Origin of the sequence: Pseudomonas sp. SORGH_AS_0211 (genome assembly GCF_031453455.1) — a bacterium.
GTDB classification, from domain to species: domain Bacteria; phylum Pseudomonadota; class Gammaproteobacteria; order Pseudomonadales; family Pseudomonadaceae; genus Chryseomonas; species Chryseomonas aestiva.
The window spans coordinates 1,354,883-1,410,420 of sequence record NZ_JAVIZV010000001.1 but is presented as its reverse complement, the minus strand read 5'-3'; the positions used below and the strand labels follow the sequence as shown (position 1 = coordinate 1,410,420).

Sequence of the window (55,538 nt, the reverse complement as noted above, 5' to 3'; positions counted from 1 at the left end):
GTTCGCCACCTCCTGCACCCGGGGATCGCCGAGCTGGGAATCGCGCAGGCGGCTCACCGCGTCGTATTCATAGAGGCCCTGCTGCGCCTTGGTGGTGGACTTCACATGCCAGGTGATCAGCCGCGCGCCCTGGCTCTCCGCCACCTGCTCGGCCAGCAGCGTCTTGCCGGTGCCCGGCTCGCCCTTCACCAGCAGCGGACGCCCCAGTCGGATGGCCGCATTCACCGCCAGACTGAGTTCGGCCGTGGCCACATAACGCTCGGTACCCTGAAAGGCCATCACTGATCCTCGGCAGCTGTTTCGCCTGACGATAGCATGCCGCGCCCGGGCTGGACGCCATCGGACGCAAGGCCTAGGCTGCGAGTTTTCCGCGCCGTACAGGATCCGCCATGAGCCGCATCTTCGCTGACAATGCCCAGTCCATCGGCAATACGCCGCTGGTCTACATCAATCGCCTCGGTCCCAAGGGCGTCACCCTGCTCGCCAAGATCGAGGGACGCAATCCGGGCTATTCGGTCAAATGCCGCATCGGTGCCAACCTGATCTGGGACGCCGAAGCCAAGGGGCTGCTCAAGCCGGGCATGAGCCTGGTGGAGCCGACGTCGGGCAATACGGGGATCGGCCTGGCCTATGTCGCCGCCGCCCGCGGTTACCGCCTGGTACTGACCATGCCCGCCTCCATGAGCCTGGAGCGGCGCAAGGTGCTCAAGGCGTTGGGTGCAGAGCTGGTGCTGACGGAGCCAGCCAAGGGCATGAAGGGTGCCATCGAAAAGGCCCGGGAAATCGCCGAGAGCGAACCCGAGCGCTATTTCATGCCGCAGCAATTCGACAACCCGGCCAATCCGGCCATCCACGAGAAGACCACCGGTCCTGAAATCTGGAACGACACCGATGGCGCCATCGATGTACTGGTGGCCGGCGTGGGTACCGGCGGCACCCTGACCGGCATCTCGCGCTTCATCAAGAACACCAAGGGCAAGCCGATCCTGTCCGTCGCCGTCGAGCCGGAGACCTCGCCAGTCATCAGCCAGACCCTCGCCGGTGCGGAGGTGAAACCCAGTCCGCACAAGATCCAGGGCATCGGCGCCGGCTTCGTGCCCGGCAATCTGGATCTCGCCATGGTCGATCGCGTCGAGCAGGTGAGCGATGAGCAGGCCAAGCTGATGGCCCAGCGGCTGATGCGCGAGGAAGGCATTCTCTGCGGCATTTCCTGCGGCGCCGCCATGGCCGCGGCGATCCGGCTGGCCGAGACGCCGGAGATGCAGGGCAAGACCATCGTGGTCATCCTGCCGGATTCCGGTGAGCGCTATCTGTCGACCATGCTGTTCGACGGCCTGTTCGACGAGCAGGAGCTGGTCCAGTAGGACCCTGGCGGCAAACTGCCCTCCCCCATTGCGGGGTTGCTCGCCAGCCGGCGAACCCTTTGCCACCCCTCAAGAAAAAGCCCGGTTTCCCGGGCTTTTTTCGTATCAGAGATGCTTGATCTCGGCCTTGGCGTCCAGGGCCCGGCGGTAGGCCGCGAAATCGACCTGTCCGGCGCGCGAGGCGAGGTAGCGGCGATACAACGCCTTGTCCTCGGCGCTCAGGGCTTCCTTGGGCACCCCTACGCCCTGCAGACGAATCAGTACGAAGTCACCGTTCTGCAGGCTGATGCCGGCATAGGACGGCTTGTCGGCTTCCGGCTTGGCCATGCGGAAGGCCGCCTGCAGCACCTGGGGATCGACGCCCTCCTGGTTGCGGGTAGCGGCTTCGACGGTACGCCAGTCACCCGCGGCGGCCTTGCCACCGGCGCGCAGGGTCTTGAGCTGTTCTTCGCCAGCCTGCTTGGCCACCGCGGCGGCCTTTTCCTGGGTCAGGCGGGTCACGATCTCCTTCCTAACCACATCCAGGGGTTGCAGCTGCGGCGTGCGATGCTCCTTGTCGCGGATCACCACCAGGGTCTCCGGATCGAGCTGCAGCGCAGTGCTGTTGGCGCCGTTGCGCAGGACGTCCTCGCTGAAGGCCGCCTCGATCACCTGACGGTTGGCGGTCAGTCCCTCGCCTCCTTCACGACCGAAGGGAGCGCTGGTCTTGACCTGCAGACCCAGTTCCTGGGCCGGCTGGCTCAGGTCGGAGGATTCATAGGCGGAGCTTTCCAGCTTGCGGCCCGCTTCCACGAACAGGCGATCGGCGTCTTCCGCCTTGAGCTGCTGTTCCAGACGCGGCCGGACGCTGGCCAGGGTGGGTACTTCCGGCGCCTGGACGCCCTGCAGCTTGATCAGGTGCCAGCCGAAGCTGGTGCGCACCGGGGTCGACACCTGCTGAGGCGCCAGGGCATACAAGGCCTCTTCGAAGGCCGGATCATAGACGCCACGACCGGCGAAGCCGAGGTCACCGCCATTGGCCGCCGAACCTGGATCCTGGGAGAACTCCTTGGCCAGCTTGGCGAAGTCTTCACCCTTCTTCAGGCGTTCCTGGATCTGCTGGATCTTGGCCTTGGCCTGGTCGTCGTTCTGCTTGTCGTTGACCTCGATGAGGATATGGGCGGCGTCACGCTGCTCCGACAGGTTGGCGATCTCGGACTTGTAGGCGGCCTGCAGACGGCTTTCGTCGACCTTGGCCTTGGCCAGGAAGGCGGACTTGTTCAGCTCGACGTAATCGATGACCACCTGTTCGGGCGTCATGAAGGCGCTCTTGTGGCTGTCGTAGTAGGCCTGGACTTCGTCCTGGGTCGGCGTGATGCCGGCCGACGCGGCCTTGACGGTGCGCATGGCGAAATCACGAGTCTGACGTTCGAGCGCGGCGAAAGCCTCGATATCGGCGTCGGTGACGAAGTTGCTGCCGACGATGCCGGCGCGCAGCTGACCGATCAGCATCTCGTCACGCAGCAGATCGCGGAACTGCAGGCGGTTGTAGTTCATCTGGCGAACGGCCTGATCGAAGCGCTGGGGATCGAAACGCCCTTCGGTCTGGAATTCGGGGGTATTGAGGATCAGCTGATCGAGCGCCTGTTCGGAAAAGGCGAAGCGATCGGCCTTGGCGCTCTGCAGCAGCAGTTGCTTGTCGATCAGTGCCTTGAGCGCGGACTCGCGCAGCAGGCGATCATCCAGGGTGGACGGATCGAAACCCTGACCCAATTGCTGCTGCAGCTGGCGACGCTGCATTTCCACGGCCTGGGCCAGCTCCGTCTGCTTGATCTCGTCGCCATTGACCAGGGCGACGGCGCCCTGGTGACCCGTGGCGCGGATGATCGCTTCGAAGCCGGTCAGTGCCATCAGCAGGATGATGAATCCGATGATGACTTTGGCAATCCATCCCTGCGAACGGTCCCTGATGTTTTGTAGCATGTTCCCCCCACGAGCTGTGGCCGGACCGGCCATGGCGAAATCGTCGAATAGCAAATAGCGAAAAGGCGCATCTCGAGATGCGCCTTTTCATCGATCAAGGACCTTGCATCCAGCAGGACGGCGGAGCACCAGCAACCTCGTCTGGCAGCCCGCCCATCAAGCCCGGGTGCGCCGTCAGTGGGTACTGACGCGCTCCTTGCCTTCCTGATCCCGCTTCTCGTCCTTACTGACGAGCTCCGGACCATCGTCCGGAAGCGGCTCCGGCGTGTATTGCAGCGCAACCTCCAAGACCTCGTCAATCCATTTGACTGGCTTGATCTGCAAGTCGGCCTTGATGTTGTCCGGAATGTCCCGCAGATCCCGGACGTTTTCTTCCGGAATGATCACGGTACGGATGCCGCCGCGGTGGGCTGCGAGCAGCTTTTCCTTGAGGCCGCCAATCGCCAGGACCTGACCACGCAGGGTGATCTCGCCGGTCATCGCTACATCGGCGCGTACCGGAATGCGGGTAGCCGCCGACACCAGCGCCGTGCACATGCCGATACCGGCACTCGGACCGTCCTTGGGCGTCGCGCCTTCGGGGACGTGGATATGGATGTCGTGCTTCTCGTGGAAGTCCCTGGGAATACCCAGGCTGCGACCACGGCTGCGCACCACGGTCAGGGCAGCCGTAATGGATTCGGCCATCACATCGCCCAGCGAGCCGGTCTTGATCATCTGGCCCTTGCCCGGAACGACCGCGGACTCGATGGTCAGCAATTCGCCACCCACCTGGGTCCAGGCCAGGCCGGTCACCTGACCGATCTGATCCTGCTGCTCGGCGAGACCGTAGCGGAACTTGCGCACGCCCAGCCAGTGCTCCAGGGTGTCCACGGTGACGCTGGCCGTCCGCTCCTTGCTCAGCGCATGCTGCTTGACCACCTTGCGGCAGACCTTGGCGACCTGCCGCTCCAGGCTCCGAACGCCCGCTTCGCGGGTGTAGTAGCGAATGATGTCGCGCAGGGCGTCTTCATCGAACTCCACCTCGCCCTTCTTCAGGCCATTGGCCTTGACCTGCTTGGGAATCAGGTAACGGGTGGCGATATTGACCTTTTCCGCCTCGGTATAGCCCGGCAGGCGAATGACTTCCATGCGGTCCAGCAGCGGCGCCGGAATGTTCATGGAGTTGGCGGTGCAGACGAACATCACGTCGGAGAGGTCATAGTCCACTTCGAGGTAATGGTCGTTGAAGGTGTGGTTCTGCTCCGGATCCAGGACCTCGAGCAATGCGGAGGCAGGATCGCCCCGCATGTCGTTGCCCATCTTGTCGATTTCGTCGAGCAGGAACAGTGGATTGCGCACCCCGACCTTGGTCATCTTCTGGATGAGGCGACCCGGCATGGAGCCGATGTAGGTGCGACGGTGACCGCGGATCTCGGCTTCGTCACGCACGCCACCCAGGGCCATGCGCACGAACTTGCGACCGGTGGAGCGAGCGATGGACTCGGCCAGGGACGTCTTGCCCACGCCGGGCGGGCCGACCAGGCACAGCACCGGTCCGCGTACCTTCTTCACGCGCTTCTGCACGGCGAGGTATTCGAGGATGCGTTCCTTCACTTCCTCGAGACCGTAGTGGTCCTTGTCGAGGACTTCCTCGGCGCGTCCCAGATCCAGGCGGACCTTGCTCTCGGCCTGCCACGGCACGTTCACCAGCCAGTCGATGTAGGAGCGTACCACGGTGGCTTCAGCCGACATCGGCGACATCTGCTTGAGCTTGTTCAGCTCGGCATTGGCCTTGGTCAGGGCATCCTTGGGCAGACCGGCCGCCTCGATACGACGCTTGAGGTCATCGACCTCGTTGTGTCCTTCATCGATGTCACCCAGTTCTTTCTGGATGGCCTTCATCTGTTCGTTGAGATAGTACTCGCGCTGGCTGCGCTCCATCTGCTTCTTGACGCGGCCGCGGATACGCTTCTCCACCTGCAGGAGGTCGATTTCCGCATCCAGCAGGGCCAGCACGTGCTCGACGCGCGCACCCAGCTCGGTGATCTCGAGGATTTCCTGCTTCTGCTCGATCTTCAGCGCCATGTGCGCGGCCATGGTATCGACCAGGCGGCTGGGATCCTCGATGCTGTTGAGCGAGGACAGCACTTCAGCGGGGACCTTCTTGCCGAGCTGCACGTATTGCTCGAACTGACTCATCAGGCTGCGCGAGAACACCTCGGATTCGCGATCCGGGGCTTCGCTGTCCTCGATCAGCGTGACCAGCGCACGGGCATAGGCCTGGCTTTCGACGAAGGACTCGATACGGCCACGCTGCTCGCCTTCGACCAGGACCTTGACGGTGCCGTCGGGCAGCTTGAGCAGCTGGAGAACGGTTGCGACCGTACCCATGTGATACATGTCATCCGCGGCGGGATCGTCATCGCCGGGATTCTTCTGCGCGACCAGCAGGATCTGCTTGTCGCCAGCCATGGCGGCCTCGAGGGCCTCGACGGACTTTTCCCTTCCGACGAACAATGGGATGACCATGTGGGGATAGACCACTACGTCACGTAGGGGCAGCAGGGGAAGTTCTATCGTCGTAGTCATGGGATACGGGTCTCGGCAAATAATCGGCCGCAGATGCGGTTAAGGCCTCGGTTTTTCCTAACATGAGGTTGGCCGCCGCAAAATACAACCGTCGCTGAAATGAAAAAGGGGCCTAAGCCCCTTTTGTCACGCGTCCGGCGCCGCCTTGGCGGGCTCGCTGTTCTCGTAGATGAGCAGCGGCTGGGAACTCCCGTCGATGACGCTCTCGTCGATGACCACCTTGCTGACTTCCTTCTGCGAAGGAATCTCGTACATGGTCTCGAGCAGGATGCCTTCGAGGATGGATCTCAGACCCCGGGCACCGGTCTTGCGCTCCAGCGCCTTGCGGGCAACCGCCTTGAGCGCGTCGGGACGGAACTCCAGATCCACGTCTTCCATTTCGAACAGCTTGGCGTACTGCTTGGTCAGGGCGTTCTTCGGCTCGGTCAGGATCTGCATGAGCGCCGGCTCGTCCAGCTCGTCCAGGGTCGCGATGACCGGCAGACGACCGACGAACTCGGGAATCAGACCGAACTTGACCAGATCCTCGGGCTCGGCGTCACGCAGGGATTCGCCGATCTTCTTGCCCAGTTCCACGCTGCGTACCTCGGCGTTGAAGCCGATGCCGCCACCCTTGGTGGAACGGTTCTGGATGACCTTTTCCAGGCCGGCGAAAGCGCCACCGCAGATGAACAGGATGTTGCGGGTATCCACCTGCAGGAATTCCTGCTGGGGATGCTTGCGGCCACCCTGGGGCGGAACCGATGCCACGGTACCTTCGATCAGCTTCAGCAGGGCCTGCTGCACACCCTCACCCGAGACGTCACGGGTGATCGAGGGGTTGTCGGACTTGCGCGAGATCTTGTCGATCTCGTCGATGTAGACGATGCCCATCTGGGCCTTTTCCACATCGTAGTCGCACTTCTGCAGCAACTTCTGAATGATGTTCTCGACGTCCTCACCCACATAACCGGCTTCGGTCAGAGTGGTGGCATCGGCGATGGTGAAAGGCACGTTGAGCAGGCGCGCCAGCGTTTCCGCCAGCAGGGTCTTGCCCGAACCGGTCGGACCGATGAGCAGGATGTTGCTCTTGCCCAGTTCGACGTCGTCTTTCTTCTCGCGCTGATTCAGACGCTTGTAGTGGTTGTAGACGGCAACGGCGAGGACCCGCTTGGCACGCTGCTGACCAATGACATACTGGTCGAGGATAGCGCTGATTTCCTTCGGCGCTGGCAGCTTGTGCGCATTGCTTTCGGCCTGAGCTTCCTGGACTTCCTCGCGGATGATGTCATTGCACAGGTCGACGCATTCGTCGCAGATGAAGACGGAGGGTCCAGCGATCAATTTACGTACTTCGTGCTGACTCTTGCCGCAGAAGGAGCAGTAAAGCAGCTTGCCGTTATCGTCGCTATTGCGCGTATCTGTCATTCGATCGATCCAATGGAATGTGCTTACATCAACAAGATGGAGCCTATTGCACGGTTTTTCAAGCCTACCTGCCCAAACGACGGCGCCTGGGCAGGTGGTCGAGGCGGGGTCAGGCGGGGATGTTGCGCTTCTCGAGGACCTTGTCGATCAGGCCGTAGGCAACGGCTTCGGGGCCACTCATGAAGTTGTCACGGTCGGTATCGCGGGCGATCACGTCCATGGGCTGACCGGTGTGATGCGCCAGTACCTTGTTCAGACGCTCACGGATGGTCAGAATTTCACGGGCGTGAATTTCGATGTCCGACGCCTGACCCTGGAAGCCACCCAGGGGCTGGTGAATCATCATCCGCGAATGCGGCAGGCAGAAGCGCTTCTCGGCGGCGCCGCCGGCCAGCAGCAAGGCGCCCATGCTGCAGGCCTGGCCGATGCAGATGGTGGAGACGTCGGGCTTGATGAACTGCATGGTGTCGTAGATCGACATGCCAGCGGTCACCGAGCCACCCGGACTGTTGATGTAGAGGTGGATGTCCTTGTCAGGATTCTCCGCTTCCAGGAACAGCAGCTGGGCGACGACCAGATTGGCCATGTAGTCCTCGACCTGACCCACCAGGAAGATGACCCGCTCCTTGAGCAGTCGGGAGTAGATGTCGTAGGCGCGCTCGCCCCGGGCGGATTGCTCCACCACCATGGGTACCAGACCGCCAGCGGCTTGAATATCGGGCATGGATTGCATGTATGAATTGCGGGACATGTCCTGCACTAGCTCCCTATCTGGATGACCTGTCAAAAACACATAAGCCAGCACGAGGCTGGCTTAGGTGAACTAGCAACTGGAGGCAGATCAGGCTGCTTGCGGAGCCTCGGCCGGTTTGACCGCGTCCTCGTAGGAGACCTGCTTGTCGGTGACTTTTGCCTGCTTGAGGACAGTATCCACGACTTGTTCTTCCAGTACAACCGAACGCACTTCGTTCAGCTGCTGCTCGTTCTGGTAGTACCACTTCACTACCTGCTCAGGCTCCTGGTAGGCCGCAGCCATTTCCTCGATCAGCTCGCGGACGCGGGCGTCATCGGGCTTGAGCTCGAACTGCTTGACCATCTCGGCGATGATCAGACCCAGCAGCACGCGGCGCTTGGCCTGCTCGCTGAACAGCTCGGCCGGCAGTTGCTCGGGCTGGATATTGCCACCGAACTGCTGGACGGCCTGAACGCGCAGACGATCCACCTCGTTGCTGATCAGGGCAGCCGGGACGTCGATCTGGTTGGCGGCCAGCAGACCGTCCATGACCTGGTTCTTGACCTTGGTCTTGAGGGCCTGGCGCAGCTCGCGCTCCATGTTCTTGCGCACTTCGGCGCGGAAACCTTCGACGGTGGTCTCTTCCACGCCGAACTGCTTGAAGAAGGCCTCGTTCAGTTCGGGCAGCTCGGGAGCGGCCACTTCCTTGACGGTGACCTTGAACTGTGCGGCCTTGCCGGCCAGGTCCAGGTTCTGGTAGTCCTCGGGGAAGGTCAGGTCGAGCACGCGCTCGTCACCGGCCTTGGCGCCGACCAGGCCGTCTTCGAAACCGGGGATCATGCGACCCGAGCCCAGCACCAGCTTGGTGCCTTCGGCGGAACCACCGGCGAAGGCTTCGCCGTCCTGGGTACCCACGAAGTCCAGGGTGAGCTGGTCATCGTTGGCGGCAGCGCGGTCAACGGCTTCATAACGAGTGCCCTGCTTGCGCAGCACGTCGAGCATCTTGTCGATGTCGGCGTCTTCGACGCTTGCGTCCTGACGCTCGATCTCGATGCCGTCCAGGCCCTTCACTTCGAACTCGGGGAAGACTTCGAAGGTGGCAACGTATTCCAGGTCCTTGCCCTTTTCGAACACCTTGGGTTCGACGGCGGGTGCGCCGGCCGGGTTGAGCTTCTGCTCGACAACGGCTTCGTAGAAGGTTTCCTGAATGAGATCACCCAAGGCTTCCTGACGAGCCGAGGCTTCGTAGCGCTGGCGGATGACGCTCATGGGTACCTTGCCCGGGCGGAAACCGGGAACCTTGGCACGCCGTGCAGTCTGCTGCAGACGCTTGTTCACTTCGGTTTCAATACGCTCGGCCGGCACGCCAATGGTCATGCGACGCTCGAGAGCAGAGGTGTTTTCAACGGAAACTTGCATGGATATTCCTCGTGGCACAGAAACAGGCCGGCACTCCGACCCCCCAGAATCAAGGGCGACCATTCTAGAGACAGTCTCAAGCGAAGTCACCTGGCTTGATCCAGCGGTGCGTACGGGCACTGCCGAAGCGGGCCTGACCGAGCGGTCAAGAGCAACATTTTGTTGCCCACCCTAAGTTGTACGACGTCGTATGTAGTGCTAAACCCTGAAGGGCAAGCTAACGAAAAGGCCACCTCCGGCCCTATTCACAACAACAACAATCGTTAGGAGAATCGCCCCAATGGACCAATCCGGTTCCGTCGAGAAATCCGTCCCCAAGATCAAGGAGCCGCGTTCCGGCCTGCGCCGCCTGGCGAAACTGCTGGGCCCCGGCATCATCGCGGTGCTGTCCTGGCTGGGCGCCGGGGACCTCATCACTTCCTCGGTGGCAGGTGCCAACTACGGCTACGCCATGATGTGGGTGCTGGCGGTGTCCCTGCTGCTGCGCTTTCTCATCGTCAACATCATCGCCCGTTTCCAGTTGTGCAATAACCGCGGCATGTCGATCCTCGAAGGCTATGCCCAGCTGCACCCGGTGTTCGCCTGGTTCATGCTCGGCTATGCGCTGATCATGGGGCACCTGACCAACGCCTACATGCTCAAGGGTGCAGGCGAAGCCCTGGCTACCCTGCTCCACCTCGACCAGCCCCTGCTCTGCTCCGTGGCGGTGGTGATCGCGGTCTGGCTGCTGGTGGGCCGCAACTTCTATGCGCTGATCGAGGGGGTGATGAAGGTCTTGCTGGCCGTCATGACCCTGGCCTTCATCACCCTGGCGGTGATGTCGGGGCCGGACCTGGGCGGCATCCTGCGCGGCACCATCGGCTTCAGCATTCCGCCGGACGAAGGCGTGCACGGCGCCCTGCTGGTGGCGGTTTCGGTGATTGGCGCCGTGGCCGGCTCCATCGCCAACTTCGTGCATCCCTATGTGATGAAGGAAAAGGGCTGGACCGGTCCGGAACACAAGCGCATCCAGCGCAACGACCTGCTCTTCGCGGTGGTGGTCGGCATCGTCATCAACCTGGCCATCTGGGTGGTCGGGGTGGAGATCCTCAGACCCAATGGTCTGCAGGTGAATACCCTGAGCGACCTGGGCGCGGCCCTGGAGCTGTTCTTTGGCACCGGTGGCTGGCTGATCTTCTTCACCGGGGTCTTCGCCACCCTGTTCGCCAGCGTGGTGGGCAAGACCACCGCCTTCCCCATGCTGATCACCGATGCCCTGCAGCACATCCGTCCGGAGCGCCGTGAGCGCTATGGCAAGACCTTTCACAAGGACCCGGCGCACAGGTGGTTCCTGCTCTTCATCCTGGTGACGCCGCTGGTATGGTCGCTGCCGGGCATGCCCGACTTCGTGACCCTGACCATTGGCGTGAATGCCCTCAATATCGTCGGCCTGCCGGTGATTTCCCTGGGGCTGCTGATCATGTCCAACCAGAAGTCGCTGCTAGGCGACAAATACCGCAACAACTGGTTCGAGAATCTGGCGCTTGGCTTCGCCACCCTGCTGGCGATCTGGGTCGCGATCCAGTTGGGCCTGCAGTTGCTGGGCTGAGCCCCCGTTTCGGGGCGGGTTCGCCGCCCCCGCTTTCCTCAAGGAGTCTAGAGATGCCTGAACAGAACGAACGTCCACTGCTGCTGCAGGTGGGTCCGCTGTTGCCTGCCCTGCAGGACGCCCTCAATTCACGCCATGAGGTGCTGCGGCTCTGGGAAGCACCCGACCCGTCCGCACTGCTCGCCACGCGTGGCGGGGACGTGGTGGCCCTGGTCACCTCTGGGGTGCATGGCGCGACGCGCGAGCTGATGAGCGCCCTGCCTGGCTTGAAGGCGGTGTTCAGTTTCGGGGTGGGCTACGACAGCATCGACATCGCCGCCGCACGGGACCTGGGCGTGGTCGTGAGCAACACCCCGGGCGTGCTGGACGACTGCGTCGCCGACACCGCCTTCGCCCTGCTGATCGATGTGGCACGGGGCATCAGCGCTGCGGATCGCTTCGTGCGGCGCGGCGACTGGCAGCAGGGCAAGTTTCCGCTGACCTCGCGTCTGGCCGGCAAGACCTGTGGCATCGTCGGGCTGGGCAATATCGGCAAGAGCATCGCTCGCCGGGTGGAAGCCTTCGGCATGGAGGTGGCCTACCACGGTCGCCAGCGGCAACCGGACGTCGCCTATCGTTATCACGCCGACCTGGAAGACCTGGCCAAGGCAGCGGATTTCCTGGTCCTGTCGCTGCCCGGCGGACCGGCCACCGATGGGCTGATCGATGCGCGGATCCTCGCCGCCCTGGGACCGCGCGGCTATCTGATCAATATCGCGCGGGGCAGCGTGGTCGACGAGCCGGCCCTGGTGGCGGCCTTGCAGACGGGCGCCCTGGGTGGCGCGGGGCTGGATGTCTTCGCCGCGGAACCAGCGGTACCGACGGCGTTGCTGGCGCTGGACAACGTGGTCCTCACCCCGCACCTCGGCAGCGGTACCCACGAGACCCGCCAGGCCATGGCAGACCTGGTGCTGGCCAACGTGGAACGCTATTTCGCCGAGGGTCGCCTGGTCACGCCGGTCTGACCGCAGACGCCCGCCGGCCGGCCTGCTACTCGATGGCCGGCAGGGTCTTGCCGCGGATGCGGCGGGCCAGGGAGTCGTAGATCTCGCGGCAGCCTTCTGCCCAGAAGCGGTCGGGATCGTCCTGGGATTCGAGGGTGACGGAGAACTCGCCGTCACGCTCCTTCAGCACGAAATGATCGTTGGTATAGAAGAAGGACAGGCCGATGGCGAAGGTCTGGGGGGTGCCGGCGAGGTCATCGACGATCACGGTGAGGTCATAACGGGCATAGACCTCCAGCTCGCGCACGATATTGCCATCGACGCGCTTTTCCAGGCCCAGCCCGGCATCCACCTGATCCGCGGGGGTGAGTCCCAGGTAGCGGGTGAAGCAGTCCGGCAATTCATGCAGGCGGCGCTCCAGTCCCTGCCAATAGGCTTCTTCCCGCTCGGCCGCCTTGCTCAGCGCCTGACTCAATGCCTGATATCGTTCCATTGCCGTTCCCATGTGTTCACTGGAGGCCGTCGACGGACGACCGACAGCTCTGAGACCCCAGCCGGGTCCCGGGGTGCCGCACCGATCGGCGACGGGCTTCAGGACATCGGCCAGCCCAGCACCGGCGCGCGGGTTTCTCCGAGCAGGAAGTCCCGATTGGCGTCGGTGCAGGCGCGCAGGTAGTCGGCCACCAGGGTGATGCGCCGCAGGCGGCGCAGGTCTTCGCGGTAATAGAGCCAGAATTGCCGGGTGATCTGGATCTGCTCCGGCAGGAGCGCTACCAGACGCGAATCGGGTTCGGCGACAAAGCATGGCAGGATGGCCAGGGCGTGTCCGCACAGGGCCGCCTGGTACTGGGCGATCACGCTGGTGCTGCGCAGGCCGCTGCTGGCCTCGGGCAGGATACGCTCCAGGTAAAGCAGCTCGGGGCTGAAGGCGAGATCGTCGACGTAGGTGATGAACCTGTGGCGCTGCAGATCGGCCAGCTGCGTGACGGGCGGGTGGCTGGCCAGATAGTCGGCGGTGGCATAGAGCCGCAGACGGTAGTCGCAGAGCTTGCGGCAGACATAGGGCCCGCGCTCGGGCCGCTCCAGGGTGATGGCGATATCGGCTTCGCGACGCGACAGGTTGACGAAGTGCGGCACCGGCAGCACCTCCAGGGTGATGCCGGGATAGCGATCCTGGAAGAAACTCAGCTGGGGCGCGACGAAGTAGCTGCCGAAGCCCTCGGTGGCGCCGATGCGCACCTGGCCGGACGGCGCCAGCCGGGTATCGGAGATCTGCTCGCAGGCGGTCTGCAGGGTGCTTTCCAGGGTTTCCGCATGCACCAGCAGGCGCTGGCCTTCCATGGTGAGGCTGAAGCCGGTGCTGCGCGATTTCTCGAACAGCAGGGCACCGAGCGCCTTTTCCAGGGCAGCGATCCGTCGCGAGACGGTGGTGTAGTCCACCCCCAGCCGCCGGGCGGCGGCGCTGGCCTTCTGGGTGCGCGCCACTTCAAGGAAGAATCTGAGATCGTCCCAGTCGAGACGTCCCGCCGGGTTATTGGATTTTTGCATATCTGTCGGGCGTTTTTGTCGGAAGCCAGGGGACTTTTGCCGGAACTATACTGCTTACCAAGTCGCGTCACGAGCGGTGACGGCGCGAACCTCTGCCAGCCAACAACAATAAAGAGCAGACCCCCATGACCCACCCGCACGCCTTATCCCGGCGCCAGGCCGGACGCTGCCCTTCCTTCCCGCTCCTGCAGGCCGCGGGGTATCGCCCATGACCGCCGGCGATGCCTTCCGTGAAGCGCGCGACTTCCTGCTGCGCCATCGCACCGACTACGCCACGGCCGTCCGCGATTTTCGCTGGCCGGAGCTGGAACACTTCAACTGGGCGCTGGACCATTTCGATCGCCTGGCCGAGGAGCAAGCCGGTCCGGCGCTGTGGCGACTCGATGCCGAAGGCCGGGAGGAGCGCTACAGCTTCGCCGAGCTGCGCCAGGCGTCGAATCGCACCGCCAATTTCCTGCGCGCCCAGGGTGTCCGTCGCGGCGAACGCATCCTGGTGATGCTGGGCAACGAGGTGGCGCTGTGGGAGGCGCTGCTCGGCGCCTTCAAGCTGGGCGCCGTGGTGGTGCCCGCCACCACCCTGCTCAGCGATGCCGATCTGCAGGATCGGGTGCAACGCGGACGTATCGCCCACCTGGTGGTGGGCAGCGCCCATACGGAGCGTTGCGCCAGTCTGGATCCTGGCCTCACCCGTATCTGCGTCGGGGCATCGGTGGCCGGTTGGCAGCCCTATGCGCCGGGCGCCTGTGCCAGCGATTTCCTGCCGGACGGCCCTACCCTCGCCACGGATCCGCTGCTGCTCTATTTCACCTCGGGGACCACCTCGCGACCCAAGCTGGTCCTGCACAGCCACAGCAGCTATCCGGTCGGGCACCTGTCCACGCTCTACTGGATCGGTCTGCAACCCGGCGATGTGCACCTCAACATCTCCTCCCCCGGCTGGGCCAAGCATGCCTGGAGTTGCGTCTTCGCGCCCTGGAACGCCGGTGCCTGCGTGTTCATCCACGACGTGCCGCGCTTCAAGCCCCAGGCGCTGCTGGAGGTGCTGGCGCACTATCCGGTCACCAGCCTCTGCGCGCCGCCCACGGTATGGCGGATGCTGATCCAGGAGGACCTCGCCGCCTATCGTGATCGACTCGACCTGCGCGAGCTGGTCGGCGCGGGCGAGCCGCTCAATCCCGAGATCATCGACAGCCTGCAGGCGGCCTGGGGGCTGACCCTGAGAGATGGCTTCGGCCAGTCGGAAACCACCGCGCTGGTGGGCAACACCCCAGGGCAGCCGCTCAAGCCGGGCTCCATGGGTCGTCCGCTGCCCGGGTGCCACGTCGAATTGCTGGATGCCGATGGCCGACCGGGTGACGACGGCGAGGTGGCCCTGTCCCTGCAACCGCGGCCGGCCGGGCTGATGCTGGGCTACGAAGACAGCCCGGAAAAGACCGCCGAGGTGATGCGCGACGGGCACTACCGCACCGGCGATACCGCGGTGCGCGACGCCGAGGGCTACATCACCTTCGTCGGGCGCGCCGATGACGTCTTCAAGTCGGCGGACTACCGCATCAGCCCCTTCGAACTGGAGAGCGCCCTGATCGAGCATCCGGCGGTGATGGAGGTGGCGGTGGTACCGAGCCCCGATCCCCTGCGCCTCAATGTACCCAAGGCCTTCGTCATCCTGGCCTCCGGCCACGCGCCTTCGCCTGAGCTCGCGCAGGAGCTGCTCGGCTTCGCCCGTGGCTGCCTGTCGCCCTACAAGCGGGTGCGCCGGCTGCAATTCGTCGGCGAGCTGCCCAAGACGCTGTCCGGCAAGATCCGCCGCATCGAGCTGCGCCTGGGCGAGGCCCAGCGCCGCGCCAGCGGCACCCCCGATCTCCACGATTACGCCGAAGAAGACTTCGCCCTCCAACCTGCCCCGGCCACCCCGGCCACCGCTCAGGAATCCCTGTCATGACCCAGACCGCCATCCAAGACGTGCCGCTGCTGATCGACGGCCAGTTCGTCACCTCCACCAGCCGCGAAGGCCGCGAGGTGATCAATCCGGCGACCCAGGAGGTGCTGGCGCGGGTGCCCTTCGCCACCGCCGAGGAGGTGCAGCGCGCCGTGGCCAGTGCCAAGGCGGCCTTCGCCACCTGGCGCAAGACGCCCATCGGCGCCCGGGCGCGCATCTTCCTGCGCTACCAGCAGCTGATCCGCGAGCACATGAACGAACTGGCCGCCCTGCTCACCGCCGAGCAGGGCAAGACCCTGGCCGACGCCGAGGGTGATGTCTTCCGCGGCCTGGAGGTGGTGGAGCACGCCGCCGCCATCGGCAATCTCCAACTGGGCGAACTGGCCAACAATGTCGCCAGCGGGGTGGACACCTATACCCTGCTGCAACCCCTGGGGGTCTGCACCGGCATCACCCCCTTCAACTTCCCGGCGATGATTCCGCTATGGATGTTTCCCATGGCGATCGCCTGCGGCAACACCTTCGTCCTCAAGCCGTCGGAGCAGGATCCGCTGGTGACCATGCGCCTGGCCGAGCTGGCGCTGGAAGCCGGGGTGCCGCCCGGGGTGCTCAACGTGGTCCATGGCGGGCCGGCGGTGGTGGACGCCCTCTGCGATCACCCGGACATCAAGGCGTTGTCCTTTGTCGGCTCCACCCGCGTCGGCACCCACGTCTACCGCCGCGCCAGCGAAGCCGGCAAGCGGGTCCAGTGCATGATGGGCGCCAAGAACCACGCGGTGGTGATGCCCGATGCGCCCCGCGAACAGACCCTGGCCAACCTGGTGGGCGCCGCCTTCGGTGCGGCGGGTCAGCGCTGCATGGCGGTCTCGGTGGTGGTGCTGGTGGGCGAGGCCAACAGCTGGGTGCCGGACCTGGTGGCCAAGGCGCGCAGCCTCAAGGTGGGCGCGGGTCACGAGCACGGCACCGACGTCGGCCCGCTGATCTCCTGCCAGGCGCTGGACCGGGTCAGCGGCCTGATCGAGCGCGGGGTAAGCGAAGGCGCCACCCTGGAGTTGGACGGCCGCAACATCCAGGTCGAGCGCTACGAGAAGGGCAACTTCGTCGGCCCGACGCTGTTTTCCGGGGTGACCACCGACATGACCCTGTACCGCGAAGAACTGTTCGGGCCGGTGCTCTGCGTGATGCACGCGGCCACCCTCGACGAAGCCATCGCCCTGATCAACGCCAACCCCAACGGCAACGGCGTCGCCCTCTTCACCCGCTCCGGCGCCGCGGCCCGCCGCTTCCAGGAAGACATCGACGTCGGCCAGGTTGGCATCAACGTGCCCATCCCGGTACCGGTGCCGCTGTTCTCCTTCAGCGGTTCGCGCGCCTCCAAGCTGGGTGACCTGGGGCCCTACGGCAAGCAGGCGGTGCTCTTCTATACCCAGACCAAGACCATCACCACGCGCTGGCCCGACGAGCAGGACGTCGGCAGCGCCGGGGTCGTCAACACCACCATCACCCTCAAGTAAGGGAGACGCCAGCATGCATCTGGGATTTCTGGGACTGGGCAACATGGGCGCGCCCATGGCCCGCAACCTGCTCAAGGCCGGCCATCAGCTGACCGTCTTCGACCTTTCCACCGCCGCGCTCGAGGCGCTGCGCGCCGAAGGCGCCGAGGTCGCCGCCTCGCCCACCGCCGTAGCGGAGAGTGGCGCGGAAGTGATCATCACCATGCTACCCGCGGCCGCCCATGTGAAGACGGTCTATCTGGGCGACGACGGGCTGATCGCCCGGGCTCGGCCGGGCACCCTGCTGATCGATTCTTCCACCATCGATCCGCTGAGTGCCCGGGCGGTGGCCAGCGCCGCCGCCGAACGCGGCCTGGAACTGCTGGACGCCCCGGTCTCCGGCGGCACCGGTGGTGCCGCGGCCGGCACCCTGACCTTCATGGTCGGCGGCAGCGAGGCGGGCTTCCAGCGCGCCCAGCCGCTGCTGGCCGCCATGGGCCGCAACCTGGTGCACTGCGGCGCCAGCGGCAACGGCCAGGTGGCCAAGGTGGCCAACAACCTGCTGCTGGGCATCTCCATGATCGGGGTGGCCGAGGCCATGGCCCTGGGTACCCGCCTGGGCATGGACGCCAAGACGCTGGCCGGGGTGATCAATACCAGCAGCGGGCGCTGCTGGAGTTCGGAGGTCAACAACCCCTATCCGGACGTGCTGCCCCAGGCGCCAGCCTCGCGTGGCTACCAGGGCGGCTTCGCCGCCGAGCTCATGCTCAAGGACCTGAGCCTGGCCACCGAGGCCGCGCGAGCCGTGCGCCAGCCGGTGGTCCTTGGGGCGGTCGCGCAGCAGCTCTATCAGAGATTCAGCCGCGCGGGTGGCGGCGGCCTGGATTTCTCGGCCATCATCCAGGACTACCTGGACGAGGACGGTGCATGAGCGACGCCAAGGTACTGCTGGAGAGACGCGGCGGGGTCGGCTACCTGACCCTCGATCGCCCGACCGGGCTCAATGCCCTGGATCTGCAGATGGTGCGCACCCTGCACGGGGCGCTGCGCGACTGGGAGCAGGACCCGACCGTGCGGGTGATCGTGCTCCGCGGCAACGGGTCCAAGGCCTTCTGCGCCGGTGGCGACGTCCGGGCGCTGTACGACAGCTACCAGCGCGGCGATGACCTGCACCTGAGCTTCTTCACCGAGGAATACGCCCTCGACCTGGCACTGCACCGCTATCCCAAGCCGATCCTGGCGCTGGCCCATGGGCTGGTGCTGGGCGGCGGCATGGGCCTGGTCCAGGCGGCGCGGCTGCGGATCGTCAGCGAGCGCACCCGGATGGCCATGCCGGAAACCGCCATCGGCTATTTCCCCGATGTCGGCGCCAGCCATTTCCTGCCACGCCTGCCCGACCAGCTGGGCCTCTATCTGGGTCTGACCGGGGTGCAGATCGGCCCGGCCGACGCCCTGGCCGCGGGCCTGGCCGATGTCTTCATCCCCGAAGCGGCCAACGACGACCTGCTCCGGCGCCTGGAGGCGGCCACCGCCCAGGGACCGACCGATCTGGCCGCCCTGCTGCAGGCATTCGCCGTCGCTCCGCCCGAGGCGGCGCGCCTGACCGACCTGCGTCCCGCCATCGCCGAGCACTTCGCCGCGGCGACTGTGGAAGAGTTGCGCGGCAGTCTGCAGGCGGAACAGCGCTCCGCCTATCGCGACTGGGCGCAGGAAACCCTCGCCACCCTGGACGCCCGTTCGCCGCTGGCGGTCGCCACCGCCCTGGAGCTGTTGCGCCAGGGCGGTGGGCTGTCCCTGGAGCAGTGCTTCGCCCTGGAATTGCACCTGGATCGCCGCTGGTTCGAGAAAGGCGAGATCATCGAGGGGGTGCGCGCCATGCTGGTGGACAAGGACCGCACGCCGCACTGGAATCCGGCCCGCTGGCAGGATCTGGACCCCCGTCGCGTCGCGGCCTTTTTCTCCGATTTTCGCCATTCCTGAGGGAGGCTCCCATGCACGACATCGAACTCACCGAAGAACAACGCATGATCCGCGACCTGGCGCGCGACTTCGCCCGCCGCGAGGTCGCGCCCCACGCCCGCGCCTGGGAAAAGGCCGAGTGGATCGACGACGCCGTGGTCGCCCAGCTCGGAGAACTGGGCCTGCTGGGCATGGTGGTGCCCGAGCAATGGGGCGGCACCTATATGGATTACGTCGCCTATGCCCTGGCCGTGGAAGAGATCTCCGCCGGCGACGGCAGCCTCGGCGCCCTGATGAGCATCCACAGCTCGGTGGGCTGCGGGCCGCTGTTGCGCTACGGCAGCGCCGCGCAACAGGATCGCTGGCTGCCCGACCTGGCCGCCGGCAAGGTGATCGGCTGCTTCTGCCTGACCGAACCCCAGGCCGGCTCCGAGGCGCACAATCTACGTACCCGTGCGGTACTCGAGGGCGACAGCTGGGTGCTCAATGGCAGCAAGCAGTTCGTCAGCAATGGGCGCCGTGCAGGCCTGGCCATCGTCTTCGCAGTGACCGATCCGGAGTTGGGCAAGAAGGGCCTGTCAGCCTTCCTGGTACCCACCGACACCCCCGGTTTTCGCGTCGAGCGCACCGAACACAAGATGGGCCTGCGCGCGTCCGACACCTGCGCCGTCACCCTGGACAACTGCCGGATTCCGGCGGCCAACCTGCTGGGCGAGCGCGGCAAGGGGCTGGCCATCGCCCTCTCCAACCTGGAAGGCGGTCGCATCGGCATCGCCGCCCAGGCCCTGGGCATCGCCCGCGCGGCCTTCGAGGCGGCGCTGGGCTATGCCCGCGAGCGCATCCAGTTCGACAAGGCGATCATCCAGCACCAGAGCATCGCCAACATGCTGGCCGACATGCATACGCGCCTGAACGCCGCGCGACTGCTGATCCTGCATGCGGCGCGGCTGCGTACGGCCGGCCAGCCGTGCCTGAGCGAAGCCTCCCAGGCCAAGCTGTTCGCCACCGAAACCGGTGAATGGGTGTGCTCCAAGGCCATCCAGATCCATGGCGGCTATGGCTACCTGGAGGACTATCCGGTGGAGCAGTATTACCGCGACATCCGCATCACCCAGATCTACGAAGGCTCCAGTGAAATCCAGCGTTTGCTGATCACCCGGGAACTCGATCGCTACGAAATGTGAGGGCGTCCGGGATGACGGCCGTGACCTGCCCAGCAAAAGCCGAAGATGACATCCAGGCGTCACCTGGACAGCGCTGGGCGGGTGCTACGCTCCGGACAGGGATCGAGTCTGGTCCCGGTCTCGCCAAGGAATACCGTTATGGCCTCCCTGCTCGCCTGCATCGATGGTTCTCCCCACGCCGAAAGCGTCTGCGACCACACCGCCTGGTTGTCGCGACGGCTGGATGCGCCCGTCACCCTGCTGCATGTGCAGGAGTCGGCCAGTAGCGGCAAGAAGGTCGCCAACGGTACCCCGGTCTATCTGGACGATGACGTCGGTGCCGGGATGGCCAAGGCGCTGCTGCTCAATGCCCGCCAGCGCCTCCTCCAGCAGGGCCTGACCTCGGCACCGCAGATCCTGCGCCGCCCCGAGGGACTGGTGGATACGCTCAAGACCCTCGAAGGGGACACCCGCCTGCTGGTGATCGGCAAGCGCGGCGAGCGCTCCGGAGACAGTGGCATCGGCAGCCAGCTGGAAGCCGTGGTGCGCGCCGTGCACCGGCCGATCCTGATCTGCTCGGGCCCCTTCAAGCCCCCGCGCCAGTTCACCATCGCCTATGACGGCCGGGAAGCCACCCACCAGGGCATCCTGGCCCTGGCGCGCAGTCCGCTGCTGACCGGCATGAGCGGCACGCTGCTACGAGTCGGCGAAGACGATCCGATCCTGCGTAAGCGCCTGGAAGACCTGGCGCTGCTGCTGCGCAGCGCCGGGTGCCGGGTCGACACCACCGTCGCCCATGGCGACGTGGAGCGCATCGTCCCCCGCCATCTCGACGAACGCCGGGCGGACCTGCTGATCATGGGCGCCTACAGCCACTCCTCGGTCTGGCGCTTCCTGCGCGGCAGTCGCACCACCCAGCTGCTGCACAAGACCGAAGTGCCGATGCTGCTGCTGCGCTGATCCTGGTTGCGCCAAGGCGCAGTCCATCCGTCTGGGACGCGCTTCGTCGGCCAGCCGACCTCCACGCTCAAGCCCGTCCGAAAGTCGCCGAAGCAGCTCTTATAGAGCCCCGCCCTCCGCCGGGCTCCCCGGCGCGTCGGTAGGCCCCATGAGCACCCATGTCATCCATTTCACCGGTCCCATCAATTCCACCAGTTGCGGCCATCTGATCGCCCAGTGCTCCCAGGCGGTCCAGCAGGATGCCTCGCGGATCCTGCTGAAGATCGCCACCATGGGCGGCGACTGCAGCTATGGCTTCACGATGTACAACTTCCTGCTGTCCCTGCCGCTGCCAGTGCACACCCACAACCTGGGTACCGTCGAATCCATGGGCAACATCCTGTTCCTGGCCGGCGAACACCGCACCGCCAGTCGCCACAGCAAGTTCCTCTATCATTCCTTCTACTGGAATCTGAACAACTCGGTGGACCATGCACGCATGGCCGAATACGCCATGTGCCTGGACTACGACCTGGACCTCTACGCCGGCATCGTCGCCGAGCGTACGGCCGGTGCCGCCGAAGCCCTGGACATATACAGCTGCCTCAAGGCCAACGCCCGGCTGCTGAGTCCGGAAGCGGCCCTGACCACCGGGGTGATCCATGCCGTGGACGAATGCCGGGTGCAGCCGGATGAGGTCACCACCTTCATCCATCTTTGAAGCGGGCAATAAAAAAACCCGGTGACCTTTGGCCACCGGGTTTTTTATTGCCCGCTGCTGGAGATCAGCGGCTGAAGGACACCAGGGTGTTGGGGTAGCCGACGCTGGCATCCAGGCGGCTGGCGTCGAAGAACACCCCCAGGTTGCTCGCGCCCTCCTGCACATAGCTGATCTTGAGGATCTGCCCATTGACGAGGCGTACCGAGCCACCCAGCTTGAAGGCCGAGCGATTGGCCGCGGTGGCCGGGATGGAGATGGCGGCGCCGCGACGGTAGACACCGCGATTCCAGTCGGAATTGGTGAAGTCGTTGATGGCACTGCTGACGCTGGCGGCGCTGGTCACGCCGGTGGGCGACACGGTCACCGTCCTGGGATAGCCCACGGTGTTGCCGTTGAACGGCGTGCCCTCGGTGAAGACGCCCAGGCTGTTGCCGACCTGCACCCCGGAAATCCGCCGCACCTGGCCATCCGCGGTGGTGAGATAGGCACCGGCCTTGAAGGCGGCGCGATTCACCGCGGTACCGGGTACCGAGATCGCGGCCTTCTTGAGGAGCACCCCCTTGTGCCAGTCCGGGTTGGTGAAGTCGTTGATCACCGAGGTCACGGTACCGGCGGTCGCACCGGTGCTCGGCGGAATCTGGACCCCGGCATTGCTACCGGTGTTGCCTGCGTTGCCGGTGTTGCTGCCGCTACCGGAATTGCCCACGGCGCCGGCGCTGCCGCCTGCCGAACCGCTGTTGCCGGCGGCGCTACCGCCGGTGGCCGGCGTGGTGCTGCCATTGGCGACCGGACCGATGGCGCTGCAGCTGCTGTCGTCCAGGTACTTGCGCAGGGTCGGCCACTGCGGCCGCTCCTGGCCGTTGATCGGCTCCACGGACATGAAGTAGCTGCCCCAGCCGGGACCGGCGGCCCAGTAGGAGGCCGGGATGCAGTTCTGCTTGAGGTAGGCCAGCATGTTGTCCATCAGCAGGTTCCAGCGCGGATTGTTGTCCGGGACGCCGAATTCACCGATGTAGCCGCGCTTGTTGTTCTTCTTCAGCCAGTCGACGAAGGGCTTCACCCGAGTCACGCCATAGTTGGCATCGAGCTTGTTGACGTCGGTCTTGTCGTAGCTGCCGCCGGCGTTCTCGTCGAAGTAGGAATGCGCCGAAAAGATGATGTTGTTGGCCGGATCCTTCAACCCCAGCAGGGCGTCGTTGAATTCGGCCCAGCGGGTGGCGCTCGACCAGCCGTTGCCTTCGACGATGACCGGACGGGTGCTATCCACCGCGCGCACGCCATTGATGCCGTACTGGGCCGCGGTCGGCCAGTAGGCCATGGCATCGTGGGGCTCGTTCATGATGTCGTAGGCGTACAGCGAGGACTGACCGCTCCACTGCCGCGCGATGTGGGTCATGATCTCCTGGTAGCGGGCGTAGGGTACGCCGCTGGTGCCGATCACCTGGCCGCGATAGCGGGCGTAGTTGTGCAGGTCGAGGATGATCTTGATGCCGTGCTTCTGCGCATAGCCGAAGGTCTGGTTCACCAGGGCCACGTAGGCGCTGTCCAACGGGCCGCCCAGACGGGGCTGCAGGCGCTCCCAGATGACGGGGAAACGGATCAGCTTGACGCCCCGGGCGCTCCACTGCTGGAAGTAGGCTTCCACCGGGAAGATGTAGTTGGTGCCGTTGATGCCGGGCAGCACCTGGGGCGCAAAGCCCGCACCCGACAGATTCAGACCGACCAGGCTGACTGGCTCGGCCTGGGCGACGCCAGCGGACAGCGCGAGAACGGTGGCGGCGGTAGCGAGCGGACGACGAAGAGCGGTAGCGAAGGAGCGGATAGACGTCATGGTCGGATACTGCTTTGGGAGGCGTGGCGTCGATGTCCTTTGTGTACGAGCAAAGCCTGGGTTTAGGTAAGGCCACTGGGACGTGACAAGAAAAGCACTCTGCGTCCTGCAGTTGCCTTACCCAATACAAGTCATATGCCAGGTGGCTGGAACCTTTCCCTCGCATGGCAGTCGACCCACCTCAATGGCACGCTGAAAACCCTGCCCCAGAGCCGTTACGGGAAACGTAACCAAATGTACGCGGCATGGGGTCGCAGCTTGGAAAAGCTGCGCCTGACAAAATAATCACGCGCTAGAGACAGAAATCTGACGCCAGATTCATTGACGTCCTGGCCGGGGAATTTTCCCGGGTCGCGGCTATCCAAGGCTCAGCAACGTCTTGTATATAAGGTCCAGTCATGCGCGCAGAACAGCCGGGAACCCCTGTCTTCCGACCCACTCTCCTGGTGGTGGACGACGAGCCACTGGTCGCGGATTTCGTCCGCGAGATCCTCGAACCCGAAGGCTTCAACATCATCGCCGCTGACTCCGCCGACACCGCGTTGACGCTGTTGGAAAAGGAAGACGCCAATATCGACCTGCTGCTCACGGATATCCGTATGCCGGGTTCGATGGACGGGGCGCAGCTGGCCAACATGGTCTGCAAGCGCTGGCCAGACATGCCGATTATTGTCATGTCCGGCTACGAAACGCCCTCCACCGCGAGCATCAAGTGCCAGGTGCGCTTCCTGCCCAAGCCCTGGTCGATCGGTCAGCTGATCGATGCAGTGAACGGCGTCGCCTATTCGGTTACGCCCAGCGCCTGAAGGTTGAGGAACCCGGGCGATGTGAATAGTGTCACATCGCCACCTCGATACCTCGGACAACAACAATGCTTGCCCTCACCCAACAGTTCGTTGCGCAGCTGCCCCACTTCGATTGCCTGTTCGGTCCCCTGACCCCAGACGGTGGTCTGCCGGTGCAGCTCCGCCGCGCTGCCGACGAGCGCCGTCTGACGCTGATGCTGGATACCGCGCGACTGCGGGACAACGCCTATTGCACCGCGCAGGCGCAACACGTTCGCAGCGCCCTCGGCATTCGCTAGCCCCTGCTGGCTCTTCAGAGCGGAGGCGCCGGTCGCAGCAGGACCGCCTTGAGGGAAAAGGCCGAGGTCACGCTGGCCACTCCGGGAATACAGGTCAGGGTATCGGCGAGAAAATGCTGATAGCTCGCCAGATCCTGCACCACCACCCGCAGCACATAGTCCGCATCGCCGGTCATCTGGAAACAGCTCATCACCTGGGGCGCCTTGACGATTTCCCGCTCGAAGGCCCGCAGGTAATCGGTGGACTGCTTTTCCAGGCGCACCGAGACGAAGACGCTGACGCTGCCAGCCAGCCGGGTTTCGTCGAGCTGGGCGTGATACCCCTGGATGTAGCGCTCCTCCTCCAGTCGCTTGACCCGCCGTAGCGTCGGAGTCAGCGACAGCCCGATCTTCTGCGCCAGATCGCGCCAGCTGAGGCGGCCATCGGCGGACAGGGCATTGAGGATGCGCAGGTCGATACGATCCAGATCAGCCATGGTGCAAAACCTCTACTGTTGTTCTTGTACTGAGTTCAATAGCACCAAAAGCCCGGGCTGCCCACCCCGAAATTGCGGCAAAACGGCTAGCGGAGCCGGCCTATACTCAGGCGACCAATAACAAGAATGCCGAGGCCTCCATCATGTGGCACCCTGCATCGCATCCGGACGGCCAACCCGTCCTGCGACCCGCCCGCACCCTCATCCAGCCGGAGGGGCGGCCATGAGCGACTACCCACCCCTGCGCCTGCACGTCCCCGAGCCCAGCGGCCGACCGGGACGCCCCACCGACTTCAGTTACTTGCAACTCTGTCCCGCCGGCCGTGCGGAAAGGCCGCCAGTGGACGTGGCGCCAGTGGACACCCGGGAACTGGCCACCCAGCTGATCCGCATCCTTGACGAAGAGGGCCGCGCCGTTGGCCCCTGGGCCACCGAAGAAGCGCCCGAACTGCTGCTGCAGGGTCTTGGGGCCATGCTCAAGACGCGGCTGTTCGATGCGCGGATGCTCAAGGCCCAGCGGCAGAAAAAGCTCTCCTTCTATATGCAGTGTCTCGGCGAAGAAGCCATCGCCGTCGGCCAGACCCTGGCGCTGCGCCCGGACGACATGCATTTCCCCACCTATCGCCAGCAGGGCATCCTCATCGCCCGCGAGGCGCCGCTGGACGAGATGATCTGCCAGCTGCTGTCCAATGCCCGGGATCCGCTCAAGGGCCGCCAGCTGCCGGTGATGTACTCCTACCGCGACCTCGGCTTCTTCTCCATCTCCGGCAACCTGGGCACCCAGTACATCCAGGCGGTGGGCTGGGCCATGGCCTCGGCGATCAAGGGCGATACCCGCATCGCCGCCGGCTGGATCGGCGACGGTGCCACCGCCGAAGGCGACTTCCATGCCGCCCTCACCTTCGCCCACGTCTACCGGGCGCCGGTGATCCTCAACATCGTCAACAACCAGTGGGCCATCTCCACCTTCCAGGCCATCGCCGGCGGCGAGGGCATCACCCTGGCCACCCGTGGCCTCGGCTATGGCATCGCCGCGCTGCGGGTGGATGGCAACGACTTCCTCGCCGTGCTGGCCGCCTCGCGCTGGGCCGCCGAACGCGCCCGGCGCAACCTGGGGCCGACCCTGATCGAATGGGTGACCTACCGCGCCGGCCCCCACTCCACCTCGGACGATCCGTCCAAGTACCGTCCCGCCGATGACTGGACGCATTTCCCCCTGGGCGACCCCATCGACCGGCTCAAGGCGCACCTGATCGGTCGCGGCCTCTGGTCGGACGAGCAGCACCAGGCGCTGACTGCCGAGTTGGAAGCCGAGGTGGCTACCGCGCAGAAGGCCGCCGAAGCTCACGGCACCTTTGCAAGCGAGCTCGCCCCCAGCGCCGCCGACATGTTCGAGGAGGTCTACCAGCACCTGCCGCCGCACCTGCGCCGCCAACGCCAACAGCTCGGGAAGTGACGCCATGACCGTACAACAGGAAACCGACCTGCCGACCCAGGCCGGCAGCCGCAGCACCCTGACCATGATCCAGGCCATCCGCTCGGCGATGGACGTGATGCTCGAACGCGACGACAACGTGGTGGTATTCGGCGAGGACGTCGGCTACTTCGGCGGGGTCTTTCGCTGCACCGAGGGCCTGCAGGCCAAGTACGGCGCCTCGCGGGTCTTCGATGCGCCCATCTCGGAGAACGGCATCGCCGGCGCCGCGGTGGGCATGGGCGCCTATGGCCTGCGGCCGGTGGCGGAGATCCAGTTCGCCGACTACGTCTATCCGGCCATCGACCAGATCGTCTCCGAGGCGGCGCGCCTGCGCTATCGCTCGGTGGGTCAGTTCACCTCGCCGCTGGTGTTCCGCATGCCCTGCGGTGGTGGCATCTACGGCGGCCAGACCCACAGCCAGAGTCCCGAGGCCATGTTCACCCAGGTGTGCGGCCTGCGCACCGTGATGCCTTCGAATCCCTACGACGCCAAGGGCCTGCTGATCGCCTCCATCGAGAGCGACGACCCGGTGATCTTTCTCGAACCCAAGCGCCTCTACAATGGCCCCTTCGATGGTCACCACGACCGCCCGGTAACGCCCTGGTCGGGCCACCCGGCCAGCGCCGTGCCGGACGGCTATTACCGCGTGGAGCTGGAACGGGCCGCCGTGGTCCGTCCCGGCAAGCAGGTCACGGTGCTGACTTATGGCACCACCGTCTGGGTCGCCCTGGCGGCCGCCGCCGAGACCGGCATCGACGCCGAGGTGATCGACATCCGCAGCCTCTGGCCGCTGGATCTGCAGACCCTCACCGATTCGGTGAACAAGACCGGCCGCTGCGTGGTGGTCCACGAGGCCACCCGCACCTGCGGCTATGGCGCCGAGCTGGTGTCCCTGATGCAGGAGCACTGCTTCCATCGCCTGGAGGCGCCCATCGAGCGCGTCACCGGCTGGGATACCCCCTATCCCCACGCCCAGGAATGGGACTACTTCCCGGGTCCGTCCCGGGTCGGCGCCGCGCTCAAGCGCGTCATGGAGGTCTGAGATGGGTACCCATGTCATCAAGATGCCCGACATCGGCGAAGGCATCGCCGAGGTGGAACTGGTCAAGTGGTACGTGGCGGTAGGGGATGAAGTCGAGGAAGACCAGACCCTGGCCGACGTCATGACCGACAAGGCCATGGTGGAGATCCCTTCCCCGGTGGTGGGCCGGGTGGTCGCCCTGGGCGGCGCGCCCGGCCAGGTGCTGGCCGTGGGCGCCGAGCTGGTCCGTCTGGAGGTGGCCGGCGACGGCAACCTGCGCGAGGCCAGTCGCCCCGCGCCGTTGGAAGCCGCGCCGGCGCCGGCACCAGCACCAGCACCAGCACCAGCGCCCGAGGTGGAAGCGCCCGAGCCCGAGACGACCCCAGCCCCGCGACGTACGCAACCGGAGCGCCCGCACGACGACGAGCGACCGGCCTCTCGTCCGGCGCCCGGCAGTGCGCCGCTGGCGTCGCCGGCGGTGCGCCAGCACGCCTGGGACCTGGGCATCGAGTTGAGGTTCGTCACTGGCAGCGGTCAGGGCGGGCGCATCCTGCATGGCGATCTGGAAGCCTATGTGCAGCAACGCGACGCCGGACTGCCGCCGGCCACCGCAGGCGGTGGCCTGGCGAAACGCGGTGGCGAGGAGCGCATCCCGCTGATCGGCCTGAGACGCAAGATCGCCGAGAAGATGCAGGCCGCCAAGCGGCATATCCCCCACTTCACCTATGTGGAAGAGGTGGATGTCACCGAGCTGGAAGCCTTGCGCGCCACCCTCAACCAGCGCTGGCAGGGTCGTCGTGCCCATCTCACCCTGCTGCCCTTCCTGGCTCGCGCCCTGGTAGTAGCGGTGCGGGACTTTCCGCAGATGAATGCGCGCTTCGACGAAGACAGCAGCACCGTGACCCGCTACGGCGCCGTGCACCTGGGCATCGCCACCCAGGGCGAACAGGGTCTCGCGGTGCCGGTGGTGCGCCACGCCGAAACCCTGGATCTCTGGGGCTGCGCCCAGGAGGTAGCCCGGCTGGCCACCGCGGTACGCGGCGGCAAGGCCGGTCGCGACGAGCTGTCCGGTTCGACCCTGACCATCAGCAGCCTCGGTCCGCTGGGAGGCATCGCCTCCACGCCCATCATCAACCATCCCGAGGTGGCCATCATCGGCGTCAATCGCATCGTCGAGCGTCCGGCCTTCCGCAATGGCCTGGTGGTGCCGCGCAAGCTGATGAATCTCTCCGCCTCCTTCGACCACCGGCTGATCGATGGCCAGGACGCCGCCAGCTTCATCCAGGCCGTGCGCCAGCTGCTCGAACAACCCGCCACCCTTTTCCTGGAGTAGCCATGGACACCCGACTCCTCATCATCGGCGGCGGCCCCGGCGGTTATGTCGCCGCCCTGCGTGCCGCCCAGCTGGGCATCGCCACCACCCTGGTGGAGGGCGCCGCCCTCGGCGGTACCTGCCTCAACGTCGGCTGCATTCCCTCCAAGGCGATGATCCATGTCGCCGAGGAATACCATCGCGCCTGCGGTCGCGCCGAGCATGGCAGCCTGGGCATCCGCCATGGCCGCCCGGAGCTGGACCTCGGCCAGGCCGTGGCCTGGAAGAACGGCATCGTCGATCGCCTCACTACCGGTGTCGCCGCCCTGCTCAAGAAGCAGGGTGTGACGGTGATCGAGGGCTGGGCCGAGATCCTCGACGGCAAGACCGTCGAGGTGCAGCGCGCGGGCGGCGAGCGGCTGCGCATCCGCACCGAGCACCTGGTGCTGGCCATGGGCTCAGCCTCGGTCGAGCTGCCCAACCTACCCTTCGGGGGACCAGTAATATCGGCGACCGAGGCGCTGTCGCCCAGCGACATTCCCGAGCACCTGGTGGTGGTGGGTGCCGGCTACATCGGCCTGGAACTGGGCATCGCCTATCGCAAGCTGGGCGCCCGGGTTGCGGTGGTGGAAGCCCAGTCGCGCCTGCTGCCCGGCTACGATGCCGAGCTGACCGCTCCCCTGCGCCAGCGCCTGGAACGGCTGGGCATCGAGCTGCACCTTGATAGCCGCGTCGCCGGGCTGGCCGCCGATGGTGCCGGCCTGCGGATGACCGACGCCGAGGGCCAGGAGCAGACGCTGCCGGCCCAGCGCATCCTGGTCGCCGCCGGCCGCCGCCCCCGCACCGAAGGCCTGGAACGCCTGCCGCTGGACTACGACGGTCGCTACATCCGCGTCGACGACGGCTGTCGTACCAGCATGACCGACGTCTGGGCCATCGGTGATCTCACCGGCGAACCCCTGCTGGCCCACCGTGCCATGGCCCAGGGCGAGGTGGTGGCCGAGCTGATCGCCGGCAAGCGCCGGCGTTTCGCTCCGGTGGCCATTCCAGCAGTGTGCTACACCGATCCGGAGATCGTGGTGGTCGGCCTCACCCCCGAGCAGGCCAGGGCCCAGGGGCTGGAGACCAAGGTCGCCAGTTTCCCCTTCGCCGCCAATGGCCGTGCCCTTACCCTGGAGGCGCCGGAAGGCTTCGTCCGGGTGGTGGCCCGCGCGGACGACCATCGCATCCTCGGCTGGCAGGCCACCGGGCAGCAGGTGGCGGAACTGGCCACGGCCTTTTCCCACAGTCTGGAAATGGGCATGCAGCTGGAAGACGTCGCCGCCACCCTGCATCCCCATCCCACCCTGGGCGAAGTGGTGCAGGAAGCAGCGCTGCGGGCCCTGGGTCGGGCCCTGCATCTGTGACCGGCCTGCCGCGCGACAGCCTGGCGCGGGGCATCCTCGACGAGGCCCTGGCCGGGCTGTGCCGGCGCAGTGGTCTGGCGCCGGACACCCTGCTCGCCGCCGACGGCGTCCAGCTATCCAACCTGCTACTTGGCCGCGAGCGCCTCTCGGCGCCGTCGTTCGGCCAGCTGTGGTACCGCCTGGCGCAGCGTTTCGATGATGAATTCTTCGCCCTCGGTCCGCGCCCGCTGCCGGCGGGCAGCTTCGCCTTTCTCTGTCAGAGCACCCGCCTGCAACCGACCCTCGGTGATGCCCTGCGGCAGAGCGTCGACTTCCTGCGGCTGACCCTGGGCGTCGACCTGCGCCTGCAGCGCAATGGCGAGCAGGTGACCCTGCGGCTGGCCCCGGGCAGTCTGCCGGGCAGCTTCGCCGTCTTCACCCTCTGGCTGATCCTGCACGGCCTGGCGTGCTGGCTGGTGGGCCGTCGCTTGCCGCTGGAGGAAATCCGCCAGATTGCCGAGGAGCCGCCAGCGGAACTGCTGGCCGACTATCGGCAGCGCTTCGGCTCGAGACTGAGCTTCGCCCGCGGCGAAGACTGCCTGGTGCTAAACGCTGCCGTGCTGGGCCTGCCTATCCGCCGTACTGCCGCGGACGCGCGCCGCTTCATCGCCGCCGCACCGGGCAATCTGCTGGTGCATTATCGCGACGACGCCAGCCTGATCGCCCGCATCCGCACCCTGTTGCGTACTTGCGCCCCAGAGGACTGGCCGGACGCCGTCAGCCTGGCCGAGGCCCTGGGCCTTGCGCCCGCCACCCTGAGGCGCCAGTTGGCCGCGAGCGGCCAGACCTACCAGGGCCTCAAGGACGAACGCCGGTGCCGCCTGGCCTGTCGCCAGCTGGACCAGGGCGCCTTGCCCCTGGACGAACTGGCCCTGCGCCTGGGTTTCGCCGACCCCCGTTCCTTCCAGCGCGCCTTTCGCAAGTGGACGGGCCTCAGTCCCCTCGGCTATCGCCAACGCCAGACCCGGGCAGGTTAGCCGTCGGCGAGCTGGGCGGCGATGGCGGCGGTATCGATCACCGAGCGCACCTCGCGGATGCGTCCGTTTTCGAAACGATAGAAGACGTGCTCGCTGAAGCGTACCCGGCGTCCGTTCACCGCCAGCCCGAACAGCTCGCCGCGCGGCGTGCAGTCGAAATCCAGCTGCGCGGCCGGCCAGGGCGCTTCGACCACCAGCAGCCGCGCGGCGAAGTGCAGATCGGGAATGGCGGCATGATCGCCTTCCAGCATGGCCTGGTAGCCCGCCAAGCCCAGCGGCCGGCCGTTATGCTCGACGGCCTCGTCGACATAACGGCCCAGCTCCGCCCATGCCTGGCGATTGAGGCAGTCGAGATAGGCCTGGTAGCGCTCGCGTAGTTCTTCAACTGACAAGATCCGCTGCTCCCTGAGAGTGGACGTGGCTAGCCTGGAACCTAAGGCTAGCGATGCTCGAACTTCGCCGGCCGCTTCTCGACGAAGGCCGCCATGCCTTCCTTCTGGTCGGCGCTGGCGAACAGCGAATGGAAGACCCGACGCTCGAAGCGGATGCCCTCGGCCAGGCTGGTCTCGAAGGCGCGGTTGACGCTTTCCTTGAGCAGCAGGGTCGCCGGCAGCGAACGACTGGCGATGCCGCGCGCGGCCTCCAGGGTACGCTCCAGCAGTTCGTCGGCAGGAAACACCTGGGCGACCAGCCCGGCACGTTCGGCTTCGGCGGCGGGCAGCTGCCGCCCGGTCAGGCACAGTTCCATGGCCTTGGCCTTGCCCAGGGCGCGGGTCAGGCGCTGGGTACCGCCGATGCCGGGAATGACGCCCAGGGTGATCTCCGGCAGGCCGAAGCGCGCGGTGTCGGCGGCATAGATGAAGTCGCACAGCAGCGCCAGTTCGCAACCACCGCCCAGGGCATAGCCGGCGACGGCGGCGATCAGCGGCTTGCGGCGCTCGGCGATGCGGTCGGCGACGCGGAAGTAGTCGTCCAGGTAGATCTGCGGATAGCCCTGACCGGCCATTTCCTTGATGTCGGCGCCCGCGGCGAAGGCCTTGGCCGAGCCGGTGAGCACCACGCAACCGACCTCGGGATCGGCGTCCAGGCGCGCCAGCAGGGCATCCAGCTCATGCAGCATCTGGGCATTGAGGGCGTTGAGCGCCTTGGGGCGATTGAGGGTGATGAGGGCGACGCGCGCCTCGATCTCCAGCAGCAGGGTCGATTCGGCAGAGGGTTCGCTCATGGTCTTGTCCTTGTCTAGTCGTTGAGTTCCAGCGCCATGGCCGTGGCCTCGCCGCCGCCGATGCAGATGGCGGCCACGCCCCGGCGCAGTCCGCGCTGGCGCAGCGCCTGGATCAGCGTGACCAGGATGCGCGCACCGGAAGCGCCGATGGGGTGGCCCAGGGCACAGGCGCCACCGTGCACGTTCAGGCGTTCCGGGTCCAGCCCCAGGATATCCTGGGCGGCCAGGGCCACCACGGCGAAGGCTTCGTTGATCTCGAACAGGTCGACGTCGCTCAGCTGCCAGTCGATGCGCTCGAGCAAGGTGCGGATGGCGCCGATGGGCGCGGTGGGAAAGTCGCCCGGCGCGCCGGCATGGGCGGCATGGCCACGGATCGTCGCCAGCGGCCTCAGCCCTTCGCGCGCGGCCGTGCTGGCCCGCATCAGCAGCAGCGCCGCGGCGCCATCCGAGATGGAACTGGCGTTGGCCGCGGTGACGGTACCGCCTTCGCGAAAGGCCGGCTTGAGGGTCGGAATGCGTGCCGGATCGGCGCGGCGAGGTTGCTCATCGGTGTCGATGCTCAGGATTTCCTTGCGCCCCGCCACCTCCACCGCGACGATCTCGCTGGCGAAGGCGCCGCTGGCCTGGGCCTGACGCGCTCGGGCGAGAGACTGCTGGGCATAGGCATCCTGGCGTTCGCGGCCGATGCCCAGGCGCGCGGCGCAATCCTCGGCGAAGGTGCCCATCAGGCGCCCGGGCTCATAGGCGTCCTCCAGGCCGTCGAGAAACATGCTGTCGATCAGGGCGCCATGGCCGAGGCGGTAGCCGCTGCGGGCCTTTTCCAAAAGATAGGGCGCACGGCTCATGCTTTCCATGCCGCCCGCCACCACCGCCTCGGTACTGCCGGCGCGCAGCAGGTCATGGCCGAGGATGGCCGCCTGCATGCCCGAACCGCACATCTTGTTCAGGGTGGTGCAGCACGTGCTCTGGGCCAGACCGGCGCCCAGCGCTGCCTGGCGTGCCGGTGCCTGGCCAAGGCCGGCGGGCAGCACGCAACCCAGCAGCACCTCGTCGACCCGTTCCGGCGCCCAGCCTGCCCGCGCCAGTACGGCGCGGACCACGGCACTGCCCAGTTGCGGCGCCGACAGCGCCGCCAGTTCGCCACCCAGGGCACCCATGGGCGTACGGGCGGCGGCGACGATGACAATGGGATCGTTCATGGCAATTCTCCTAGCGCGGGGCCATGCGCAGGGCGCCGTCGAGGCGGATCACCTCGCCGTTGAGCATGGGGTTCTCGATGATGTGGCAGACCAGGGCGGCGAATTCCTCGCCGCGGCCGAGGCGCGGGGGAAAGGGCACGTTGGCGGCCAGGGCGTCGCGCACCTCGGGGGTCATGCCGGCCATCATGGGCGTCTCGAAGACGCCGGGCGCTATGGTCATGACCCGGATGCCCTGTCCGGCCAGTTCGCGCGCCGCCGGCAGGGTGAGCGCGGCGACGCCGCCCTTGGAAGCGGCATAGGCGGCCTGGCCGATCTGGCCATCGAAGGCAGCGATGGAGGCGGTGTTGACGATCACGCCGCGCTCACCGTCGGCATTGGCCTCGCCCTGGGCCATGGCCGCGGCGGCCAGGCGCAGGACATTGAAGCTGCCCACCAGGTTGACGTTGATGATGCGCGCGAAGGCGGCGAGATCGTGGGGACCATTGCGCCCGAGGATGCGTGCACCGCCCACGATGCCGGCGCAGTTGATCGCCCCCTGCAGACTGCCCCAGCGGGCCATCAGGGTATCCATGGCGGCGCTCAGAGCCTCGGCATCGGTCACGTCCACGGCCAGCGCCAGAGCCTGGTCGCCGAGCCGTTCGGCCTGGGCCTGCACGGCCTCGGCCTGGAGATCCAGCAGTGCCACCCGGGCGCCTGCCGCGATCAGTCCCTTGGCAGTGGCGGCGCCCAGGCCGGACCCGGCGCCGGTTACCAGAAAGGTTTGCTCGTCGATGCGCATGGTGGCACTCCCCAGGATGATGGATTCATCTTCGATCCTCGGCCGGGGTCGGACAAGGGCCGGAGCGCTCAGCCGTACCGAGCGATCCGGCCCCTCGCTCACCAGGGCAGGGCTTGCCCCTGGTAGTCGAGAAAGGCGCAGCCGCGCTGGCCGGCCCGCGCCTCGATCGTCGCCACCAGACCGGCGACGCTATCGGCCACCTCGACCGGCGCGCTGGACCCGCCCAGTTCGGTGCGCACCCAGCCCGGATGCAGCGCCAGTACGGCGAACGCCGGCTGCTGCCCGGCGACCCAGCTCTGCAGCAGGCTGTTGAGCGCTGCCTTGCTGGCACCATAGAGCGGCATCTCGGCGGCCCGCGCCAGGCTGACGCTGCCCATCTGCGAGCTCAAGCAGGCTGCCACCCCGGCCGCGGCCAGCCGCGGTGCCAGGGCCTCCAGCAACCGCAGGGGCGCCACGGCATTGGTCAGGAACAACTCGCCCAGCTCCGCGACGCTTGCCCGCTGCCCGTCCTCCTCCACCGGCCCCATGATGCCGGCATTGACGATCAGCCGCTCCAGCGAGCCAGAACGCGACTCTTCCAACAGTCGGGTGCCGAGGTCGGGATCGCATAGATCACCGGTCACTACCTGCAGGCGTCCCTTGGCGGTCGCGGCCATGGCATCCAAGGTGGCGTTCGGCGTTCGCACCACCGCCAACACCCGAGCACCCTGCGTCAGATAGCGCTCCACCAGCCCCAAACCTATGCCCCGCGAGGCACCTATCACCCAGACATTCATAGCCTTCTCCTCAGTCCATCAACGTGATGCGCAGATGCCGTTTCTTGCCCAGACTCACCCGCCGACCCACGTCGCTCAGCACCAGACGGCGGTCCGGATCGGCCACCGGCTGCTCGTCCAGGCGCAGGCCGCCGCCTTCCGCCAGGCGACGCACCGCACTGCGCGACGGTTGCACTCCCGCTTCGACCAGCAACTCGACCAGGGTGACGCCCGCGTCCAGTTGCCTGCGGCTCAAGGCGACCTCCGGCAACTGCCCGGCGCCGTCGCGATCGGCGAACACCTCGGCGGCGGCTGCCTCGGCCTCGCGTTGCGCCCGCTCGCCATGGGCCAGCCGGGTCGCCTCGTTGGCCAGCACGCTCTTCGCCAGGTTGATTTCCGCACCGCCGAGCGCGCCAAGCCGCCGCACCTCGTCCAGCGGCAATTCGGTAAACAACGCCAGGAAACGCTCGACGTCGGCATCGTCGCAGTTGCGCCAGAACTGCCAGAAATCGAAGGCCGACAGCCGCTCCTCGTTGAGCCAGACCGCGCCCTGGGCCGACTTGCCCATCTTGCGGCCGTCACGGGTGGCCAGCAGCGGCATGGTCAGGCCATGGAGCTGGGGACCGCCCTGCCGGCGCGACAGCTCCACGCCGTTGATGATGTTGGCCCACTGGTCGGCGCCGCCCAGCTGCAGGGTGCAGCCATAGCGCCGCGACAACTCGACGAAATCGTAGGCCTGCAGCAGGGTGTAGCCGAACTCCTCGAAGGACAGCGAGTGCTCGCGGTCGAGACGACTCCTGATGGCATCGAAGGTCAGCAGCCGGCTGATGGAAAAGTGCCGGCCGACCGCGCCAAGGAAATCTAGGTAGCCCAGGCCGTCGAGCCACTCGGCGTTGTCCACCACCTGGGCGCGGCCGTGGCCATCGCCCACTTCGAGATAGCGGTGAAAAGCCTTGGCGATGCCGGCCATGTTCAGGGCGATCTGGCCGTCGGTGAGCACCGGACGGCTGCTGTCGCGAAAGCTGGGATCACCGATGCGAGTGGTGGCGCCACCGATCAGCAGAAGGATGGGATGGCCGGCGCGCTGCAGCCAGCGCATCAGCATCAGGCCCTGCAGGTGGCCGACGTGGAGGCTGTCGGCGGTGGCGTCGAAGCCGAGATAGCCGGTCACCGGTCCCCTGGCAAAGGCGCGGGCGAGGCCGTCACGATCGGTGGTCTGGTGCACGAAGCCGCGGGCTTCGAGGGTGGCGAGCAGGTCTTGCTGGGTGCTGTCCATGGGGTCTCCTGTGGCTGGACGGTGCCAGGGAGACCGGAAGAAGTTGCCTTGACCGAGCCGCCCTAGGCGGTTCGGTCATGCAGCGCAGTACCTACCACCCGATATTGATCAGGTAGTAGTAATAGGCGCTGATGGGGCAAAGGAAGGTTCGCATGGGGCGTCACGCTACCGGCTCGCTCTGCGGTTGGCAACTGCGAACCGCTCGCACTGCCGCTTCGACCAGATGTCGCACCTCCCCTGGCAGGCGCTGAACGAACGGCGACAGTGGCGTTCCGACACCTGTCCTTTGCCAGCAGTATCGAGACGCAGAGATGAACGTACCCGCTCCACCCCTAGCGATCCCCCGCGCCAACGTGGCGTTTCCAGGTGTACCTGGACAAGGAAAACCCCTTGCGTGAGAGGATCCCTCAGATGAAAAGCATCACCCCGGCCAATCTGCTGCTGCTACTGCTTTGCCTCACGGTGCTGGCCTACGCGACCGACCTGATCGGCTAGTCCCGGCCTGGAACAATCTCAACGAGGCGTAGCTGGTGGTTGCCGTCCGGTGTCTCTTGGCCTAGCGTTCAGGCCGTGTCCGTCAGAGAACTACAGCGTCATGCCCAGCCAACTCTCCAGCACCGTCGAAAGCATCGAGCTGCTGGCGTCCCTGGATTCCGTCGCGGCGCTCCTGCGCGTCGTCTGTGATGTCAGCGGCCTTGGGGTCGCCACCGTCGCCGAGGTCACCGAGCAGCGCTGGATCGCCTGCGCGGTGGAGGATCGCATCGCCTTCGGCCTGCAACCCGGCGCCGAACTGGACCTCGAATCCACCCTTTGCAACCACGTACGCTCCTCCCACGACGCCGTGATCATCAGCGACGTGACCCAGAACCCCACCTACTGTGACCACCCGGCGCCCGGCCTCTATGGCTGGAAAAGCTACCTGTCGGTCCCGGTGTTTCGGCCCAACGGCACCTTTTTCGGCACGCTGTGCGCCTTTGATCCCCAGCCCGCACCGCTGCTGGAGCAGCGCCCGGTGATCGCTACCCTGGACGGCTTCGCCCGCCTGCTGGGCGAACTGCTCGCCCGCGAAGAGCAACGTCGCGAGGAAAGCCCCGGCCCGCGCGGCGACCACGATCTGGAACCCTTGCGCGAACAGCTGTTGGTGCTGTTGGAAGAGGATCTGCAGCGTCCTCTACGGGCGCTGGCTGCGCAGGATCCGTCCGCGGATACGCAGCAGATCTGGCACTGGCACAGCGAGGCGCGTCGCCTCGCCGAACGCAGCGCCGAGGCCGCCGACTTCGTGCGCGCGCGCCTGGGCCATGGCGTGCCCCTGAAACCGGCGCTGGTGGACAACGTCAATGAACGGCTCCTGGGCTTGTTCGCCACGCTGCAGACTCGCTTTCCTGGGCAGACATTGAGCAGCGAATTACCGGCCTTGCCGGCCGCCCTGCGCCTGGATCTGCCGCGCGTGCTGCAGGCGCTGGACGCCGTGCTGCAGCAGGTCGCCTCCCGCAATCCCCCTGGGGGCAGCCTGTTGCTGCGCGGCGCGATCAAAGAACGCTGCTATAGCCTTGTAGTGGAAAGCAGCACCGCCGTGGTGGATCCTGGCACTCTGGGCCAGCTGTTCCAGCCGGCGCTGAGCAAGGCCGACCTTGCGCAGCCCGCCCGCCTGGACCTGGGTCTCTATCTCGCCCAGGAAATCGCCCGCGGCCATGGCGGCAGCCTGGTCGCGCGCCTGGAAGCCGGCCACCTGAGATTCCTTCTTACCCTGCCCACTGCCCTGGATTGATGCCCTTGCCCTTCCCCTCTCCCTTGCTGGTGATCCGTCACGGCGAAACCGACTGGAACGCCAGCGGTCGCCTCCAGGGTCGCCAGGACATACCGCTCAACGCGCGCGGCCGTGCCCAGGCCGAAGCCGTGGGCCTGGCCCTGCGCGACCGTCTCGACGTCTCTCGCTTCGCCTGCCTGAGCAGTCCGCTGCGACGCGCCAGCGCAACGCTCGATCTGATCCTGGCGCAGCTGCCGGGCACGCCTAGAAGCCTGGGCCGCGATGCGCGCCTGGCGGAAAAGGCCTTTGGTGACTGGGAGGGACTGGACATGCCGACCATCGCCCAGCGCTATCCGGAGCAGCACGCCCGACGCGTCGCCGAGCCCTATACCTTTCGGGTACATGGTGGCGAAAGCTATGCCGATGCCGCCGAGCGGGTGCGCCCGCTGCTGGAAGAACTCCAGGGCCCCACGCTACTGGTGGCGCATGGCGCCCTGATCCGCAGCCTGCTGGTGGCGACCGGTCTGGCCAGCCCGGAGGTGGCGACCCGGATGGTCATCCACCAGGGTCGCTGGCTGGAACTCGATGCGGCCGGTTATGCGTGGTACAGCGCTCCTGGCTGGGACGAACAGTCCTAACTCAGCCGCCGGGCGAACTGGCTGACCGCGCCCACCACCTGGCGGGCGCCCTCCTGGATCTCTGTGATGCGCACCCCGGCGTTGCTCGCCAGGTGCAGCCCCTGCTCCGCCTGCTGGCGACTGGCGGCCATGTTGCTGACCGCGGTCTGTGCCAGTTGCTGATTCTGCTGCACCACCCCGACGATTTCTTCGGTGGCCTTGCTGGTGCGCCCGGCCAGTTGCCGGACCTCGTCGGCCACCACGGCGAAACCCCGGCCCTGCTCGCCCGCCCGGGCGGCTTCGATGGCGGCGTTGAGCGCCAGCAGATTGGTCTGCTCGGCGATACCGCTGATGGTCTTGACGATGGCGCTGATCACCAGCGACTGCTTGCCGAGGTCCTCGATGCCATTGGCAGCGACCTGGATCTCGTCGGCGATGCGCGTCATCACCGCCACCGTGTCCTGCACCACCGCCGCACCCTGGCGGGCGCTTTCGTCGGTGGTCTGGGAAATGTCGAAGGCGACCCGCGCGGCTTCGGCCACCGCCAGCTCCTGCTCCACCTGTTCGGTGATGACGGTGGCGAACTTGATGACCTTGTACAGCTCGCCGCGGGTGTTGAGCACCGGGTTGTAGGAGGCTTCCAGCCAGACCGTGCGGCCATGGCTGTCGATGCGCTTGAAGCGACTGGCCACGTAGTCACCCCGGTTGAGCCGTTCCCAGAAGGCGCGATAGTCGGCCGATTCGGCCTCTTCGCGGCTGCAGAACATCCGATGGTGCTTGCCGACGATCTGCGCCAGCGAATAGCCCATGCCCTGCAGGAAGCGCTCGTTGGCGGTGAGCACCTCGCCGGACAGGTTGAATTCGATCACCGCGGTGGAACGCAGCAGGGCATTGATGATGCCAGAATGCTCGGTGGAGATTTCCACCTGCTCGGTCCGGTCGTAGGCATAGCAGCGGATCTGCTTGACCTGGCCCTGGGTGTCGCGCACGGGCGTCCAGATCGCATAGAGCCAGGCAACGCCGCCCGTGCCGCGCAGCAACCGATAGATGCCGCTGGCCTGGTGACCTTCGCTGAAGCTGCGCTTCAGATCGCCGTAGCACACCAGCTTCTTCACGTAGTCCGGAATGATCTCGTCCAGATTCCGCCCGGTTAGGCTGCCAGGCGCGTAGCCCAGGCAGAGCGCGAAGTTCTCGTTGAAATCCTCGATCCGGCCCTGGGCGTCCAGCAGCAGATGCAGCGAATCCTGATGGAAGGCCGCGCTGACCTGGCGGTGTTCGGACAGTTCGGCTTCGAGATCGGCGATGCGGCGTTTGAGTGCGGAGTTGAACATGGGATCACCCAGGAAAGTTGTGTCTTCCTCTGGTTCGACGCGCCGCGGGATTTCTTGACAACGCGCTGATGAACGCCTGCACCCGGCTCCGGCAGGGGAAGCACGGGCGGCGCGCCCCGCCTGGCGGCCTCCGGCAAACACCACTCGCTCTAGCCTGCCGGTACCGCTTCGATGAAGGACGCCTTCGGCGGCTGACAAAGCCATGGGCAATCCGTTACCCGACCGTTCGACGAAGCGACGAGCGGTATCGTCAAACTGCCGCAGCCACGCGCTGCGGAAGGGTCTGCGGGGCCTGACCTTCCAGACGTTTCACCAGCGCGCCGAGGTCGATCAGGGTCGCCTGGCGACTGCTGCCCGCGGATCCTACGCCCACCCAGCTCTGCGCCCGCTGCGCCGGTACCGCCCCGCCCTCCCCTGGCAACTGCCAGCTGCGCGCCAGGGCATCGGCGCGCAACTCGGTAAAGGCCTCGATGGCCTCGACCCGCTGCACCACGAAACCCAGACGCTGGCGTTGCCCTTCCACCACGATCACCTGATCGCCGGGGCCGGGCTCGACCGCCACCGCGCCGGGCCAGGGTGCGCAGGCAGACCAGGGTGATCTGCTGGCCGCGGACCTCCATCAATCCCAGCAGCCGCGGATCCCGCTGGCCGAGCCGCAGGAAGTGCGCCGGCAGCGGCAGGACCTCGGCCACCTGCTCCAGCGGGACGGCGAACAGCAATTCGGCGAGAAAGGTCAGGCACGGCTGGCGGCGGACCTGACGGCGCTCTTCGCGCAACAGGTCGCGATCGGTGCGATAGATCCGCGCATAGGCGACCGCCGCCTCCTGGCACCCCAGGGCCAGGTGATCGATCACGATGGCCGCCTCGCCCTCCGCGGCGCTGAACACCCCGCGCAACAGCCCGGGCCGTTCCAGCCCGAAGCCAAGCAGCGGCGCGCACTGCGCCGGATCCCGGCGCCACATGCCGAGCAGCCGCTGGAAGCCGAAGGCCACCCGATACTGACCCTGATCGCCCGCCGCCAGCACCAGCAGCTGCTCATGGTGACCTTTGGCGGGCGTGGCCAGGCCCAGCAGCTCGGACAGTTCCAGCACCGGCAAGGCCTGGCCTCTCAGCTGCACCTGGTAGCGACAGCTGTCGCTGGCGAATTCGCTGGGCGTCAGCTGCGGTCGATCCACCAGCTCCTGCACCACCGCCGCATCCAGGCACAGGCGCCGCCCATCGCACTCGAACAGCAGATAGAGCCGCTCCTCTTCCGTGCCGATGGCGGCCTGCCGCTGTACCGCCGGCGACCTGTCGGCACTGACCTCGAAGCCCGGCAAGGCGGCCAGGGCCGGCAGATCCAGCAGATGCACCAACCGGCCGGTCTCCGCCTGCAGATGCACCTGTCCCAGCAGGCGCCCGGGCGCCCCCTGCAATTGCACGATGGCCTCATCCGCCAGCTTGAGGATGTCCACCACTCCATCGATGGCCAGGCCGAAGCGTCCACCCCCATGACGGATCACGGCGATCCGGCGCTCGTGCTCGACCGCCGGCAATCCCAGCAGGCGATGACCGTCCACCAGCGGCAGCGGCTGGCCGCCCAGCTCGAAAAGGCCTAGCAGCCAGGGCACCGGACTCGGATGAGCGGCCAGGCGCTCCGGCCAGGGCACCACGCGTTCCAGGGCCTGGGCGGACAGGGCGACTTCCAGTTCGCCGATCCGCACGACACCCTGGGTCGCGGTCACGATCGCGCTCCCCCGGTCACCGGCGTGAGTGTGGTGGCCGCGTCCAGCTCCTGGATCAGTTGATTGACCCGCGCCGCATCCTCGAGCTGGGCCGCGGTGGAGCCGTTGATGGCCTCGATGGACTGCTGGGTCTTGCCCACCCCTTCGGCGATCAGGCCGAAGGCCTCGCCCACGCTGCGCGAGATCTCGCTGCCCTGAGCGATGCTCTTCACCGACTCCAGGATCAGCTTGTTGATCTCCTTGGTCGCCTGGGACGACTTCTCGGCCAGCTTGCGGACCTCATCGGCCACCACCGAGAAGCCCAGGCCGTGCTCGCCGGCGCGGGCCGCCTCGATGGCGGCGTTGAAGGCCAGCATGTTGGTCTGGTTGGCGATGTCGCTGATCACCTGGACGATGTCCTGGATGCCCCCGGCGGTGGTGCCTATGGCCTCCATGGCGTCCAGCGAGCGGCTCAGGGTCAGGGAACCGCGCTCGGCTTCCTCCAGGGTGCGTCGGGCCATGCGGTTGGCGTCGTCGGTGGTCTCGGCGATCTGGTTGATGGAGCGGGTCAGGGCGTGCAGCGAGAGATTCATCTGCTCGATCTTCTGCCGCAGGTGCTGCTCCAGCTCCACCTGGCGAGTGATATCGGTGGCGAACTTCACCACCTTGTGCACCTGGCCGTCGGCGTCGAAGATGGGGTTGTAGGTGGCCTGGATCCAGATCCGCTGGCCGAACTTGCTCAGCCGCATGAAGCGCCCGCCAAACACCTCGCCCTGGGCCAGCCGCGCCCAGAACTCGCGGTACTCGCCGGAGGCGACGTGCTCCGCCTCGCAGAAGATGCGGTGATGCTGGCCGCGGATCTCTTCCAGGCGATAACCCAGGGTCGCCAGGAAGTTGCGGTTGGCTTCGAGGATCGTGCCGGTCAGGTCGAATTCGATCACCGCCTGGCCCCGGTCGACGGCCGCCACCTTGCCGGCGTAGTCGCTGTTGCGAATCTGGCTCTCGGTGATGTCCACGGCGAACTTCACCACCTTGCACGGCTTGCCGTCGGCGTCGAAGATCGGGTTGTAGGTGGCCTGGATCCAGATCTCGTCGCCCCGGCTGTTGCGTCTCTTGTACACTCCGGCGTCGAATTCGCCCCGCGCCAGCTTATCCCAGAACAGCCGGTACTCCGCGGAACGGGCATAGTCGTCGGGACAGAAGATGCGGTGATGCTTGCCCGCCACTTCATCGGCCTGGTAACCGAGGGCCAGCAGGAAGTTGCGGTTGGCGGTGAGCACCGTGCCGTCGAGGGAAAACTCGGCGATGGCCTGGGAGCGGTCAATGGCCGCCACCTTGCCTTCGTAGTCGCTGTTGCGCAGCTGACTCTCGGTGACGTCGCTGGCGAACTTGACCACCTTGTACGGCTTGCCCTCCGCATCGAGGATGGGGTTGTAGGTGGCCTGGATCCACACCTGGCGGCCGTCGCTGGCGCGTCTCTTGTACAGTCCGGCATCGAAGTCGCCGCGACCGAGCTTTTCCCAGAACAGCCGATAGCCCGGCGAGCGGGCAAGCTCGGGTTCGCAGAAGATCCGGTGATGCTTGCCGCGCACCTCGTCCAGGCTGTAACCCAGAGCCGACAGGAAGTTCTCGTTGGCCGTCAGGATGTTGCCGTGCAGATCGAATTCGATCACCGCCTGGGCCCGGTCGATGGCGGCCATCTTGCCTACGAATTCGGCGGCCTGCAGTTGCGCATCGGTCACATCGATGGCGAACTTCACCACCTTGTAAGGTTGACCTTCGCTGTCGAGGATGGGGTTGTAGGTGGCCTGGATCCAGATCGGCCGCCCATCGCGGCGGATGCGCTTGTAGACCCCGGTGTCGAAGACACCCTGCCCCAGGCGATTCCACAGCAGGGCGTACTCCGCCGAACGCGCGTAGTCGGCCGGGCACATCAGGCTGTGATGACGCCCGCGCAACTCGTCCAGCGCATAGCCGGTCATGCCTAGGAAGTTGTCATTGGCCCAGAGCACGTTGCCCTGCAGATCGAATTCGATCACCGCCTGAGAGCGATGGATGGCTTCGATCTTGCCTTCGTACTCGACCGCCTGCAGCCGCGTCTCGGTGATGTCGGTGGCGAACTTGATGATGCGCTGCGGACGCCCCTGTGCATCCAGCAACGGATTGTAGGTGGCGCGGATCCACCTCAGGCTGCCGTCCTTGTGCTTGCGGTGATAGACACCGCTGTGGAACTCGCCGCGCGCCAACGCCGCCCAAAAGTCCTGATAGTCCTCGCTCTCCGCCACCCCGGGCGGGCAGAACAGGCGGTGCTGCCGCCCGCTGATCTCGTCGAGGTGATAGCCGAAGGTCTGCAGGAAGTTTTGGTTGGCGTGTAGGATCGTGCCCTGCAGATCGAACTCGATCACCGCCAGGGAGCGGTCCAGCGCCTGGCGCAGGGCGTGGTAGGCGGAGGCATCGTCGACAGCGGCGGATTCGGCAGAGGCGGAAAACATGGGCAGCTCCAGGAGAGGACTCGGCAAACAGGTTATCGGCAATCGCGATAACAAATTGAGTACCGCCTATCCTAGAGATGTTTTCTCCTGGCGGATCGCCAGTAGTCGTCCGATGAACGACCTTAAGTTTTCCCGCCGTCGTTCAGGCCACCAGCTTGGTGCCTATGACCAGCAGCATGATCGCCAGACAGGGTCGCAGCACGCCATCCGGTACGCGTCCGGAGAGATGGCTGCCCAGGAAGATCCCCGGCAAGGACCCCAGCAGCAGAAAGCCCAGGACATGCCAGTCCAGATTGCCCAACCCGGCGTGACCGAGTCCCGCCACCAGCGTCAGGGGTACCGCATGGGCGATCTCGGTACCGACCAGGCGCCGGGTCGCCATCAGCGGATAGAGCAGGAACAGCGCCACCGTGCCCAGGGCCCCAGCGCCGATGGAAGTCAGGGTCACCATGAAGCCCAGCCCTGCGCCGGTAAGCACCGTCAGGGCATTGAGCCGCCTGGCACTCAGGTGAAATCTGTCGCTGGCATGGCGGCTGGCAAAGGCGAAGATCTGCTTTTTGAAGAGAATGGCCAGGGCCGTCAAAAGCAGCACGATGCCCAGGGCATGCTTGATGAGGGCATTGGTGGCGTGCTGATCACCGGGCAGCAGCGCCAGGGCGAGTAGCGTCAGGGCGGCGGTGGGTACGCTGCCGGCGGCCAGCCAGCCGGTCACCGTCCAGTCGATGTTGCGGTTGCGCTGGTGAACGAAGACGCCGCCCGCCTTGGTGATGGCGGCATAGAGCAGATCGGTGCCTACCGCTGCCGCGGGGTTGATCCCGAACCAGAGCAGGATGGGGGTCATCAGCGAGCCACCACCCACGCCCGTCATGCCAACGATGAAGCCAACCACCAGCCCCGCGATCACGAAGCCCAACGCCCCTACTTCCATTACAGCCCCAATTGCCGTTGTCGGCTCATCTTGCGGCCGCACAGGATAACCACTCAGGTTATACCGACCTATATTGAAAGGGTCTTTGCTTATAACCGATAACACTAGATTCCCGGTCAGCGGCTCTGGTGGGCATTCAGATAGGCCGCGACCTCTTCGTCGCCATAGCCGGCGCGCCGGGCATGCGCCTCGATGGCGGCACGGCAGGCGGGATCGTTAACGGTCGCCGGCATGACGGTGCCGCAGGGCGCCAGGCTCGCCTGCGCCAGGAAGCTCTCGAGATCCTGCTTGTGTTCGTCCGCGACCGAATGGGTACCCGTGGTGGGGGCATGGGCCGCTACCGGCGGCGTCGTGGTCGCCACCACGGCGGGCTCGCTGCTGGTCGAATCACTGCGGTGGGTGGTGGCCACTGCAGCCACTACCAGCAGGCCGAAACCTGCGGTCAACACCAGCAACTTGCGAGTTGAAGTCCCGCTCATGATTTCTTCTTCCCTATGAAAAAGCTGACATCTCGAACCTGAAAACGACGTGGGCTGCCGAAAGTCCGACTTTTAACCAATCAAGTCAGACAATATTTTTCCAGTCTGTGTTCAGTCAAAGGCGGCGCATGCCACACTCGGCGGTATCAGGAGACAGGAGCGGCTCATGCAGCACAAGGATTTCATCGGCCCCCGGTTGCGCCAGCTCAGCGCGGACCTTTCGCTCGCCGATCGCCTGGCGGAGAGTGCCCAGGTCGATCTCAATGCCGACCTGAAGCGCCGCGTCCGGGAAGACCTCGAACGGGCGCTACGCGAGGTCGGTCAGCTCAGCGAAGAGCAGACGCTCTGGCTGAACTGGGCGACCAGCTAACCTGGCACGCCCGCCGTCGTCGCGCTGTAATGCGCGGCTGCTATCTGTAGCGGCATCCATCCTCTGGAGCCGAGCATGAAAGCGGATTACGAAATCAGTGACGACATCGCCCACTTCGTGGGGGGCGCCTTGATCAGCCTGGTGCTGCTCAGTGGCGGAGCCATCGGCGGCGCCCTGTTCCTGCTGGCCGAGACCTTCAACTGACCGTCCGTCGCCAGGCCCGCCGCTCTTGCAGCAGTCGCGAGGCCGTCCTTGACCGGGTGGGTGTTCGACCGCGCAGCCGTCACTCGCCCCGAATCCGCCCGCATCTTGCATTACCCGCCCGCCGCATTAGTCTTGAAAGTGCCAATAACAATTAGTGCAGACGGCAAGAGGTCGGATCATGCGAACCCAACTGACCCGCTCGATCACCCTGTTCGACAGCCCTGATCATCAGCCTGCAACCGCAGAGGTCTCCTCCGCGCCGGGCAATCGCAAGCGCAACCTGCAGAAGTGGACCAGGGCCCTGGTATTCGGTACCCCGCTCGCCTTCGCGCTCTGCGCACCGCTGCTGCGGCATCTGCACTGAGGCCGGGTACCCGCTCAAACGCTTGCGACCCGCTGGCCGCCGCCTGAATCGCAGGCACAAAAAAACCGGCGCTGGGCCGGTCTTCTGCTGTGCATCTTGATTGGTGCGGACGGAGAGACTCGAACTCTCACACCTTGCGGCGCCAGAACCTAAATCTGGTGTGTCTACCAATTCCACCACGTCCGCGAGACGCTTGAAAGACGAACGCCAGACACGAGGTCTGGCGTTCGCTGAATATGGGGTGGACGATGGGAATCGAACCCACGACACCAGGAGCCACAATCCTGTGCTCTACCAACTGAGCTACGCCCACCATATCTTACGTGCTTGCCGTCGCCGAACCGCCAATGGCGCGCCCGGCAGGACTCGAACCTGCGACCATCCGCTTAGAAGGCGGATGCTCTATCCAGCTGAGCTACGGGCGCCTGTTACGGCAGCTGCCCTAGCAGAGACCTCCTTGGTGAGAAGCCTCTTGCCTGGCCCTTGTCAGTGACTTGGGCTGTGCTCGGCAAGCGGGGCGAATGTTATAAAGCTCCCGCCGACCCGTCAACTAATTTTTAAAAAATTTTTAAGCAGAAGAATGAGTTAGCCGCCGCAGAGGCTTCTCTGTTGCCAGCGGGCCCGTCCATGCGAAAATAGCCGACCCTTTTCCGTCACCACCAGAAATCGCCCATGACCGCCCAACTGATCGACGGCAAGTCCATTGCCGCCCGCCTGCGCCAGGATATTGCCCAGCGAGTTTCTCAACGTCGTAGCGCCGGACTGCGCGCCCCTGGCCTCGCCGTCATCCTGGTCGGCACCGATCCCGCCTCGAGCGTCTATGTGGCGCACAAGCGCAAGGATTGCCAAGAAGTCGGTTTCGACTCCTATGCCCATGACCTGCCGGCCAGCACGACCCAGGCAGAACTGGAAGCCCTGATCGACCGGCTCAACGACGACACCAGCGTCGACGGCATCCTGCTGCAGTTGCCGCTGCCCGCGCACCTGGATGCCACCCAGCTGCTGGAACGCATCCGCACCGACAAGGACGTCGACGGCTTCCATCCCTACAACCTGGGTCGCCTGGCACAGCGCAATCCCCAGCTGCGCCCCTGCACCCCCAAGGGCATCATGACGCTGCTGCACAGCACCGGCGTCGACCTCTATGGGCTGGATGCGGTGGTGGTCGGCGCCTCCAACATCGTCGGTCGGCCCATGGCGCTGGAACTGTTGCTGGCCGGTTGCACCGCCACCGTGACCCACAGATTCACCCGCTCCCTCGAACACCACGTCAGCCAGGCCGATCTGGTGGTGGTGGCCGTGGGCAAGCCGGGACTGGTCAAGGGTGAATGGATCAAGCCCGGCGCCATCGTCATCGACGTGGGCATCAATCGCCAGGCCGATGGCCGCCTGGTAGGCGACGTGGAGTTCGACAGCGCCTGTGAGCGGGCCAGCTGGATCACCCCGGTTCCCGGCGGCGTCGGCCCGATGACGCGGGCCTGCCTGCTGGAAAACACGCTGTACGCGGCCGAGCAGCTGCACAGCTAGCAAAAACGGGCCCCGCGGGGCCCGTTCTTCATTCAGCCGACCCTCAGGGCAGCCAGGACTTCACGCGATCCGGATGGGCAGCGATCCAGGCCTTGGCGGCCTCTTCCGGCTTCTTGCCCTCTTCCACGGCCAGCATCACCTCGTTCACCTCACCCGGCTGCCAGGCGAACTTCTTCAGGAGATCCCAGACCGGCTTGGCCTTGGCTTCCAGCGCGGGGTTGGCCACGGTGTCCACGTGCTCGGAGCCACCGAACACGCCCTTGGGATCCTCGAGGAACTTCAGCTTCCACTTGGCGAACATCCAGTGCGGCACCCAGCCCGTCACCACGACCGGCTTCTGGTCCTTCTCGGCCCGGGTCAGCTCGGCAATCATGCCGCTACCGGAACTGGCCACCAGCTTGTAGTCCAGGCCATAGTCCTTGATCGCCTGGTCGGCCTTGAGCATGACCCCGGCACCGGCATCGATGCCGACGATACGGCCACCGAAGTCGGCCTTCTGCGCCTGCAGATCGGCGATGCTATTGGCCTTGACGTACTCCGGCACGATCAGACCGATCTTGGCGTCGGGGGTATTGACGTTCAGATCGACCACCTGGTCCTTCATCTTCTCGTAGTAGGCGCCATGGGTGACCGGCAACCAGGCGGACAGCATGGCGTCGAGTTTGCCGCGCGCGACGCCCTGCCACATGATGCCGGCGGCAACCGGCATGAGCTTGACCTCGTAGCCCAGATTCTGGCGGATCACTTCAGCTGCGGTATGGGTCGTGGCCACGCTGTCGGCCCAGCCATCGACGTAGCCGATGGTGATTTCCGGCTTGGCCGCCTGGGCCAGGCTCATGGCCGAGGTCAAGGCGACACCGAGTCCTATTCCCAACAGTTTCTTCACCATGCTCATGCAGCAGTCCTCTCGCTATGGAAGTCGGGCGGTTGCCCCACTCCCATCATTCGGGCAATGCAAGATGGCCACTACCGCCTGGGCGACGCATAACGACCGGTTAGCGACAAAGGCTGCACTTTTAACGACATGCGATGTCGCTTGACGCAGCCCGTCGACCGCTCTGTAATCGACGCCTCGCAGAAACCCGCACCTGCCGATGCAACCTATTGGCGGGCCGTTGTCTTACCTACGCTCTCAAGCCCTCTGAAAGGACTCTGTCCATGCGTCTTTCGTTGCGCGTCGCCGCCCTGCTGGGCGCGCTGTTTTCCGGCCTCTGGGGCACCGCGCACGCGGCCGCCGAAGTGGATGCCGCCACCTATGGCTATCCACTGGTCAATCCTTTCGAAGCCACCATCGTCACCACGCCGGAAAAATTCCGTCCCGAGCTGCCGCCCGAAAGCACCATCGACCAGGATGACTACAGCCTCAACCTGCGTCCGGAGCGGGAATACCAGCTGCCCGGCAACTTCTGGCCGGTGAAGAAATTCCACTACCGCCTCGCGCGCCAGGATCATCCGGCACCGCTGATCTTCCTGATCGCCGGCACCGGCGCCAACTATTCCTCGAGTACCCAGGAATACCTCAAGCGCCTGTATTACGCCGCCGGCTACCACGTGGTGCAGCTGTCCTCGCCCACCAGCTGGGACTTCATGGTGTCGGTGTCGCGCACCGCCACCCCGGGCTATACCCCGCACGATGCCGAGGATCTCTATCGCGCCATGCAGGCGGTGCGCGCCCAGCATCCCAAGCTGCCGGTCACCGACTACTACCTGACCGGCTACAGCCTGGGCGGCCTGGACGCCGCCTTCGTCTCCTACCTGGACGAGAGCCAGCGCAGCTTCAACTTCAAGAAGGTGCTGATGGTCAATCCGCCGGTCAATCTGCTGACCTCGGTACGCAACCTGGATCGCCTGGTGCAGACCGAGGTGAAGGGTGTCACCAACAACCGCACCTTCTACGAGCTGATCCTGTCGAAGCTGACCCGCTACTTCCAGGAGAAGGGCTACGTCGACTTCAACGACGCCGTGGTGCGTGACTTCCAGCGCTCGCCGGAGCGACTGAGCAACGAAGAACTGGCCATGCTGATCGGCTCGTCCTTCCGCTTCTCGGCGGCCGACATCGCCTTCACGTCCGACCTGATCAACCGCCGCGGCCTGATCACCCCGCCGACCTACCCCATCACCGAGGGCACCAGTCTGACGCGCTTCTTCGCCCGTTCGCTGCAGTGCGACTTCGACTGCTACATGACCGAGCAGGTGATGCCGTTCTGGCAGAAGAACTTCAAGGGGCAGAACCTCGACGATCTGGCGCGCAAGTCCAGCCTCATCGCGCTGGAAGACTATCTGAAGAGCAGCCCGAAGATCGGCGTCATGCACAATGCCGACGACATCATCCTCGGCCCGGGCGACCTCGGTTTCCTGCGCAAGACCTTTGGCGATCGCTTGACCGTCTATCCCCACGGCGGCCATTGCGGCAATCTCAACTACCGCGTCAACGCGAACGCCATGCTGGAGTTCTTCGCCCGTGGTTAAGTCCCTGCTCGCTCTCCTCCTGATGGCCAGTGCCTCGGTCTTCGCCGCCGAATCGAGTCCGCCGCCCTCCTCCACCCTGACCATCGGCTCGGACACCATGCCGGCCGCGCCGGTGGGCGCCGATGGCTTCAGCAATCCGCTGTCGACCCTCAAGTACAACCCGGGTCTGGACCAGCGTGAATTCGAACGGGCGTCCCTGGTCGCCCTGGACGTCTACGACCCCCTCGAATCCTGGAACCGCCACGTCTACCACTTCAACTATCGGCTGGACGAGTGGGTCCTGCTGCCGGTGGTCAACGGCTATCGCTGGATCACCCCGCGCTTCGTGCGTTCGGGCGTGAGCAACTTCTTCAGCAACCTGGGTGACGTCAACAACCTGCTCAACAGCGTGCTGCAGTTCAAGGGCCGGCGCGCCCTGGACACCACCGGCCGCCTGCTGCTCAACACCACCATCGGGGTGTTCGGCCTGTGGGACCCGGCGACCCGTGTCGGGCTGATCAAGCAACCAGAAGACTTCGGCCAGACCCTGGGCTTCTATGGCGTGGGTGACGGTCCCTTCCTGATGCTGCCAATCCTCGGCCCGTCCAACCTGCGCGACACCGGCGGCCTGGCGGTGGACTTCGCCGCCGAGGCGCAGATCAACTTCCTCAACGTCAGCGACGAGAGCGGTCGTCACCCAGAGATCATGGTGCTGCGCGGCATCAACCTCAGGTACGTCACCGACATGAGATACGGCCAGCTCAACTCGCCCTTCGAGTACGAGAAGATCCGCTATTTCTACACCAAGGCGCGGGAACTGCAGATCGCCGAATGAGGCTTAGGCGCTGGCGAGAAAGGCCCGCAGCTCCGGCAGGCGGGCCTGGGCGTCGGCCCGTCCCAGCGCCATGAGTTCCTGGCAGTAGGCCGCCTCGAACAGCAGATAGCTGAGCAGCGCACTGCCCGAAGGCCGATTCACCCCGACACCCCGCAGCAACTGCCGCAACGCGGATGGCAGGCGCTTGCGGTGCCGGGTGGCGATATCTGCCAGCGGCTGGCTGGGCGAGATCACCAGCATGTCCACCGGACGGCAGAAGCGTCCGCTGACCGGATCCCCTGCCGGCAGGGCGCTACTCAGCAGATTGAGGCGCCGCAGGGTCTCGGTATCGCTGTCTAGGGCATCGACGAAGGTGCTGTTGAGCAGGTGACCGCCGATCTGCGCCACCGTCGGCGGCCGACCCTGCAGGCCGTGCTCGTGTCCCCCTGGCGCGCCGAGTCCGATTACCAGGATGCGCTCAGCCCCCAGATGCAGCGCCGGACTGATGGGCGCCGTCTGCCGCACCGAACCGTCGCCCAAGAACTCGCGCCCGACCTTCACCGGCGGAAAGAACAGCGGGATGGCCGTGCTGGCCAGCAGGTGGTCGACCGCCAGCCGTGCCGGCACCCCGACGCGCCGATGACGAAACCAGGGATCGAGCGCGCCATGACTCTGGTAGAAGGTCATCGCCTGGCCCGAGGCATAGCCGAAGGCCGTGACCGCCACGGCCCGCAGGGCGTGCTGGCGCAAGGCCGCGGTGATCCCGGAGAAATCCAGCTCGCGACTGAGCAGCGCCCGCAGGGGCGCGTTGTCGAGTAGGGCCAGCGGTTCCTGGTGCCAGGCGCCGAACAGCGTCTGCAGGCCGAAGCGCGCGGCCTGGCGGCTCGCCCCGGCCCAGTCGCTGCGATAGATCATCGCCGTTTCCAGGTTCGACCAGACCGCCGCCAGGCGATCCACCGCACGGCCGAAATCCAGGGCGCCGCAGCCCAGCACGGCGGCGTTGAGCGCGCCCGCCGAGGTGCCGACGAGGATCGGAAAGGGATTCTCGGAACGCACCGCCAGGGTATCGGCCACCACCTGCAGCACCCCGACCTGATAGGCGGCCCGCGCACCGCCGCCGGCCAGAATCAGCCCGGTGCGCCGCTCGCCGCCCAGGCTCATCTAGCGTTTCTTCTTCGGATACAGCTTGGGCTCGCCGGGCGGACGGGTCTTGAATCGCCGATGGGCCCAGAGGTACTGCTCGGGCAACTCGCTGACGCAGCGCTCGACCCAGAGATTGATGCGCCGGCAGTCGGCCTCCTCGTTCTCGCCCGGGAAGTCGGCCAGCGGCGGATGCACCACCAGGCGATAGCCCGAACCGTCCGCCAGGCGCTCCTGGGTGAAGGGCAACACCCGCGCCCGTCCGAGCCGAGCGAACTTGGTGGTGGCCGTCACCGTGGCTGCCTGAATGCCGAACAGCGGCACGAACAGACTCTGCTTGGCGCCGTAGTCCTGGTCGGGCGCGTACCAGATGGCCCGGCCGGCGCGCAGCACCTTGAGCATGGCGCGGACGTCCTCGCGCTCGATGGCGGTGGCGTCCTGGTTGTGGCGCTCTCGACCGCGGCGCTGGATGAAGTCGAACACCGGATTCTTGTGCTGGCGGTACATGCCGTCGATGGTATGCCGCTGCCCGAGCAGCGCCGCGCCGATTTCCAGGGTGGTGAAATGCAGCGCCATGAGGATCACTCCCTGGCCTTCGCGCTGAGCGGCCTGCAGATGCTCGAGGCCTTCGATATGGGCCAACCGGGCCAGGCGCTGCCGCGGCCACCACCAGCTCATGGCCATCTCCAGCAGGGCCATGGCGCTGCTGGCGAAGTTGCGCCGCAGCAGGCGATCGCGTGCCCGCTCGTCGAGCTGGGGAAAGCAGAGTTCCAGGTTGCGGCGGGCGATGGCGCGGCGCTGACCGGCGACGTGATAGAAGACCCAGCCGAGTCCCTGGGCGAGTCGCAGCAGCACGGCATAGGGCAGTTGCACCAGCAGCCAGAGCAGCCCCAGCCCCAGCCAGAGCGGCCAATGACGTGGATTGAGAAAGGCGAGGCGGAAAGACGGCCGCTCCATCGGAACTCCTGCATGAAAAAGTCGCGCCATTCTACAGGGCTCGCGCAGATTTCCCGTAGCCTTCACAGTCATGGCCCCCCAGACCTGGTGAGGGTTGCGACACGCGGGGCATCCCGCTATAAGTCCCGCCATCCAAGCACAAGTACCCACCATGACCGCAGCCGATCCTTCCGAAAGCGACTCCGTCTTCCAGCTCAAGGGCAACATGCTCGCCGTGACCGTGCTGGAGCTTCTCCGCAACGACCTGGGGCGCCTGGACCGGCAACTGGCCCAGAAGGTCGCCCAGGCCCCCAACTTCTTCCAGGAAACGCCGCTGGTACTGGGCCTCGACAAGCTCGCCGAGGATGCCGGCCCGCTCGACCTGGGCGCCCTCCTCGACCTCTGCCGCCGGCACGGCCTGCGCACCCTGGCCCTGCGTGCCAGTCGCAGCGGGGATCTGGCCGCCGCCAACGACTACGACCTGCCGATCCTGCCAGCCAGTTCCGGCGGGCGTGAGCGCCAGGTCGAGCCGCGCGATCGCGAGCCGGTCAAGCCGGCGGAACCGCCCAAACCGGCCGCACCGACGATCAATCCGACCAAGATCATCACCGCCCCGGTGCGCGGCGGTGTGCAGCTCTATGCCCCGGCCGGTGACCTGGTGGTGCTGGCGCCGGTCAGTCCGGGCGCCGAATTGCTCGCCGACGGCAACATCCATGTCTATGGACCCATGCGCGGCCGAGCGCTGGCCGGTGTAAAGGGTGATACTAAAGCGCGGATTTTCTGCCAGCAGCTGACCGCGGAACTGCTCTCCATCGCTGGCCAGTACAAGGTCGCCGAGGACCTGCGACGCCATCCACAGTGGGGCAATCCGGTCCAGGTCAGTCTGGTGGGAGATGTGTTGAACATCACCCGTCTTTGACGGATACTTCCGCGAATTTTTCGCACTTGGCGCCTAAGCCGCCAACGGCAACACGAAGCGCGACACTGCCTGCAATCTCGTCACCGAGGGCACCGAGTCGCTTCAGTTATTCCTTTCGATCAAGGTGAATCAGTTTGGCCAAAGTACTCGTAGTCACCTCCGGCAAGGGCGGCGTCGGCAAGACCACCAGCAGCGCCGCCATCGGTACCGGTCTCGCCCTGCGCGGCCACAAGACCGTCATCGTCGACTTCGACGTCGGCCTGCGTAACCTCGACCTGATCATGGGCTGCGAGCGCCGCGTGGTGTACGACTTCGTCAACGTGATCAACAACGAAGCCACCCTGAGCCAGGCCCTGATCAAGGACAAGCGTCTCGAGAACCTGTTCGTGCTGGCCGCCAGCCAGACCCGCGACAAGGACGCCCTGACCCAGGACGGCGTCGAGCGCGTGATCAACGAACTCAAGCAGACCTTCGACTTCATCGTCTGCGACTCCCCGGCCGGGATCGAGAAGGGTGCCCACCTGGCGATGTACTTCGCCGACGAGGCCATCGTGGTGACCAACCCCGAAGTCTCCTCGGTACGCGACTCCGACCGCATGCTCGGCCTGCTGGCCAGCAAGTCGCGCCGCGCGGAAAAGGGCGAGGAAGCCATCAAGGAGCACCTGCTGCTGACCCGCTACAACCCCGAGCGCGTCACCAAGGGCGAAATGCTGGGCGTCGAGGACGTGGAAGAGATCCTGTCCATCCGCCTGCTCGGCGTGATCCCCGAATCCCAGGCGGTGCTCAAGGCGTCGAACCAGGGTATCCCGGTAATTCTCGACGAACAGAGCGACGCCGGTCAGGCCTACAGTGATACCGTGGAACGACTGCTCGG

At 65.9% G+C, this 55,538-nt stretch carries 50 protein-coding genes, 3 tRNA genes and 2 pseudogenes (2 of these 55 running past the window's edge); 27 read left to right on the top strand and 28 right to left on the bottom strand.

Features of this window, described 5'->3' with window-relative positions; genetic code table 11:
• A protein-coding gene (locus QE393_RS06570) for a MoxR family ATPase (protein WP_273809640.1) crosses the window boundary here: on the bottom strand, nt 1-279 show its start. Its footprint begins 555 nt before the window's first position; only the first 279 of its 834 coding nucleotides appear in the window; its start codon is at nt 277-279; the stop codon falls past the left edge of the window.
• A 110-nt stretch (nt 280-389) separates the two neighbouring features.
• Between QE393_RS06570 and cysK the strand changes: the two genes are divergently transcribed.
• On the top strand, nt 390-1,364 hold the full coding sequence (gene cysK, locus QE393_RS06565) for a cysteine synthase A (RefSeq protein WP_310042647.1): 975 nt from the start codon (nt 390-392) through the stop codon (nt 1,362-1,364).
• 105 nt (nt 1,365-1,469) lie between these two features.
• Here cysK and QE393_RS06560 read toward each other — a convergent pair whose 3' ends face one another.
• From QE393_RS06560 to tig, 5 genes are all read right to left on the bottom strand, one after another.
• Nucleotides 1,470-3,326 carry a SurA N-terminal domain-containing protein gene (locus QE393_RS06560; protein WP_273809638.1) on the bottom strand — a complete coding sequence of 619 codons (1,857 nt, stop codon included), beginning with the start codon at nt 3,324-3,326 and terminating at the stop codon, nt 1,470-1,472.
• A gap of 174 nt (nt 3,327-3,500) precedes the next feature.
• On the bottom strand, nt 3,501-5,897 hold the full coding sequence (gene lon / locus QE393_RS06555; RefSeq protein WP_273809637.1) for an endopeptidase La: 2,397 nt from the start codon (nt 5,895-5,897) through the stop codon (nt 3,501-3,503).
• 126 nt (nt 5,898-6,023) lie between these two features.
• Nucleotides 6,024-7,304: an ATP-dependent Clp protease ATP-binding subunit ClpX gene (gene clpX / locus QE393_RS06550; RefSeq protein ID WP_133859302.1), complete on the bottom strand. Its 1,281-nt coding sequence runs from the start codon at nt 7,302-7,304 to the stop codon at nt 6,024-6,026.
• Between the two features lie 109 nt (nt 7,305-7,413).
• Entirely contained in the window at nt 7,414-8,055 is a 642-nt protein-coding gene (clpP, locus tag QE393_RS06545; protein WP_007162222.1) for an ATP-dependent Clp endopeptidase proteolytic subunit ClpP, read from the bottom strand.
• A 90-nt stretch (nt 8,056-8,145) separates the two neighbouring features.
• Nucleotides 8,146-9,456 carry a trigger factor gene (tig, locus tag QE393_RS06540; RefSeq protein WP_183630357.1) on the bottom strand — a complete coding sequence of 437 codons (1,311 nt, stop codon included), beginning with the start codon at nt 9,454-9,456 and terminating at the stop codon, nt 8,146-8,148.
• Nucleotides 9,457-9,736: 280 nt separating this feature from the next.
• Between tig and QE393_RS06535 the strand changes: the two genes are divergently transcribed.
• Nucleotides 9,737-11,044 (top strand): Nramp family divalent metal transporter, encoded by a 1,308-nt coding sequence (locus tag QE393_RS06535; RefSeq protein WP_273809636.1) that lies wholly within the window; start codon nt 9,737-9,739, stop codon nt 11,042-11,044.
• A gap of 53 nt (nt 11,045-11,097) precedes the next feature.
• A complete protein-coding gene (locus QE393_RS06530) occupies nt 11,098-12,048 on the top strand; it encodes a 2-hydroxyacid dehydrogenase (RefSeq protein ID WP_273809635.1) in 951 nt (316 codons plus the stop codon).
• A 25-nt stretch (nt 12,049-12,073) separates the two neighbouring features.
• On the opposite strand, the gene QE393_RS06525 is transcribed toward QE393_RS06530, so the two are convergent.
• Together QE393_RS06525 and QE393_RS06520 are read right to left on the bottom strand one after the other, a co-directional pair.
• Nucleotides 12,074-12,520 (bottom strand): hypothetical protein, encoded by a 447-nt coding sequence (locus QE393_RS06525; RefSeq protein WP_273809634.1) that lies wholly within the window; start codon nt 12,518-12,520, stop codon nt 12,074-12,076.
• A 98-nt stretch (nt 12,521-12,618) separates the two neighbouring features.
• The gene (locus tag QE393_RS06520) at nt 12,619-13,575 is read right to left on the bottom strand and encodes a LysR family transcriptional regulator (protein WP_273809633.1); all 957 of its coding nucleotides are present in this window, start codon (nt 13,573-13,575) and stop codon (nt 12,619-12,621) included.
• 208 nt (nt 13,576-13,783) lie between these two features.
• Here QE393_RS06520 and QE393_RS06515 point away from each other — a divergent pair, with 208 nt between their 5' ends.
• From QE393_RS06515 to QE393_RS06485, 7 genes are all read left to right on the top strand, one after another.
• Complete coding sequence (locus QE393_RS06515; RefSeq protein WP_310042643.1) at nt 13,784-15,517, top strand: AMP-binding protein; 1,734 nt, start codon at nt 13,784-13,786, stop codon at nt 15,515-15,517.
• The gene (locus QE393_RS06510) at nt 15,514-17,028 is read left to right on the top strand and encodes a CoA-acylating methylmalonate-semialdehyde dehydrogenase (RefSeq protein ID WP_273809631.1); all 1,515 of its coding nucleotides are present in this window, start codon (nt 15,514-15,516) and stop codon (nt 17,026-17,028) included. Before QE393_RS06515 ends, QE393_RS06510 begins: the two co-directional genes overlap by 4 nt.
• Nucleotides 17,029-17,041: 13 nt before the next feature.
• Nucleotides 17,042-17,938: a 3-hydroxyisobutyrate dehydrogenase gene (gene mmsB / locus QE393_RS06505; protein WP_273809630.1), complete on the top strand. Its 897-nt coding sequence runs from the start codon at nt 17,042-17,044 to the stop codon at nt 17,936-17,938.
• Nucleotides 17,935-18,987: an enoyl-CoA hydratase/isomerase family protein gene (locus tag QE393_RS06500; protein ID WP_310042640.1), complete on the top strand. Its 1,053-nt coding sequence runs from the start codon at nt 17,935-17,937 to the stop codon at nt 18,985-18,987. The genes mmsB and QE393_RS06500 overlap by 4 nt, the downstream gene beginning before the upstream one ends.
• An 11-nt stretch (nt 18,988-18,998) precedes the next feature.
• Nucleotides 18,999-20,150: an acyl-CoA dehydrogenase family protein gene (locus tag QE393_RS06495; RefSeq protein WP_273809628.1), complete on the top strand. Its 1,152-nt coding sequence runs from the start codon at nt 18,999-19,001 to the stop codon at nt 20,148-20,150.
• A 138-nt stretch (nt 20,151-20,288) separates the two neighbouring features.
• Nucleotides 20,289-21,089: a universal stress protein gene (locus tag QE393_RS06490; RefSeq protein ID WP_158891073.1), complete on the top strand. Its 801-nt coding sequence runs from the start codon at nt 20,289-20,291 to the stop codon at nt 21,087-21,089.
• A 148-nt stretch (nt 21,090-21,237) separates the two neighbouring features.
• Nucleotides 21,238-21,789, top strand: coding sequence for an ATP-dependent Clp protease proteolytic subunit (locus QE393_RS06485; protein WP_273809627.1), 552 nt, complete (start codon nt 21,238-21,240; stop codon nt 21,787-21,789).
• A gap of 64 nt (nt 21,790-21,853) precedes the next feature.
• Here the strand turns inward: QE393_RS06485 and QE393_RS06480 are convergent, their stop codons facing one another.
• A complete protein-coding gene (locus tag QE393_RS06480) occupies nt 21,854-23,620 on the bottom strand; it encodes a glycoside hydrolase family 5 protein (protein ID WP_273809626.1) in 1,767 nt (588 codons plus the stop codon).
• 398 nt (nt 23,621-24,018) lie between these two features.
• Between QE393_RS06480 and QE393_RS06475 the strand changes: the two genes are divergently transcribed.
• Both QE393_RS06475 and QE393_RS06470 read left to right on the top strand, forming a co-directional pair.
• Nucleotides 24,019-24,426 carry a response regulator gene (locus QE393_RS06475; RefSeq protein ID WP_133859315.1) on the top strand — a complete coding sequence of 136 codons (408 nt, stop codon included), beginning with the start codon at nt 24,019-24,021 and terminating at the stop codon, nt 24,424-24,426.
• Between the two features lie 65 nt (nt 24,427-24,491).
• Nucleotides 24,492-24,704 (top strand): hypothetical protein, encoded by a 213-nt coding sequence (locus QE393_RS06470; protein ID WP_273809625.1) that lies wholly within the window; start codon nt 24,492-24,494, stop codon nt 24,702-24,704.
• A 14-nt stretch (nt 24,705-24,718) separates the two neighbouring features.
• Here QE393_RS06470 and QE393_RS06465 read toward each other — a convergent pair whose 3' ends face one another.
• Entirely contained in the window at nt 24,719-25,180 is a 462-nt protein-coding gene (locus tag QE393_RS06465; RefSeq protein WP_310042633.1) for an Lrp/AsnC family transcriptional regulator, read from the bottom strand.
• A 223-nt stretch (nt 25,181-25,403) separates the two neighbouring features.
• Between QE393_RS06465 and QE393_RS06460 the strand changes: the two genes are divergently transcribed.
• Genes QE393_RS06460 through QE393_RS06440 form a run of 5 tightly spaced genes read left to right on the top strand, consistent with a single transcriptional unit; the run spans nt 25,404 to nt 31,412 of the window.
• Entirely contained in the window at nt 25,404-26,636 is a 1,233-nt protein-coding gene (locus QE393_RS06460; protein WP_273809623.1) for a 3-methyl-2-oxobutanoate dehydrogenase (2-methylpropanoyl-transferring) subunit alpha, read from the top strand.
• Between the two features lie 4 nt (nt 26,637-26,640).
• Nucleotides 26,641-27,699 carry an alpha-ketoacid dehydrogenase subunit beta gene (locus QE393_RS06455; protein WP_187979061.1) on the top strand — a complete coding sequence of 353 codons (1,059 nt, stop codon included), beginning with the start codon at nt 26,641-26,643 and terminating at the stop codon, nt 27,697-27,699.
• 1 nt (nt 27,700) lies between these two features.
• On the top strand, nt 27,701-29,011 hold the full coding sequence (locus tag QE393_RS06450) for a dihydrolipoamide acetyltransferase family protein (RefSeq protein ID WP_273809621.1): 1,311 nt from the start codon (nt 27,701-27,703) through the stop codon (nt 29,009-29,011).
• 2 nt (nt 29,012-29,013) lie between these two features.
• Entirely contained in the window at nt 29,014-30,396 is a 1,383-nt protein-coding gene (gene lpdA / locus QE393_RS06445) for a dihydrolipoyl dehydrogenase (RefSeq protein WP_273809619.1), read from the top strand.
• Nucleotides 30,393-31,412: an AraC family transcriptional regulator gene (locus tag QE393_RS06440; RefSeq protein ID WP_273809616.1), complete on the top strand. Its 1,020-nt coding sequence runs from the start codon at nt 30,393-30,395 to the stop codon at nt 31,410-31,412. The genes lpdA and QE393_RS06440 overlap by 4 nt, the downstream gene beginning before the upstream one ends.
• On the opposite strand, the gene QE393_RS06435 is transcribed toward QE393_RS06440, so the two are convergent.
• The 6 genes from QE393_RS06435 to tyrS form a co-directional block, all read right to left on the bottom strand.
• The gene (locus QE393_RS06435; protein WP_273809615.1) at nt 31,409-31,804 is read right to left on the bottom strand and encodes an ester cyclase; all 396 of its coding nucleotides are present in this window, start codon (nt 31,802-31,804) and stop codon (nt 31,409-31,411) included. The two genes, QE393_RS06440 and QE393_RS06435, sit on opposite strands and share 4 nt — an antisense overlap.
• Before the next feature lie 47 nt (nt 31,805-31,851).
• On the bottom strand, nt 31,852-32,637 hold the full coding sequence (locus QE393_RS06430) for an enoyl-CoA hydratase (protein WP_273809614.1): 786 nt from the start codon (nt 32,635-32,637) through the stop codon (nt 31,852-31,854).
• Between the two features lie 14 nt (nt 32,638-32,651).
• Complete coding sequence (locus QE393_RS06425; protein WP_310042630.1) at nt 32,652-33,836, bottom strand: acetyl-CoA C-acyltransferase; 1,185 nt, start codon at nt 33,834-33,836, stop codon at nt 32,652-32,654.
• Between the two features lie 10 nt (nt 33,837-33,846).
• Nucleotides 33,847-34,614 carry an SDR family NAD(P)-dependent oxidoreductase gene (locus QE393_RS06420; protein WP_273809610.1) on the bottom strand — a complete coding sequence of 256 codons (768 nt, stop codon included), beginning with the start codon at nt 34,612-34,614 and terminating at the stop codon, nt 33,847-33,849.
• A 98-nt stretch (nt 34,615-34,712) separates the two neighbouring features.
• Entirely contained in the window at nt 34,713-35,390 is a 678-nt protein-coding gene (locus QE393_RS06415; RefSeq protein WP_273809609.1) for an SDR family oxidoreductase, read from the bottom strand.
• Between the two features lie 10 nt (nt 35,391-35,400).
• Nucleotides 35,401-36,645, bottom strand: coding sequence for a tyrosine--tRNA ligase (gene tyrS / locus QE393_RS06410; protein WP_273809607.1), 1,245 nt, complete (start codon nt 36,643-36,645; stop codon nt 35,401-35,403).
• Nucleotides 36,646-37,240: 595 nt separating this feature from the next.
• On the opposite strand from tyrS, the gene QE393_RS06405 reads away from it, so the two are divergent.
• Both QE393_RS06405 and QE393_RS06400 read left to right on the top strand, forming a co-directional pair.
• A complete protein-coding gene (locus tag QE393_RS06405; RefSeq protein WP_273809605.1) occupies nt 37,241-38,413 on the top strand; it encodes a GAF domain-containing protein in 1,173 nt (390 codons plus the stop codon).
• A gap of 5 nt (nt 38,414-38,418) precedes the next feature.
• The gene (locus QE393_RS06400) at nt 38,419-39,030 is read left to right on the top strand and encodes a histidine phosphatase family protein (protein ID WP_273809604.1); all 612 of its coding nucleotides are present in this window, start codon (nt 38,419-38,421) and stop codon (nt 39,028-39,030) included.
• On the opposite strand, the pseudogene QE393_RS22475 reads toward QE393_RS06400, so the two are convergent.
• The 6 genes and pseudogenes from QE393_RS22475 to QE393_RS06375 all read right to left on the bottom strand — a co-directional run.
• Nucleotides 39,027-39,464, bottom strand: a pseudogene (locus QE393_RS22475) (methyl-accepting chemotaxis protein); the annotation flags it as partial. The gene QE393_RS06400 and the pseudogene QE393_RS22475 sit on opposite strands and share 4 nt — an antisense overlap.
• A gap of 105 nt (nt 39,465-39,569) precedes the next feature.
• A pseudogene (locus tag QE393_RS22470) lies at nt 39,570-40,340 on the bottom strand (PAS domain-containing protein); the annotation flags it as partial.
• Between the two features lie 149 nt (nt 40,341-40,489).
• Nucleotides 40,490-42,064: a chemotaxis protein CheW gene (locus QE393_RS06390; protein WP_310042626.1), complete on the bottom strand. Its 1,575-nt coding sequence runs from the start codon at nt 42,062-42,064 to the stop codon at nt 40,490-40,492.
• Complete coding sequence (locus tag QE393_RS06385) at nt 42,061-44,535, bottom strand: PAS domain S-box protein (protein WP_273809599.1); 2,475 nt, start codon at nt 44,533-44,535, stop codon at nt 42,061-42,063. The genes QE393_RS06390 and QE393_RS06385 overlap by 4 nt, the downstream gene beginning before the upstream one ends.
• Before the next feature lie 142 nt (nt 44,536-44,677).
• The gene (locus QE393_RS06380) at nt 44,678-45,463 is read right to left on the bottom strand and encodes a sulfite exporter TauE/SafE family protein (RefSeq protein WP_273809597.1); all 786 of its coding nucleotides are present in this window, start codon (nt 45,461-45,463) and stop codon (nt 44,678-44,680) included.
• Between the two features lie 116 nt (nt 45,464-45,579).
• On the bottom strand, nt 45,580-45,942 hold the full coding sequence (locus tag QE393_RS06375; RefSeq protein WP_133859333.1) for a hypothetical protein: 363 nt from the start codon (nt 45,940-45,942) through the stop codon (nt 45,580-45,582).
• A 166-nt stretch (nt 45,943-46,108) separates the two neighbouring features.
• Between QE393_RS06375 and QE393_RS06370 the strand changes: the two genes are divergently transcribed.
• The 3 genes from QE393_RS06370 to QE393_RS06360 all read left to right on the top strand — a co-directional run bounded on the left by QE393_RS06370 (nt 46,109) and on the right by QE393_RS06360 (nt 46,880).
• A complete protein-coding gene (locus QE393_RS06370; protein WP_133859334.1) occupies nt 46,109-46,312 on the top strand; it encodes a hypothetical protein in 204 nt (67 codons plus the stop codon).
• 75 nt (nt 46,313-46,387) lie between these two features.
• Complete coding sequence (locus tag QE393_RS06365) at nt 46,388-46,516, top strand: hypothetical protein (RefSeq protein WP_273809594.1); 129 nt, start codon at nt 46,388-46,390, stop codon at nt 46,514-46,516.
• 178 nt (nt 46,517-46,694) lie between these two features.
• The gene (locus QE393_RS06360) at nt 46,695-46,880 is read left to right on the top strand and encodes a hypothetical protein (RefSeq protein ID WP_273809592.1); all 186 of its coding nucleotides are present in this window, start codon (nt 46,695-46,697) and stop codon (nt 46,878-46,880) included.
• 101 nt (nt 46,881-46,981) lie between these two features.
• Here the strand turns inward: QE393_RS06360 and QE393_RS06355 are convergent.
• The 3 genes from QE393_RS06355 to QE393_RS06345 all read right to left on the bottom strand — a co-directional run bounded on the left by QE393_RS06355 (nt 46,982) and on the right by QE393_RS06345 (nt 47,305).
• Nucleotides 46,982-47,066, bottom strand: a tRNA-Leu gene (locus tag QE393_RS06355).
• 51 nt (nt 47,067-47,117) lie between these two features.
• Nucleotides 47,118-47,193 (bottom strand) — tRNA-His (locus tag QE393_RS06350).
• A gap of 35 nt (nt 47,194-47,228) precedes the next feature.
• Nucleotides 47,229-47,305: transfer RNA gene (locus QE393_RS06345), tRNA-Arg, on the bottom strand.
• 247 nt (nt 47,306-47,552) lie between these two features.
• Here QE393_RS06345 and folD point away from each other — a divergent pair.
• Nucleotides 47,553-48,407 (top strand): bifunctional methylenetetrahydrofolate dehydrogenase/methenyltetrahydrofolate cyclohydrolase FolD, encoded by an 855-nt coding sequence (gene folD, locus QE393_RS06340; RefSeq protein WP_273809590.1) that lies wholly within the window; start codon nt 47,553-47,555, stop codon nt 48,405-48,407.
• Between the two features lie 43 nt (nt 48,408-48,450).
• Here folD and QE393_RS06335 read toward each other — a convergent pair whose 3' ends face one another.
• Nucleotides 48,451-49,296, bottom strand: coding sequence for a glycine betaine ABC transporter substrate-binding protein (locus QE393_RS06335; protein ID WP_405046280.1), 846 nt, complete (start codon nt 49,294-49,296; stop codon nt 48,451-48,453).
• 269 nt (nt 49,297-49,565) lie between these two features.
• On the opposite strand from QE393_RS06335, the gene QE393_RS06330 reads away from it, so the two are divergent.
• Together QE393_RS06330 and QE393_RS06325 are read left to right on the top strand one after the other, a co-directional pair.
• The gene (locus tag QE393_RS06330; RefSeq protein ID WP_273809585.1) at nt 49,566-50,876 is read left to right on the top strand and encodes an alpha/beta fold hydrolase; all 1,311 of its coding nucleotides are present in this window, start codon (nt 49,566-49,568) and stop codon (nt 50,874-50,876) included.
• A gap of 97 nt (nt 50,877-50,973) precedes the next feature.
• Nucleotides 50,974-51,690 carry a VacJ family lipoprotein gene (locus tag QE393_RS06325; protein WP_405046279.1) on the top strand — a complete coding sequence of 239 codons (717 nt, stop codon included), beginning with the start codon at nt 50,974-50,976 and terminating at the stop codon, nt 51,688-51,690.
• 3 nt (nt 51,691-51,693) lie between these two features.
• Here QE393_RS06325 and QE393_RS06320 read toward each other — a convergent pair whose 3' ends face one another.
• Nucleotides 51,694-52,830, bottom strand: a complete 1,137-nt coding sequence (locus tag QE393_RS06320) for a patatin-like phospholipase family protein (RefSeq protein WP_273809584.1) — start codon at nt 52,828-52,830, stop codon at nt 51,694-51,696.
• The gene (locus QE393_RS06315; RefSeq protein ID WP_273809582.1) at nt 52,831-53,766 is read right to left on the bottom strand and encodes a lipid A biosynthesis lauroyl acyltransferase; all 936 of its coding nucleotides are present in this window, start codon (nt 53,764-53,766) and stop codon (nt 52,831-52,833) included.
• Between the two features lie 151 nt (nt 53,767-53,917).
• Here QE393_RS06315 and minC point away from each other — a divergent pair, with 151 nt between their 5' ends.
• Both minC and minD read left to right on the top strand, forming a co-directional pair.
• A complete protein-coding gene (gene minC / locus QE393_RS06310) occupies nt 53,918-54,664 on the top strand; it encodes a septum site-determining protein MinC (protein WP_273809581.1) in 747 nt (248 codons plus the stop codon).
• Between the two features lie 134 nt (nt 54,665-54,798).
• Nucleotides 54,799-55,538 carry the 5' portion of a septum site-determining protein MinD gene (minD, locus tag QE393_RS06305; RefSeq protein WP_133859342.1) on the top strand. The gene runs 79 nt beyond the window's last position, so only the first 740 of its 819 coding nucleotides appear in the window; it begins with the start codon at nt 54,799-54,801; its stop codon lies beyond the right edge, outside the window.

Excerpts from the sequence above, each read along its gene's own strand:
- clpP (WP_007162222.1), bottom strand. The coding sequence starts at position 8,055 with ATGTCCCGCAATTCATACATGCAATCCATGCCCGATATTCAAGCCGCT.
- folD (WP_273809590.1), top strand. The coding sequence starts at position 47,553 with ATGACCGCCCAACTGATCGACGGCAAGTCCATTGCCGCCCGCCTGCGC.
- lpdA (WP_273809619.1), top strand. The coding sequence starts at position 29,014 with ATGGACACCCGACTCCTCATCATCGGCGGCGGCCCCGGCGGTTATGTC.
- QE393_RS06370 (WP_133859334.1), top strand. The coding sequence starts at position 46,109 with ATGCAGCACAAGGATTTCATCGGCCCCCGGTTGCGCCAGCTCAGCGCG.
- QE393_RS06405 (WP_273809605.1), top strand. The coding sequence starts at position 37,241 with ATGCCCAGCCAACTCTCCAGCACCGTCGAAAGCATCGAGCTGCTGGCG.
- clpX (WP_133859302.1), bottom strand. The coding sequence starts at position 7,304 with ATGACAGATACGCGCAATAGCGACGATAACGGCAAGCTGCTTTACTGC.
- QE393_RS06455 (WP_187979061.1), top strand. The coding sequence starts at position 26,641 with ATGACCGTACAACAGGAAACCGACCTGCCGACCCAGGCCGGCAGCCGC.
- QE393_RS06560 (WP_273809638.1), bottom strand. The coding sequence starts at position 3,326 with ATGCTACAAAACATCAGGGACCGTTCGCAGGGATGGATTGCCAAAGTC.
- QE393_RS06515 (WP_310042643.1), top strand. The coding sequence starts at position 13,784 with ATGACCGCCGGCGATGCCTTCCGTGAAGCGCGCGACTTCCTGCTGCGC.
- QE393_RS06485 (WP_273809627.1), top strand. The coding sequence starts at position 21,238 with ATGAGCACCCATGTCATCCATTTCACCGGTCCCATCAATTCCACCAGT.
- QE393_RS06460 (WP_273809623.1), top strand. The coding sequence starts at position 25,404 with ATGAGCGACTACCCACCCCTGCGCCTGCACGTCCCCGAGCCCAGCGGC.
- tig (WP_183630357.1), bottom strand. The coding sequence starts at position 9,456 with ATGCAAGTTTCCGTTGAAAACACCTCTGCTCTCGAGCGTCGCATGACC.
- QE393_RS06520 (WP_273809633.1), bottom strand. The coding sequence starts at position 13,575 with ATGCAAAAATCCAATAACCCGGCGGGACGTCTCGACTGGGACGATCTC.
- QE393_RS06510 (WP_273809631.1), top strand. The coding sequence starts at position 15,514 with ATGACCCAGACCGCCATCCAAGACGTGCCGCTGCTGATCGACGGCCAG.
- QE393_RS06500 (WP_310042640.1), top strand. The coding sequence starts at position 17,935 with ATGAGCGACGCCAAGGTACTGCTGGAGAGACGCGGCGGGGTCGGCTAC.
- QE393_RS06385 (WP_273809599.1), bottom strand. The coding sequence starts at position 44,535 with ATGTTTTCCGCCTCTGCCGAATCCGCCGCTGTCGACGATGCCTCCGCC.
- QE393_RS06490 (WP_158891073.1), top strand. The coding sequence starts at position 20,289 with ATGGCCTCCCTGCTCGCCTGCATCGATGGTTCTCCCCACGCCGAAAGC.
- minC (WP_273809581.1), top strand. The coding sequence starts at position 53,918 with ATGACCGCAGCCGATCCTTCCGAAAGCGACTCCGTCTTCCAGCTCAAG.
- QE393_RS06335 (WP_405046280.1), bottom strand. The coding sequence starts at position 49,296 with ATGGTGAAGAAACTGTTGGGAATAGGACTCGGTGTCGCCTTGACCTCG.
- QE393_RS06425 (WP_310042630.1), bottom strand. The coding sequence starts at position 33,836 with ATGAACGATCCCATTGTCATCGTCGCCGCCGCCCGTACGCCCATGGGT.
- QE393_RS06360 (WP_273809592.1), top strand. The coding sequence starts at position 46,695 with ATGCGAACCCAACTGACCCGCTCGATCACCCTGTTCGACAGCCCTGAT.
- tyrS (WP_273809607.1), bottom strand. The coding sequence starts at position 36,645 with ATGGACAGCACCCAGCAAGACCTGCTCGCCACCCTCGAAGCCCGCGGC.
- QE393_RS06325 (WP_405046279.1), top strand. The coding sequence starts at position 50,974 with ATGCCGGCCGCGCCGGTGGGCGCCGATGGCTTCAGCAATCCGCTGTCG.
- QE393_RS06470 (WP_273809625.1), top strand. The coding sequence starts at position 24,492 with ATGCTTGCCCTCACCCAACAGTTCGTTGCGCAGCTGCCCCACTTCGAT.
- QE393_RS06535 (WP_273809636.1), top strand. The coding sequence starts at position 9,737 with ATGGACCAATCCGGTTCCGTCGAGAAATCCGTCCCCAAGATCAAGGAG.
- QE393_RS06320 (WP_273809584.1), bottom strand. The coding sequence starts at position 52,830 with ATGAGCCTGGGCGGCGAGCGGCGCACCGGGCTGATTCTGGCCGGCGGC.
- mmsB (WP_273809630.1), top strand. The coding sequence starts at position 17,042 with ATGCATCTGGGATTTCTGGGACTGGGCAACATGGGCGCGCCCATGGCC.
- QE393_RS06530 (WP_273809635.1), top strand. The coding sequence starts at position 11,098 with ATGCCTGAACAGAACGAACGTCCACTGCTGCTGCAGGTGGGTCCGCTG.
- QE393_RS06415 (WP_273809609.1), bottom strand. The coding sequence starts at position 35,390 with ATGAATGTCTGGGTGATAGGTGCCTCGCGGGGCATAGGTTTGGGGCTG.
- QE393_RS06525 (WP_273809634.1), bottom strand. The coding sequence starts at position 12,520 with ATGGAACGATATCAGGCATTGAGTCAGGCGCTGAGCAAGGCGGCCGAG.
- QE393_RS06495 (WP_273809628.1), top strand. The coding sequence starts at position 18,999 with ATGCACGACATCGAACTCACCGAAGAACAACGCATGATCCGCGACCTG.
- QE393_RS06375 (WP_133859333.1), bottom strand. The coding sequence starts at position 45,942 with ATGAGCGGGACTTCAACTCGCAAGTTGCTGGTGTTGACCGCAGGTTTC.
- cysK (WP_310042647.1), top strand. The coding sequence starts at position 390 with ATGAGCCGCATCTTCGCTGACAATGCCCAGTCCATCGGCAATACGCCG.
- QE393_RS06450 (WP_273809621.1), top strand. The coding sequence starts at position 27,701 with ATGGGTACCCATGTCATCAAGATGCCCGACATCGGCGAAGGCATCGCC.
- QE393_RS06420 (WP_273809610.1), bottom strand. The coding sequence starts at position 34,614 with ATGCGCATCGACGAGCAAACCTTTCTGGTAACCGGCGCCGGGTCCGGC.
- QE393_RS06365 (WP_273809594.1), top strand. The coding sequence starts at position 46,388 with ATGAAAGCGGATTACGAAATCAGTGACGACATCGCCCACTTCGTGGGG.
- QE393_RS06330 (WP_273809585.1), top strand. The coding sequence starts at position 49,566 with ATGCGTCTTTCGTTGCGCGTCGCCGCCCTGCTGGGCGCGCTGTTTTCC.
- QE393_RS06430 (WP_273809614.1), bottom strand. The coding sequence starts at position 32,637 with ATGAGCGAACCCTCTGCCGAATCGACCCTGCTGCTGGAGATCGAGGCG.
- QE393_RS06480 (WP_273809626.1), bottom strand. The coding sequence starts at position 23,620 with ATGACGTCTATCCGCTCCTTCGCTACCGCTCTTCGTCGTCCGCTCGCT.
- QE393_RS06465 (WP_310042633.1), bottom strand. The coding sequence starts at position 25,180 with ATGGCTGATCTGGATCGTATCGACCTGCGCATCCTCAATGCCCTGTCC.
- QE393_RS06475 (WP_133859315.1), top strand. The coding sequence starts at position 24,019 with ATGCGCGCAGAACAGCCGGGAACCCCTGTCTTCCGACCCACTCTCCTG.
- QE393_RS06315 (WP_273809582.1), bottom strand. The coding sequence starts at position 53,766 with ATGGAGCGGCCGTCTTTCCGCCTCGCCTTTCTCAATCCACGTCATTGG.
- QE393_RS06380 (WP_273809597.1), bottom strand. The coding sequence starts at position 45,463 with ATGGAAGTAGGGGCGTTGGGCTTCGTGATCGCGGGGCTGGTGGTTGGC.
- lon (WP_273809637.1), bottom strand. The coding sequence starts at position 5,897 with ATGACTACGACGATAGAACTTCCCCTGCTGCCCCTACGTGACGTAGTG.